Origin of the sequence: Nocardiopsis ganjiahuensis DSM 45031 (assembly GCF_000341085.1) — a bacterium.
In the GTDB taxonomy this organism is placed as follows: domain Bacteria; phylum Actinomycetota; class Actinomycetes; order Streptosporangiales; family Streptosporangiaceae; genus Nocardiopsis; species Nocardiopsis ganjiahuensis.
The window spans coordinates 1-55,958 of the sequence record NZ_ANBA01000018.1; the positions used below are offsets into that span (position 1 = coordinate 1).

Genomic DNA, 55,958 nt, shown 5'->3' on the forward strand with positions numbered 1-55,958 from the left:
CGCGATGGTCGGTTGGCTGTTACTCGACATCTGTCGCCCTCTCGAAGCGGGCTCTGCAAGGGGAGTTGAGGTGGGGTGACCGGCGTTTCCCGTGCGGGGGAGGGTGCGGCCGGGGTGTGGTGCGGAACCGGATCTGCGCGGTTCGCACACCAAGGGGCACCCCGCGTGCGCGAGGTGCCCCTGGGACGTCCGGGACCTACTACTGGGAGTTGGTCATCTTGAGGACGTCGAGGGCGGCGTCGAGCTGCTCCTCGGTGAGCTTGCCGTCCTGCACGTAGCCGCGCTCCAGCACGACCTCGCGGATGGTCTTCTTCTCGGCCAGCGACTGCTTGGCGACCTTGGAGGCCTCCTCGTAGCCGATGTACCGGTTGAGCGGCGTGACGATCGAGGGGGAGGACTCCGCGTAGACGCGGCACTGCTCCTCGTTGGCCTTGATCCCGGCCACGCAGCGGTCGGCGAAGACCGTGGAGACGTTGGCCAGCAGGCGGATCGACTCGAGCACGTTGCGCGCGATCATCGGCAGCTGCACGTTGAGCTCGAAGTTGCCGGAGGCGCCGCCGAAGGCCACCGCGGCGTCGTTGCCGACGACCTGCGAGGAGACCTGGAGCACGGCCTCGCACAGGACCGGGTTGACCTTGCCCGGCATGATCGACGAGCCCGGCTGCAGGTCCGGGAGGAAGATCTCGGACAGGCCGGTGGTCGGGCCGGAGCCCATCCAGCGGATGTCGTTGGCGATCTTGGCGTAGCCGATCGCGATGGTCCTCAGCTGGCCGGAGAGCTCGACCAGACCGTCACGGGCGCCCTGCGCCTCGAAGTGGTCGCGGGCCTCGGTCAGCGGCAGGCCGGTGTTGGCGGCGATCTCGGCGATGACCCGGGCGGAGAAGCCCTCCGGGGTGTTGATGCCGGTGCCGACGGCGGTGCCGCCCAGGGGCAGCTCGGCCACGCGCGGCAGGGAGGCCTCGAGGCGCTCGACGCCGTAGCGGACCTGCGCGGCGAACCCGGCGAACTCCTGGCCCAGGGTGACCGGGGTGGCGTCCATCAGGTGGGTGCGGCCGCTCTTGACGACCGCCGCGAACTCGACGGACTTGCGGGTGAGCTCGTCCTCGAGGTGGCGCAGCGCCGGGATCAGCTCGTTCTGCACGGCCGAGGTGGCGGCGATGTGGATGGAGGACGGGAACACGTCGTTGGACGACTGCGAGGCGTTCACGTGGTCGTTCGGGTGGACGTCGAGGCCGGTGCGCTCCTTGGCGACCGTGGCCACGACCTCGTTGGTGTTCATGTTGCTGGAGGTGCCCGAACCGGTCTGGAAGACGTCGATCGGGAACTCGTCGTTCCACTTGCCGTCGGCGACCTCGAGGGCGGCCTCACGGATCGCCTTGCCGAGGTCGTCGGAGATCACGCCGAGCTCGGCGTTCACCTTGGCGGCAGCCGCCTTGATCTGGCCGAGCGCGGCGATGTGGGCGTTCTCCAGCCCCTGGCCCGAGATCGGGAAGTTCTCGACGGCACGCTGAGTCTGGGCCCGCCACTTGGCCGTGGCCGGGACCTTGACCTCACCCATCGAGTCGTGCTCGATACGGAACTCACTCATGACAACCCATCTCTCCTGGGAAAACCTGTGACCTAAAGCCTGCCAGACGCGGCAGAGCACATCGCACCTCACCCGGGGTTCACGGTGTTGCACGTGTCATGTTGACATCGCCCCAGCTCACCAGCGCCGGCGGAGAGAATGTCCGGTCAGCTCCTCCCATCGGACCGGACCGGGCCGGGCCTAGCGGTTGAGCTGGCGGCGGTCGCGGCGGCGCCCGAGGAGGAAGCGGCGCTTGGGCGCGCGTACGCGCACGGTGCCGAACAGGCTGAAGCCGTCGATCTCCAGGACCGGGGGGTTGGACATGGTGCTGCGGCGGGCGTTGGTGCTGCGCCGCCCGAGGAAGGACCAGCCCTTCATCCGCACCTCGACACCTTCGGGGACGTCGATCACGACCCGGCCGAGGAACGTGCTGACCGTCATCCGGTGGTGGTTGCGGGTGAGCAGGGCCTCGCGCATGTCGATCTCGGTGCGCCCGACGACCGCCCCGGCCTGTTCGTCGGGGAGCGCGACCCAGCGCCCCTTGCGGGTGAGGGTCGTGAACCAGCTGACCATGGGTTCGGGGTCGAGTTGGATGGGCTGTTCCTCGGCGGGCACGAGGTCGGCGGTGATCGCCGGCAGTTCGCCGAGGGTTCTGGCCTCCTGCGCCCGGTCGAGGCGTTCCTCGAACTCCTCCATGTCGATCCTGCCGTCGGTCACGGCGGTACGGAGTACTTCGCTGACGCGTTCGCGGTCGCTGTTGGAGGCCCTCATTCGGGCGGGGGAGACGTCCTCACTCACGGCTCCAACACTAGAGGAGGCGCGGTGACGGAGCGGTCGTGGTGTGTTCGGCCGCGGGGCCGGGCGGACCCGGACCCGCGGCCGAACACGGTACGTCTCCTGGTCAGAGGAGCATCAGCGCGCGGCGGGCCGTGGCGGCGGCCGAAAGCGGCCGCACCGCGATCCGCACCAGGGCGCGGGCGTTGTCGTCGCCCGCGACCCGGTTGGCGCTGAGTTCGCCGCACGAGAGGCAGCGGTGGACGATCAGCCACTCGCCGTCGGGGCGGGTGCTGACACCGGCCGCCTCCATCCGGCCGCGGCAGTCGGCGGCCCGGTCGCCCGGGACCCGGCCGTCCACGTGCAGGCTGGTGAGGCAGTGCGGGCAGTGGTTGCGGTGCGCGGTGCCCAGCGCCCGCAGCGGTACGTCGAGCCGGCAGTGGGCGCAGCGGAAGGACTCCGCCGCCGGTCCGGACCGGCGGCCCTGTTCGCCCCGGGCCCGCAGGACAGTCTTGGGGCGCTGCTGTCTGCGCCGGTCACGCCGACCGTTCCGGTCACTGCCGCGCCGGTCGCTGTTGCGTCGGCCCACGCTCACACCTCCCCGAGCATCTCGAGCGGGAAGGGCGGTTCGGCGAGCGGGCGTACCGCGATCCGCATCAGGACGAGCGGGTTGTCGTCGGTGGCCACGCTGTTCTCGGACAGTTCGTCACAGCGGACACAGCGGTGGACGAGCCGCCACGTGCCGTCGCGCGGGACGACGACGGAGATGGGTGTCATGCGTCCGTCGCAGTCGCTGACGCCGTCCTCGACCTGGTCGTGGACGTGGAGTGAGCTCAGGCAGCTCGGGCAGTGGTCGCGTGGTTCGCCATCGGGTCCGAGGACGGACACGGAGAGACCGCAGAGTACGCAGCCGAAGGTCGCACGCCCGGCGCGGCCGCTCGGGTCGCCGGTGTTCCGGGTGCGGCGGTGCCGGGTGCTGTGCTGCTGGGTGCGGGCGGTGGTGGGGTCGGTGGTGGACAACCCGGGAACTCCTTGCTGGAGAGCGAAAAGGGATCAACAGCAAGAGCGCCGAGCGGGTCTCGACGGGGGCGGGTCCGGTCAGCCTTCCGAAGCGTGTCGGGGCATGCGCAGGCCCGCGCGGCTGTGAGGCGCGCTCGGCGCGTTCGGGGGCATCAACACCTGTCCTAGCTGTGGGGCGAGTCGTCCCCAGCGGTTCGTCTCCGTCTACGGCACCCCAACGTTAGACACCGGCCGGACGTGATCGCAACGTGTTTTCTTTCGCCTTCTGGTGGGGGACACGTGCCCGGACCGCGCCGGGAAGCAGGAGGCGGACCCGGACACGGCCCCGTGGCGCGGGGAGGCGCGTGGAAAAGTGTTGGCGGAACGTCCTCTCCGATGCCTACCGTGTTCCCATGACCACACCAGAGCCCCCACGGGCCGTTGCTGGGAGCGCCGTCGCCGGGAGCGCTGCCATGACCTCCCGGGACGCCTCAGATGTGCCGGCGCTTCACCTGCGCGGTGTCGTCAAGCGCTTCGGTTCGCTCACCGCGGTCGACGGACTCGACCTGGAGGTACCGCAGGGGGTCGTGCTCGGCCTGCTCGGACCCAACGGAGCGGGCAAGTCCACCACCATGAAGATGCTCACCGCCCAGTCCGTCGCGGACGAGGGCACCATCAGCATCCTCGGCCACGAGATCCCCGCCGAGTCCAAGTGGGCCCGGGCCCGCATGGGTGTCGTCCCCCAGCACGACAACCTCGACGAGGAACTCACGGTCGAGCAGAACCTCCGGATGTTCTCCTTCCTGTACCGGGTGCCCCGCGCCCGCCGCAAGGAGGCCATCGCCCGGACCCTGCGCCTGGCCCAGCTCAGCGACCGGGGGGACACCCCCGTCGACGACCTCTCCGGAGGCATGCGCCGCCGCCTGCTCATCGTCCGCGCGCTCCTGCACCGGCCCGAACTGGTCCTCATGGACGAGCCGACGGTCGGCCTGGACCCGCAGGTGCGCCAGGAACTGTGGGGCGTCATCACCGCCCTGCGCGACGAGGGCGCCACCGTCCTGATGTCCACCCACTACATCGAGGAGGCCGAGCGCCTCTCCGACGAGGTCGCCCTGATGGCCAAGGGCAGGGTCGTCGAGCGGGGAGCCCCCGCCGACCTCGTCGCCAAGTACGCGGGGGCCACGGTCGAGGAGTACGTCCCCGGCGGAGAGGGGATGGCCGAACTGGAGCGCCTGGTCAACGGGAACGGCTTCACCACCCGCCGGACCGGCAACACCCTGTCCGTCCTGCGCGCCGAGGAACTCCCGGAATCGCTCCGGGACGGCTTGGGAGAGCCCGACCGCCGGGCCAGCAACCTCGAGGACGTATTCGTGACCCTGACCGGGGAGACCGTGGAATGAGCCTGTCGCAACGCCATGAGGACGCCCGGCCGGAACGGCACGCCCGGCCCGGACGCTTCGAGGCCGACGCGGTCATGGGGGTGGTCGCCCGCGAGTGGATCCTCTACGGACAGTCCTGGCGGGCCACGACCTTCGCCGCCGTCGTCGAGCCCACCCTCTACCTGCTCTGCTTCGGCTTCGGCATGGGCGCCCTCATCGGCACCCTCGCCGGGTTCAGCTACATCGACTTCCTCGGCACCGGCATCGTCGCGGTGTCGGTCATGTTCCAGTCGATGATGCCCGCCGTCATCAACACCTTCATCAAGCGCCGCTTCCTGCACACCTACGAGGGCATCCTCGCCGCCCCCGTCGACGTGCGCGAACTCGTCACCGGTGAGGCGCTGTGGCTGGGCCTGAGGGCCGGGGTCTACGGCTGCGTGCCGCTGCTGGTGGCGGTCGGGTTCGGGCTCCAGCCCGGCCCCGGGATGCTGCTGGTGCCGCTCATCGCCTTCCTCGCCGGGTTCGCCTTCGCGCTCTTCGGCATCTGGATCTCCGCGCTGATCACCTCGGTGCGCTCCATGGACTACGTGTTCAGCGGCCTGTTCACCCCGCTGTTCCTCATGGCGGGCACGTTCTTCCCGCTCACCGAGCTGCCCGGCTGGGTGCAGACCGCCGCCATGGTCAACCCGCTCTACCACGCGGTCGAACTGATCCGCGGCTCCGTCTTCGGCGGGCTGGACGCGGGTACGGCGCTGACCCACGTCGGCGTCCTGTTGGCCTTCGTCGTGCTGATGTGGAACCTGGCCTCCTTCCAGATGCGGCGCCGCGTGGTCAACTAGCCCTCCTCCTGGCTGCCCTGTCGGCCACAGGGGCGGGCACGGTCACGGAAGACGACGGCGGCGCGGGAGGGGACGAGCCCCCTCCCGCGCCGCCGTGTCGTCGGTTCCCTGTCGGCCGTACGCCGACGGGACCAGCGCTTCCGCGGGACCGGTACCCCCTCGGGGTCAGCCCCCGCTGGGCGCCCAGCGCAGCTCGACGACGACCCGCTGGCCGCCCTCGGCGACGCTCAGGCCCAGGCCGACCGCGCCCCACTGCTCCGGGGAGTCCACGTCGTTCCGGCTCAGCGCCTGGCGCAGGTCGAAGTACCCGGCCAGCACCGCGTCGTCCATCTCCTGCATGGTCTGCTGGAAGACCTCGTCCTCACCCAGCCGGCCCGATCCGCCCTGGCCGTGGCTGACCACCACCGTGTCGCCGTCCGAGCTGACGGAGGGCGCGGGCCCGGACGAGTAGGGGTCGTTGAAGGACTCGTCCAGGAACCCGTTGATCGCGCTCTCGTCACCGTCGACCGCCCGGTACTCGAAGGACGGCTCCCAGTTGTAGTCGTCCGGGTCGAAGGAGGTCAGACCGAAGGCCGTGGAGGTGCCCAGGAGCGAGGTGAACCCGTCCGGCAGCGGAGCGCCGACGGAGTTGAAGAACGACTCCATCTCGCTGCGGTCGCTGTCGTTGAGCATCGGGATGTTGTCCTCCTCCCACGCGGTGCGCAGGGCCTCGTCCAGACCGCTGCCGCCGAAGGCCATCACGGTGTCCGCGGGCAGGCCGCCGACGGCCTCCAGGCTCGCGCCGGGCGCGTCGGCGAGCCAGGTCAGGTCCTCGTTCTCCACCTCGAAGCCGAACACGTCCGTCCGGGCCTCCAGGTAGTCGCCGTCCACCCGGACCGAGGCGGTCATCCGTCCCTCGACGGAGTCGGCTCCGGTGGCGCCGAACTCGGAGCCGAGCTCCTCCTCGAAGCCGGACATCCGGCTGAGCTCGCCCAGGTCCGCCCAGGCCAGGGCGATGCTGCCGCTGGGCACGTTACCGAGGTCGCCGCTGTAGACGTCGTTGCTCGCCAGGTCGCCGTGGGCCGACATCTGGTCGTTGTACTCGTTGATCTCGGCCTCACTCTCGGTGAAGACCACGAAGTCGTCGACCATCTCGAAGTACACGTCGTCGGTGTCGCGGAGCGTCTCGAACTGGGCCTCGGCCGCGGCGGGGTCCTCGACGGCCAGCGCCACCGCGAGGGCCATGCCCTCGTCGAACTCGGCCTCGGGGTCCGTGGCGGGCCAGGAGGCGATGCCGGCCTTCTGCCCGATCCACGCCTCGACCTCGGACTGGTCGAGTTCGTAGGTCTCCGCGAACACCTCGGCGAAGGGCCCCGAGGTGTCCTCGTCGAGCTCTCCGGTCTCCTCGGTGATCTCGTCCGGGAGCTTCTCGACGAACTGCATCAGGTCGAGGACCTGGGAGCCGTCGACGTCCAGGTCGACCTTGCCGAAGGCCACGGAGTTGCCGGGCAGGACCGACTCGGGCTGCGGGCCGCTGAAGTCGACGAGTGAGACGGCCGCCCACAGGGTGCCGCCCATGAGCACCAGGGCCACACCGGCGGCCGCGGGGATCAGCCACTTGCGGCCGCCACCGGACGGCGGGACCTGCCCGCCGGAGTACTGGCCTCCGTAGGGCGGCTGACCGGGGTCTCCGGGCCCGCCGGGGCCCATGGGGGCGCCGGGGCCCTGCGGGGGCTGTCCGCCCGCGCCCGGGTACTGCTGCCCGGGCTGCTGGGGGCCGGTGTACTGGCCCCCGGGGTACTGGCCCCCGGGGTACTGCCCTCCGGGCTGCTGAGGGCCGGGCTGCTGGGGCGGGGCGAAGTGCGGCTGGCCGGGGCCCGGCTGCTGCGGGAACCCCTGACCGGGTTGTTGCGGCTGCTGCCACCGGGGCTGCTGCGGGGGATCTGGGTAGGACATCGGACCTCCGACGAGGGTGTTCACGGGACAGGCACGCCCTGGTGACGACTCTGATGCCGGGGCGCTCTGAGTGGTTCGCGTGCGCGCACGGGCCCCGCACGTCGGCGGCGCCCCGGCACCCCGCCGGGAAGGCGGAGCACCGGGGCGCCGGGGCGTTCGGGGCCGGAGCGGTGACTGCTTCGGAACGGGGACCGCTCCGGGGCGGGGACTACTCCGGGGCGGAGGTGAGGTCCACGCCGCTGTAGGCCGACAGCTTGCTCAGACGGTGCTCGCTCCGGACCTGGCGGACGGTGCCGCTGCGGCCGCGCATGACCAGCGAGTCGGTGGTCACGCCGGTGGACTCGTACCGGACACCGCCGACCAGCTCACCGTCGGTGATGCCGGTCGCGGCGAAGAACACGTCGTCGGAGGAGACGAGGTCGTCGGTGCTGAGCACCCGGTCCAGGTCGTGGCCCGCGTCGATCGCCTTCTGGCGCTCCTCGTCGTCCTTGGGCCACAGGCGGCCCTGGATGACCCCGCCCAGGCACTTCATGGCGCACGCGGTGATGATGCCCTCCGGCGTGCCGCCGATGCCCAGCATGAGGTCGACGCCGGTGCCGGGGCGGGCGGCCATGATCGCGCCCGCGACGTCACCGTCGCTGATGAACTTGATCCGGGCGCCCGCGTCGCGCACGTCCTGCACCAGCTGCTTGTGGCGCGGGCGGTCCAGGATCACGACCGTGACGTCCTGCGGCGACTTGCCCTTGGCGCGGGCCACGGCCCGGATGTTCTCGGCGGGGGAGGCGGCGATGTCCACCACGTCGGCGGCCTCGGGGCCGGTGGCCAGCTTCTCCATGTAGAACACCGCGGACGGGTCGAACATGGTGTTGCGCGGGCTCATCGCGATCACGGCGATGGCGTTGGGCATGCCCATGGCGGTCAGGGTGGTGCCGTCGATCGGGTCGACGGCGACGTCCCAGTCGGTTCCGCCGCCGTCACCCACGCGCTCGCCGTTGTAGAGCATGGGGGCGTTGTCCTTCTCGCCCTCGCCGATCACCACGGTGCCGTTCATCGACACGGTGCTGATCATGTGGCGCATCCCGCGCACTGCTGCGCCGTCGGCACCGAGCTTGTCGCCCTTGCCGACCCAACGGGCCGCGGCGAGCGCGGCGGTCTCGGTGACGCGGACCAGCTCCAGCGCGAGGTTACGGTCGGGCGCCGAGGGCTGCGCGGACGGGCTACTGGACTGCGACATGGACGTGACACCTTCCGTCGGGAAACAGGGTGGGGTTCACGTCTTAGGGTAGTCACCCGAGGTGACCCCGGGTCGTTTCGGTCCGGGGTCGGGGACGGCGTCGCGTGTCAGCGTGTCGCCCGGGGCCGACGGCGGCCGGTGGGTACCGCGCGGGCGCTACGGTCTACGCTTGCGGGGACCCGGACAGGAGTGAGGGCGTGACAGTGGACAAGACGGACAAGCCCGCGCGGGTCTCGCCGCGGGGCGCGGCCACCCGCAGTGCCCTGCTGAAGGCGGCAGCCCAGGTGTTCCGCACCGTGGGTTTCGCGAAGGCCGGTGTGAGCGAGGTCGTCTCGGTCGCCGGGGCCAGCGTCGGCAGCCTCTACCACCACTTCACCGGCAAGGCGGATCTGTACGTCGCCCTGTACGAGGAGTTCCAGCAGCGCCAGCAGGAACGCACCCACCAGGCGGTCCGCGACGCGCGCTCCCGAGGTGAGAGCGATCCCACACGGCTGATGAACATCGCGGCGCACGCCTACCTCCTCGGCAGCATCGAGGAGCGGGACACCGCGCGCCTGTTCTTCAGCGGGGACGGACCGCCCGGGTTCGACTACCAGCTGCGGTCCCGCCTCACCCAGTGGACCGACCGCAACGTGGCCCTGTTCCGCAAGGCGGACGAGCCCGTGGACGAGGCCCTGCTGATCGTGGTGAGCGGCTCCATGCTCCTCGCCGTCGCCGAGGTCGTCCGCCGCGACGACGCCGACGCCCACCGGCTGGCCGACGAGCTCACCGGCCTGCTCACCGAACTCGAACCCCGCAACCGCCTCCGGAACTGAGCGCGGGGGAGCCCTCCCACCGCGCTCCGCGAGAACGTCCCCGCGGGCCCGCCGGAGGGTTCGTCGCCGTGCGCCGGGGTTCGCCGAAGGAGTTCCCGGACCCGGGGAGTCCCCGCTCACACGCCCTAAGCGCACCCCCGGTCGAAGTGGCCCGGGACCTGGGGCAAGCTGGTCAATGTCATGAGTTCACACAGCCGGTCCAACGCCACCTTCCAGAACTACGCCATCTCCCTCGGGATCCTGGTCGCGATCCTCCTGGTGATGGCGTTCGTGGTCTCCTCGCGTTCGGGCGAACACATCCCCACAGTGGATTACCGCCCGGACATCGAGGTGCTCAGGGACGCCGCCGACTACCCGGTGACGGCCCCCTCCGAGGACCTTCCGGAGGGCTGGACGCCCACCAGCTCCACCATGGACGTGACCGGTCCGGTGGAGTGGACGATCGGGTTCGCCACTCCGGAGGACAGTCACGCCAGACTGGTCCAGAGCGACGCCGACCCCGACACCGTGGTGGGCAACAGCGCCAAGGACGCCGAACCGGTGGGCAGCGTCATGGTCGGCGACCAGGAGTGGGAGCACCTGGACTCCGCGGACTGGGGCGCCCTCGTGCTGCGCGAGGAGGACCGGACCGTGGTCATCGCGGGCAGCACCACCGTCGACGAGTTCGCCGTGCTGGCCGAGCACCTGGAGACCTTCCCGGTCCCGGAGGGTGCCGACGAGGAGGAGTCGGAGGACTCCGACGCCTGAGGCGTCCGATCACGTACGAGGGGCCTCGGAGAACCATGGTTCTCCGAGGCCCCTCTGTGTGTCCGGTGTCCGCCTGCTCAGCGGTCACTACTCGGCCCGCAGGTCGCGGCGGAGCTCCTTGGGCAGCGAGAAGGTGAGGGTCTCGTCGGCGGTCGTCACGGGGCTGACGGAGCCGAAGCCGTACCCGGCCAGCTTGTCGAGCAGTTCCCGGACCAGGATGTCGGGCACGGAGGCGCCGCTGGTCACACCCACGGTGGTGACGCCCTCGAGCCAGGCCTCGTCCATGAGGGTGGCGTTGTCGATCAGGTACGAGGCGTCCGCCCCGGCGTCCAGGGCGACCTCGACCAGGCGCACGGAGTTCGAGGAGTTGTCGGAGCCGACCACGATCACGAGCTCGCACTCGGGCGCCATCGCCTTGACGGCGTCCTGGCGGTTGGACGTGGCGTAGCAGATGTCGTTGCTGGGCGGGGCGAGCAGGTTCGGGAACTTCTTCTGGAGCGCGTCCACCGTCTGGTTGGTCTCGTCCACCGAGAGGGTGGTCTGGGACAGCCAGGAGACGTTGTTCGGGTCCCGGACCTTCACCTTGTCGACCTCGTCCGGGCTCTCCACGATCTGGATGTGCTCGGGGGCGTGGCCGCTGGTGCCCTCGACCTCCTCGTGGCCGATGTGGCCGATGAGGACGATGTCGCGGTCCTCCTTGGCGAAGCGCTGGGCTTCCTTGTGCACCTTGGTGACCAGGGGGCAGGTCGCGTCGATGGTCTTGAGCTGACGCTGTGCGGCCTGCTCGTGGACGGCCGGCGAGACACCGTGCGCGGAGAAGATGACGATGGCGCCCTCGGGCACCTCCTCGGTCTCCTCCACGAAGATCGCACCGCGCTCCTCGAGGGTGCGCACGACGTGCGTGTTGTGCACGATCTGCTTGCGCACGTAGATCGGGGCGCCGTACTGCTCCAGGGCCTTCTCGACGGTGATGACCGCTCGGTCGACACCGGCGCAATAACCCCGGGGGTTGGCGAGTAGCACACGGCGCTGGTTCGTGGCAGTCGTCATCGCAGTCATGGGACACATCCTAGGCGTGATCTGGGGCTGTGGGTCCAGGTGTGGGATAGGGCACCGATCTGGGCATACCTGTCGACGAGGCCACGAGCAGGTGACGTCGGTGCAACAGAACGTACTCGGTCGGGCCGCGAAGTGGCGAAATCGTTCACTTCCCGCCTGCTCATGCTGTTACTCCCTCCTCTATCCTGGTTCACCATCGCATCTGTTATGAGGCGGTTCGCCCTCAACTCGGCCTTGCCTGGTTTGCTGGACGCGCGCCGCCGGCCCAACCGCCGAGAGCATCAGGAGCCCCCGTCCTATGTCGAACCCGACCATCGTCACGAAGCTGACCTCCCTGTTCAAGGGAATCTTCGGGCGCAAGGACCAGGTCGTCACGACCGTGCAGGACAAGAAGGACGAGACCCCCGCGACGGAGAGCGCGGAGACGGTGGAGAAGGCCGAGACCCCGGCTGAGACCCCGGCCGAGGCCACCACCGAGGCTCCCGCCGAGAAGTCCGAAGAGACCCCCGTGGAGAAGGCGGACGAGGAGTCCGCCCAGGAGAAGCCCGCTTCCGAGGAGGCGGAGACCGAGGAGAGGACCGAGGAGAAGACCGAAGCCCCCGACACGGAGGCCGCCGAGGCCGCCAAGCTGGTCGAGGAGCCCAGGGGCGAGCCCTCCACCCCGGCCACCGCCGACGTCCCCGAGGACGGCTCCGCGCTGGCCGAGGAGATCGAGGCCGCCGAGGCCCACACCACGATCGCCAGCGACGACGTGCTGGAGAAGGTCCGCAAGGGGGCCGCCCCGGCCGCCGAGGACCTGGCCGTGCCCACCTACGACGAGCTCACCCTGCCGTCCGTCCGGGCGCGCCTGCGCAAGCTCACCATCGAGCAGGTCCGCGACCTGCGCGCCTACGAGGTCGCGCACCGGAGCCGCCCCGAGTTCATCAAGATGTACGACAACCGCATCGCCAAGCTCGAGGCCGAGGTCTGACCCCGCACGCCGACGCGTCCGCCCCGGAGCCAGGACCCCTTCACGGGCTCCCCGGCTCCGGGGCCGCGCGGCCCCTCCTTCACGGAACTGTCGTCACCCTGGCCTAGGCTCTGGAGCCATGGGCATGGAGAGTTCCGCGGAGTCACCGCAACCGGTCAGGACCGTACTCCAGGCGGTCGGCGGCTGGATCGACCGACTGGGCGCCATCTGGGTCGAAGGGCAGATCGCCGAGCTGAACTCGCGCGGCCGCATGACTTACATGACCCTGCGCGACCCGGTCGCCAACGCCTCGATCCGCGTGCTCTGCGAGACCTCCGTCCTGCGCAGGCAGGAGCCGGCGCCGGGCCCGGGCGACCGCGTGGTCATGCACGCCAAACCCGACTTCTACCAGCTCAAGGGCACCTTCTCGCTGCGTGCCAAGGAGATCCGGCACGTCGGCATCGGTGAACTGCTGGCCCGGCTGGAGCAGTTGCGCCGCACCCTGACCGCCGAGGGCGTGTTCGACCCCGCCCGCAAGCGCGCGCTGCCCTTCCTGCCCAACACCGTCGGCCTGATCTGCGGCCGCGACTCCGCGGCCGAGCGCGACGTGATGGAGAACAGCCGCCGCCGCTGGCCCGCCGTGCGCTTCGAGGTCCGCCAGGTGGCGGTCCAGGGCGACCGCGCCACCCGCGACGTGATCGAGGCGCTGCGCGACCTGGACTCGCGCCCCGAGGTCGACGTCATCGTCATCGCCCGGGGCGGCGGTTCCATGGAGGACCTGCTGCCCTTCTCCGACGAGGCCCTGGTCCGCGCCGTGGCCGCCGCGGCCACCCCCGTGGTCAGCGCCATCGGGCACGAGCAGGACGCGCCCCTGCTGGACCACGTGGCGGACGTGCGCGCCTCCACCCCCACCGACGCCGCCAAGCGGACCGTCCCCGACGTGGGCGAGCAACTGGAGATCATCCGACAGCTCCGGGACCGCGGCCGCCGGGTCATCAAGGGCGGTGTCGACCGCGAACTCACCTGGCTGGCGAGCGTGCGCTCCCGCCCGGTCCTGGCCGACCCGGTCCGGGAGACGGAGCGGCTCACCGAGCAGGTCCTGGAAATGCGCGACCGCGCGCGCCGGAGCCTGACGATCTCCCTGGACCGCGCCGCGGACGGGCTCGGCCACACCGAGGCCCGGCTGCACGCCCTGTCCCCGGCGACCACGCTGGCGCGCGGCTACGCGATCGTGCAGCGCGAGGACGGCTCCGTGGTCCGCTCGGCCACCGAACCCGAGGTGGGGGAGACCCTGCGCCTGCGCTTCGCCGAGGACGGCCTCAGGGCCACGGTCGACTCCCTGGACGGCACCGCCGGGCCCGAGCCGGGGCCCGTGCAGCCGGAGGCCGTGGCACCCGAAACCGCGGAGCCCGCGCCCGCCAAGTCCCGGAGCGCCAAGGCCGGCGGGGCGAAGTCCGGGGGCACCAAGGCCGCAGGAGCCAGGACAGGCGCCTCGAGGAAGAAGCCCGCTTCGGGCGGGTCCCGGGCCGCGAAGAACAAGCCGGAGACCGCCGCCGACAACGGCACCACGGACACCACAGAGGGGGAGTAGGCATGGCCGACAAGAGCGAGGCCCCGGAACTGAGCTACGAGGAGAGCCGGGAGGAGCTGAACAGCGTCGTCCGCAGACTGGAGTCGGGCGGCCTCACCCTCCAGGAGTCCCTGGCGCTGTGGGAGCGGGGGGAGGAGCTGGCCCGTATCTGTGAACGCTGGCTCGAGGGCGCCCGCGCCAAGCTGGCCGCCGCCATGGACGAACGCCGTGCGGACGAACCCCAGGACCCCGACACGCCCTTCTGACCGGACCCGCACCGCTGTGCCGGTCGGCGGGCCCCGGTGCTCCGCTGCCGGGGCCTACTTGCGGCCGTTGAGTTCGTCGCCGAGGGTGCGCAGGTTGCCGGGCAGGCCGCGGAAGACCGCGACGACCAGGACCAGCGCCGTGCCCAGGAACAGCCACGGGGCGACCTCGGCCAGGCGGGAGGCCAGGCCGAGGATGAGGACCCGGGCGAACCCCTCGTTGCCCAGGGCCAGCAGGCTCTCGGCGGCGACCACGGCGACGAAGTAGGCGATCGGCGGGCTCACCGACAGCGACAACAGGTCGTTGGGGCGGACCAGGGCCGCGGTAGCCAGGCACGCGAGGGTGAAGGCGACCCCTGGGACGGCGGGTGTGGACGCCAGGTGGGCGATCATGGTGCCGGCGAAGCTGAACACCACGATCAGCAGGACCCCGCCCCGTCCGGTCAGACGCGGCGGGCTCCCTTCGGCCGGCCGGGCCGGTTTCGGTTCGGCGGTCCGGGCCGCGTTCGGGTGACTGCGCGTCGTCCTGTCCGCGCTCGGTTCCTCCCGGCCGCGACCGCTGGACCGCACGAAGTACGGGGCTTGTCCGGGCTCCGGACTGTCCGACTTGCGCGGGGGCATGGTCGTGCGCCTCCCAAGTTTGTTACTCACAGTGTTTAGTGTGTCACTTCTCGTGAAGTATCGGGGGTCATTCCTGGGATCGTGTCGTCATTTCGGCCACTTGCCCCTTCCGGGTCGAACGCGGCTTCCACCCCTTGGACGCCGGGATATCCCCGCCTGGTTCTGGCCGGTTCCAGACACATGGCCGTTTCGTCACTCTCCGTGAACAGTCTCCTGGTGATCTTTTTGGGGCGAACCGTTGTGGCGGTTACCCCCACGCCGAATACCGGCAAAATCGGCCGCGTCCGCGACGCCCGGAACGGACATGTCCGACTCGGGCGGCGTCAGGTCCGTGAGCTCCGGTGCCGCCACCGTACGCGGCCGCTCCGTCACCCCCGAGAGCCGGTCCAGGTCACCGTCGACCAGGCCCAGCTCGCCGAACCGCCGCGCGGTCACCAGCACCCGGCTCTCCAGCGACCCCACGGTCTGGTTGTAGGCGCCCACCGTGCGGTTCAGCGCCCGGCCCAGCCCCTCCACGTGCCCGCCCAGCGTCGCGAGCCGCGCGTGCAGCTGCTTGCCCAGGTCGAACACCTCGCGGGCGTTCTCGCTCAGCGCCTCCTGCTGCCACGCGTACTGCGCGGTCCTCAGCAGCGAGATCAGGGTGGTCGGCGTCGCGATGTGCACCCGCCGCGCCATCGCGTACTCCAGCAGCTCGGAGTCGTACTCCAGCGCCGGGGCCAGGAACGCCTCACCCGGGATGAACAGCACCACGAACTCGGGTGCCGGGGTGAACGCCGCCCAGTACGACTTCGCCGCCAGCTGGTCCACGTGGGTGCGCACGTGCCGGGCGTGCGCGCGCAGCCGCTCCTCCGCACCCGGGCCCTCCCCGGCCTCCACCGCGTCCAGGTAGGCGGCCAGCGGCACCTTGGAGTCCACGACGACGTTCTTGCCGCCCGCCATCCGCACCACCATGTCCGGGCGCTGCGCCCCGGACACCGCCTGCTCCTCGAAGTCGCAGTGCGCGGCCATCCCGGCCAGCTCCGCCACCCGGCGCAGCTGGAGCTCACCCCACCGGCCGCGCGCCTCGGGCCTACGCAGCGCCGTCACCAGTGACTGCGTCTGGTCCCGCAGACGGTCCGAGCCCTCGCGCACGTACTCGACCTGCTTGGCCAGCTCCGCGTGCGCGGCGGCCCGCCCGGCGTCGACCTCCCTGAGCTGCGCCTCCACGCGGTTCAGGGTCGCCGTGAGCGGTTCCACCATCCGTTCGACGGCGCGCCGCCGCTCGTCCAGGTCGCCCCCGGCCTCCGCGCTGACCGCCCGCAGCCGCCCCTCGGCGAGTTCGAGGAAGCGCTGGTTGGTCTGGTCCAGGGCCTGCGCGGACAGCGCGCGGAACCGGTCCGCGAGCTGTTCCTCCACGTAGGCGGCGCGTTCCTCCGCCGCCCGGGCGTCCGCGCGGGCCTCGGCGTCGCGGCCGCGGGCGAGCATCCAGCCCACGGCGGCGCCGATGGCCAGTCCGACGAGGAGTACGAGTACGAGTGCGAGGGCGTCCATGGCGCCATGCTCTCAATCCCCGGGGGCCGCGTGCTTCCCAACGCGCAGGATTTCGGACAGCAGGGCGGCCGGGGCGGGCGCGGCCGCCTCCTCCGGGAACGGGCCCGTTGGCCGAACCCGGCCATGGCCGGGGGTTGCCGGAGCCGGGGTGAACCCGCACGCTTTCCGGAATCCCCGTGACGTCCGCTGTTCCCCGGAGAAAGGCCCGACATGCGCCTCGCCACCCACACCAGTGGAGACGGAGACCGTACCGCCCTCCTCGTGCACGGCGGCTCCTCCCTGCACCGAACCTGGCACGCGGTCGAGGAGGTGCTCGTCCGACGCGGCTACCGGGTGGTGGGTGTGGATCTGCGCGGACACGGCGGGAGCCCGCGCGGTGAGTACTCGACGGAGGCGCTCCGCCAGGACCTCGTCGACACCCTGCCGGTCGGAGCCGACCTGGTCATGGGCCACTCCATCGGCTGTGTGGCGCTGTCCCTGGCCCTGGGCCACCTGTGTCCGGACCGGGCCGTCCACGTCGACCCGGCCTTTCGCGTCCCGCCGCTGCCCGACGGCGCGGGGGAGCGGATGCGGGAGGTGTTCGCCACCGCGGACGCCGCCCAGGTGCGCGAACTCCATCCGCTGTGGAGCGACGAGGACGTGCGGATCGAGCTCGAGGGCCTCGCCGCCGCCGACCCCGCCTTCCACACGTGGGTGGGCGAACACTTCGCGGGGACGGACCACTTCCCGAAGACGGCCGAGGTCCCCTCCCTCGCGGTGATCGCGGGCGTGGGTTCGCCGATCGGCCCCGAGGGCGCCCGGATCCTGGCCGACCGCGGCTTCACCGTCCGCACGGTGGAGGGCGCCGGACACTGCGTGCACCGCGACGACCTGCCGGGTCTGCTCACCGCCCTCGACGGCTGGATCTGACCGGTTCCGGGCTGCGGCCGCCGCCGACGCGGTGGCGCCGGCCAAGAGGGCGCGGAGCTCCGGGCCGCGAACGGGAGGGCCTCCGGAGCGAGGAGTGTCCTACCGGGTCAGTCGGGTCGTCCCCGGCAGGCCCTGAGGGCCTTGCGCCACAGGGTGACGGACTCCCAGAACTCGCTCGGGGGCTCCTCGGGGGCGAGCATCCACATGCGCTCCCAGGCGGGGGAGGCCCGGCCGGAGATCTCCGTGCGCGGCTCGTAGGGCGGGTCTCCGCTGATCGGGAACCACAGGTACTCCAGCGGGTCGATGAGGGCCATGAGGCGCTCCTCCAGGCCCCGGTCGGGGCGCACCTTGGTCAGGACCCAGGGGCGGTAGCGGCGCAGGACCTCCAGCCCTCCGGCGACCACGTCCGGTTCGGTTCCGGCGGTGTCGATCTTGACCACGGTGGGGTAGGCCGCCGCGGTCTCGTTCCAGCGGGACAGGGTGGCCGTGGGCACGGTGACGTGCGTGAGCCCCGTCCGGGTCGTGTGGACCAGCCGGTTGCACATGTCGTTGTGCAGGGCGCGGCGCAGGTGCCCGGTGCCGTTGTGGTTGCTCAGGGCCAGCTCGACCACGGTGAAGCCGAGGTCGGCGGAGGTGGAGACGGCACGCGCGGCGGAGGCGATCTCCGGGGTGGGTTCGAAGGCGAAGACGGGGCGGCGGGTGCGCGCGGCGGCCAGCATCGAGTACACCCCGACCCCCGCGCCGATGTCGAGGACGGCTCCGGGGCGGGTGTGGTCGAGGATCGCCATGAAGTTGGCGAGGCTGTCGGGTTCGTGCCTGGCCAGGCCGGAGACGGCCAGCCGGCGGGGGACGGTCAGGTCTCCGGGCAGCTGAAGGGTGAGGGTGTCGGGTCCGACCCGGCGGCGGTCGTCCGCGGGGCGGGGCAGGGCCAGGGAGAAGCGGCGGTTCCACGGCGGCACCCGGGCCGGGTCCAGTCCGCCGAACCGCCTGGGCAGGTGGACGCGGATCTGCCGGGTGGCGAAGCGCACGATCGGGTACCGGTGCACGAGCGCGCGTAGCTGGTCCTGGACCACAGTGTCATCCCCTCAAAAAAGAACGGTGCCGCGGTGGCTGCTGCCGGGACGGCCGAGTGCCCCGTCCTTCGATGGGTGGTGCCGCGCGAGCCGGTGCCGTGCCTGTCCGACCCCCGCCCGCGGTGCCCGGCCGCATCCCGAACCTACTCTGAGTAGTCACTTCGGTGCAGTGTGTTTTGATGATTGCCTTTCGGCGCTGGTGTCTGCTTTCCGCCGGGGGCGGCGGGCGTCCGCTTTCCGGCGGCGACGGCTCGGCCGACCCGTTGGTCCGCATAGACTCTGACCTTGTGAGTCTGTCTATCGGGATCGTCGGCCTGCCCAACGTTGGCAAGTCCACCCTTTTCAACGCGCTGACCAAGAACGACGCTCTGGCCGCGAACTACCCGTTCGCGACCATCGAGCCCAATGTCGGAGTCGTGGGCGTGCCCGATGCCCGGCTCGCGAAGCTGGCCGAGATCTTCGGCTCGGCGAAGATCTTGCCTGCCACGGTGGACTTCGTCGACATCGCGGGCATCGTGCGCGGCGCCTCCACAGGTGAGGGCCTGGGTAACAAGTTCCTCGCCAACATCCGCGAGAGCGACGCGATCTGCCAGGTCATCCGGGCCTTCGAGGACGCCGACGTCACACACGTCGACGGTGACGTCGAGCCCTCCCGCGACATCGAGACCATCAACACCGAGCTGATCCTCGCCGACCTCCAGACCCTGGAGAAGGCGATTCCGCGCCTGGAGAAGGACGCCAAGCGCAACGCCAAGGACAAGGACTCCCAGGAGCTCCTCAAGGCCGCCAAGGCCGCGCAGGAGATCCTCGACGAGGGCGTCTCCCTGTCCCAGGCCAAGGACGTGGATCTGGACCGGCTGCGTGAGCTGAGCCTGCTCACCGTCAAGCCGTTCATCTACGTGTTCAACCTCGACAGCGACGAACTCGGCGACGAGGCCCTGCGCGCCAAGCTCCAGGAGCTGGTCGCCCCGGCCGAGGCCATCTTCCTCGACGCCAAGATCGAGGCGGAGCTGGCCGAGCTGGAGGACGACGAGGCCCAGGAACTGCTGGAGTCCCTCGGCCAGACCGAGTCCGGCCTGGCCCAGCTCGCCCGGGTCGGCTTCTCCACCCTGGGGCTGCAGACCTACCTGACCGCAGGGCCCAAGGAGACCCGCGCCTGGACGATCGACCAGGGTGCCACCGCCCCCGAGGCGGCCGGGGTCATCCACACCGACTTCCAGCGCGGCTTCATCAAGGCCGAGATCGTCTCCTTCGACGACCTGGTCGCGGCCGGGGACATGCAGTCCGCCCGCTCCGCGGGCAAGGTCCGCATCGAGGGCAAGGACTACGTGATGGCCGACGGCGACGTGGTGGAGTTCCGCTTCAACGTCTGATCCGAAGCCACACGGGGGCGGGCCGAGTTCTCGGCCCGCCCTATCCGCGCCGACACGCGCCCGCCGGCCCGCCCAGGGCTAGGCGCTGTTTCCTGGACGGTTCCTCGGATGAGCCCGCACGCGCTGTCGGTACCGGAGAGGCGACTCGCCCACAACACGCTTGAACGCTGTGCTGAAGGCGCCCTCGGACGCGTAGCCCAGCTCCGAGGCCAGGGCTGAGACCCGGGCGTTGCTGTCCCGCAGTGCGCGTCGTGCGAGCAGCATGCGCCAGCGGCTGAGGTAGGTCAGCGGCGGTTCACCCGCCGCCTTACGGAAGCGCTGGGCGAAGGATGTGCGCGACATGGCGGCGGCGCGTGCGAGATCATGGAGACCCCACGGCTGCTCCGGATGTTCGTGCATGAGGTCGAGTGCGGGCCGTAGCCGTTCATCCTGAAGGACACCGAGCCATCCCGCGGGGAGTTCGGAGCTATCGGCGTAGGCCCTCAACACCTCCAGCAGTAGGAGTTGGCCGTGTTGGCGGATCGCGAATGCTGAACCGGCCCGACCTTCGGTCACCTCGTCGAGGAGGCGGTGAAGGCTGCCGCGCAGGGGAGCCGAATCCGCTGCCGACGTTCGAACGAGCGCCGCCGGCGGCAGGACGTTCAGCAGCAGTGCCCTGCCGACAGGGGTGAGTTCGATGCGACCGCCCACGATGACATCGTCCGCCTCACGATCCGCCGCGATGAGACGAGCGGAGGAGAAGTCCTCCTCGGGCGTGATTTCATGGCGTGCTCCGTCACCTGAACCGCCTTCGATCTCCAGCCACGATCTGTCGTTCAAAATGACGACGTCCCCTGGCCCGAGTGAGATCGGGGCCGTGATGCCGTCTGTGTCGAGCCGGGCGCGACCGCACACCACGGCGACGAATTTCAGCGGAATGCGGACTTCGGCGCGGCTGACCCATCGGCCCCGCACGGCGATACCGCCGGAGAGCACGCCACGAACCTCGACGAGATCCAGCACCTCGGACAGACGATCAGTGACCATGTCCGTACTCTCGCGTAAGAAAACGGGACTGACAACCATTCACAGTGCGCACTCGGCTGGCGAGGATGGTGGCATGGCTGAGAACACCGCACACAAACAGCACCCCGTGGGCTCGGGGTTCACCGCCTCGGCGACAGCGCAGGACGTCCTGGCGGGCATCGACCTCTCGGGTAGGAACGCCGTCATCACGGGAGGGCACGCCGGAATCGGGCTGGAGACCACGCGCGCACTGAGCAGAGCCGGGGCCTCGGTGACCATCGGTGCGCGCGACCCGGGACGCGCGGCAGAGGCGGTGAAGGGGATCGAGCGAGTCGGGGTCGGTCGGCTTGATCTCCTCGACCCCGCGTCGATCGACGCCTTCGCCGCCAGCTTCGTCGAATCGGGGCGACCGCTGCACATTCTGATCAACAACGCCGGCTCTCCCCCTGGGGAGCTCGTACGGGACGTACGCGGCTACGAGGCGCAGTTCGCGACCAACCACCTCGGCCACTTCCAGCTCACCCGGGCGTTGCTGCCGTCGCTACGAGCAGCTCAGGGTGCACGTGTCGTCAATGTGTCCTCGGGAGCACAGCGGTTCTCCGACATCTTGTGGGATGACCCGAACTTCCAGGTCACCGAGTATTCACCCGGCCTTGCCTACGCGCAGTCCAAGACCGCGAACGTCCTGTTCGCGGTCGGACTCGACCACCGGTGGGCGGAGGACGGGATCCGTGGGTACGCCGCCCATCCAGGTGTCGTCGTCGGTACCAACTTGAACAGCGCGGCGGGTGGGGAGGCGCTGCGCGCCCAGGGCCTGATCGATGAGTCCGGGCACCCGGTCATCGACCCCGAACACGGGAAGAAGACGCCGCAGCAGGGAGCCGGCACCATCGTGTTCGCGGCTACTAGCCCATTGCTCGCCCGGATCGGCGGTGTCTATCTCAAAGACAACGACATCTCGCCCTTGGACGATGAGCCGAGGCCGATGTCCGCAGCCAGTCCTCCGGCAGAGGTCATGTCACATTCCATCGACCCGCGATCGGCGCAGCGCCTCTGGGAGTTGAGCGAGCAGCTCCTCGAGGCGCCGACGCGATCGAACTGAGAGTTCATTCGGAGAGGCACCGGGTGGTTCCCTGGAGCAGCGGGACGGGCACGGGCCTGAATGATCGAGTTGTCGTCGCCGTGGTGGCCAAACCGGTGCTGCGCGCCGGGAGCGTGCCGCTGTCCCGCAACTCCTGGTCGGGAACCTCCTCGGTCCGGGGCCTGGGTGATCGGCGCGGTGTTCGCCGCGGTCGGGGTGACCTTCTGTGGCGCGCTGGTGGTGGGTCGGCCGCCGCGATCGGACCGGATACGGCGACCGGCCGGCTACCGGGGCCGTAGCCGCAGGGCGTCCATGCCGCCGTCCACGGCCAGGATTCCGGCGGGGATGTAGCCGGAGATATTGAGCGCGGCGTTGGACTCGGCGCGCCGGCCCGGAGAGATGCGCGTGGCGATGAGTGTGAGGCCGGCGAGCTGGCCGAGTCCCTGGGCGGTGCCCGCAAGCAGCGCGGCCACAAGGAAGATCGGCCACCACGGCGTCACCGTCACAGCCAGGGCAAGCATCCCCATCGAGGCCACAGCGGCGATGGAACTGAGTGCGAGATGGGAGCGAGTGTTGAGGCTTCCCGCAGCGAATTGGATCCCGGTTGCGAGCAGGAACATGGCGCAGGCGACGACCCCGGCGATCAAGGGGTCCGGAGCGCCGATGGGGCGGGCCAGCACCGATGGTCCCAGCGAGAGCACGAAAGACGTTGCTGTGATGCCCGGGCCGAAGGTCGCTGTACCCCACAGGAGCTCACGTTTGCGATCACGTGGGGGCGTCGGTCAGCGAAGGAGTCGTTCATGCGTGCGTCCGACGTGCGCTGGCTGTGCCAGCGGCAATTGCGTGCTGACTGCCAGGGCCGCGATTCCCAGCGCCGTGACGATGGCGAAGGTCCACAGCTGCGGTGTGGCGGTGGTCTTCGCGGTAATGCCCGAGAGCATCGGGCCGAGTCCTGCGCCAAGCACCATAGAGGCGGACGCGATGAGCCCTCCGGCTCTCTTGCTGGCGGTCGGGGCGACATCGACGACCGCGGCCATTCCCGCGGTCACAGCGCCGCCAACGGCCATGCCGGCGAGCAGGCGGGCTGCTAAGAGCCAAAGCACGCCTTGGGCCAGCAGGAACAGCGCACCGGACAGGATCGCGACCAGCATCGCGGGGATCAGGACCAGGCGACGTCCGTATCGGTCCGCGAGCCGTCCTGCGACGACCAGCGTCCCCACTAGGCCGACCATGTAGCAGGCGAAGATTATGGTGAGTACCCCTGAGGAGAAGCCCCACTGCCGCTGCCACTCGACATACAGCGGCGTCGGTGCGTTGGACAGCACGAACACGGACACGACCGTCAGTGCTGCTGCCAGGGACCAACCGAGATTCCGCTGTTCGACTGCTCTCATCACCTGCACCGCCTAGTTCGAAGTTCCTCGTAGTTGTACGAATTGAGTCGAACTTACCATCAGTACGAAGAATCTCGTACATCGAGTAGACTGCGGTCATGCACACACTTGCGCAGACCTACATGCTGGGCGAGGCTCCGGGCGAACTCCCCGGCCGGCTGCCCGAACCGGCGGCTGAGAACATCCGCCTTGAGCGCGTCATGGGCGTGCTGGCCGAGCCTTTGCGGCTGACGATCGTGCAGCGACTCCTGCTGGCATCTGAAGACTTCGATCAGACCTGCGGGTGGTTCGGCTTCGACCGCCCGAAGTCCACGCTGACCCACCATTTCAAGGCGCTGCGCGAGGCCGGCATCATCACGCAGCGCCAGTACGGCCTCGAGCGACGCAGTCGAGTCCGCCTCGAAGACCTGAACGCCCGCTTCCCCGGTCTCGTCGATCTCGTACTCAACTGGACGCCCGACGCGACCTGAAGCGTCTCGTCAGCAGAGCTGCAGAGGTTGCTTCGTGCCGGAACTCAGTTGAATTTAGGTTCAATACTTAAAAATCGCCTGGCAGATCAATACTTTTGCCAGTGTCGCGGCCATAACTTCTCCCAAAATCTGACAGCAGTGCTGGACACGTGCAAAACCAGGCATCATCGGGACTGCCGCACGGAGCAGTAGCCAGGTTGGCCAAGCCATCGCACGAGTCGAGCATGGAGGAGGAGCCTCGACATGAGCCTGAAAGATGAACTGGACGGGTACGTCCAGAAGACCGTCGACGAGCAGTGGGAGCGTCGCGCAGGTCAGAAGGTGCCCGACGCCGATGACCTTCCCCTGAAGAACCTTGCCGTCGAGCTCGACGCAACGGTCCTCTACGCGGATCTTGCGTCTTCCACGAAGATGGTCAAGGGGTATAAGGACTGGTTCGCCGCTGAGATCTACAAGAGCTACCTCTACTGTGCTGCGAAGATCATTCGGGCGCGGGGTGGCATCATCACCGCCTACGATGGGGACCGTGTGATGGGTGTGTTCATCGGGGACTCGAAGAACTCCGACGCCGCGAAGTGCGGGCTGCAGATCAATTGGGCATCCAAGAACATCGTGGCAGCGAAGATCGCCGAGAAGTACCCGAAGAGTACCTTCGTGCTCAAGCAGCGGGTTGGCATCGACACCTCGAAGCTTTTCGTCGCCAGAACAGGCATCCGAGGCAGCAACGACTTGGTGTGGGTTGGGAACGCGGCAAACAATGCGGCGAAGCTGGCCGCGCTCGAGCCTCGCTACCCGACCTACATCACCGCCGATGTCTACAGCAGGCTGAGCGAGGCCTCGAAGCTCGGGGGTGACCCGAAGCGGAGCATGTGGACTGACCTGGGAACCTCCGACATGGGCTATCAGATCTACGGGTCGACGTTTTGGTGGTCGATCTAACGTCGGATCTCAACCGAGGGCGCTGATCCACTCGTTCATCGGCGGGATGATGGGGTTCCCCTGGTGCACGGTTCCGATGCCGGACGTCCACTGCGGTCGGAGCAGACCCTGGTTGTTCTCGTTCAGGTTCGAGTAGAGGACATCACCCACGAAGATCGGGCTCGATCCCCAGCCACGCCCTGCCAGATGCGCCAGATGGGCTGCTCTGTTGACGACGTCCCCCATGTACACGACGTCGTTGATCGTGCTGCCGCTATACCCGGCCTTGATCATGAGGACTCGCCCGTACTCGACACCGATGCCGATACCGAGCTGGGTGATCCCTGCCTTCTCGTAGTGGTGGTTGAGGAGCTTCAGGAGGGTATTGGCCTGTGCAGCGATTGCGAACACATCGTCGATGTGATTGACCTGCGTCGTCTTGTAGGAGGCCCACACGCAGTCGCCGACGATATTCACCTCGCGCACGTAGGGGTCGGAGTTGAGGACAGCGACCATCTCCGAGATGAATGACCGATAGATCTTCGCAAGAACGGGCCGCTTGTGCTTCGACATCAGGCCGGAGGAGTCTCGGATGTCAATGAAGATCGCCGAGCACATTCCATAGAAGCCGTTCGCGAACGTGAGCTTGTCCCGGTCGGGGAGCCCGTCAACCTCCTCGTACGCCCCCGCCGGCTGATCCAGGATCGATTTGATCCGGGCCGAGCTGGCCGTCCAGTCGTATGGTCTGTAGTTGCCGTCCATCTGCGCCCTAGCTGTTCGTGTTGCCGATGACGAGGGCCAGGATCGCGATCGCGGCACCTGCAGCGAGTGCGCACCGGATGGCCCGCTTTGCGGCGGTTGCTTTCACCGTGGCGATACGCGCATTGACATGGATCTGATCTGCGAGATCCTTCGTCAGCCCGACAGGATCAGAGGTCAGAGTGTGGAGCACCTCGCTGTACTCCTGCCGTTTGCCCCTGAAGTTTCGATCGATGCTGGCAAAGAACAGCCTGTTGATCGCGTCCCGATCTGCATCCTTGTCCTTCACCCGCGGTGTCAGCGTCCATCCACACAAAGCGCCCGTGATGACCAGCAAGAGGCACGCGATGACAACCAGACTGTCGAACACCGCAGTCCGATGAGTGAAGTCCTTTGCGAGGTTGAATGTCGTCGTCGCCATCACCCCGGTGAAGGCCAGCGTCACACCGGCCTTCGCATCCGAGTGGCGAATCCACTCGTTCATCAATGCGAGTGTCTTCCATGCATGGTCCGGGTTCGGCTCGGGGGAGCTGACGGGCGTGGGCAAGTCGTGTGAACGGCCCTCGGTGGCCCGTCGTCCTCCGAGCCAGGACGGCATTCGAAACATGGCTCTAGGGTACTAACGAGTTGGTGCGTGATAGCGGGTGAGGCATGGTGATCCCGTCCGCGGTGCTTTTCAGATGTTCGCAGTGCGGTCGGAGACCGGCCCGGCGATGGCCTGATAGGTGGCGGGGAGGTTCTCACTCCGATGGGTCCAGCGCATCAGTTGCTTCCAACGTTTGTGGTCGGCCAAGGCGTGTTCGACGGTGATGCGGTCCAAGGAGTGCGCGTGACGATGGTGTTTCCACCGCTCGTGGAACTCGGGCAGAGCACTCTTGTTCGTTTTGCGTAGCGGGGTGATGGCCTTCCCCGGGTGGTCGCGTCGCAGGCCGAGGTAGCCGTCGTCGAGCAGCACCTCCACCTGCGGGAAGTTCCGGAAGCAGGAGTCGATGCCCTCGGTACGCACCGCGGTGGCGTCGTGCATCCTCCCGGGGCGCATCGCATCGGTCCACAACGTGCGCCCGCGATGGTCGGCGACCACCGTGGCCTTCATCGTGTTCTGCTTCTTCTTTCCCGACACGAACGCGCGTCGCCCACCCCGGCCCGCACGGGGCCTGCGCACCTGGATCTCGGTGGCGTCCAGTCGGAGTTCGACGCCTTCGGCTTGGGCGTAGGCGAACACGTCCTCCACGGTACGCAGACGTATCCCTGGCCGGTCGGGGACCGCGCATCCGCGCTCGGCCAACAGGGCTCGGATCTGGCCCACGGCACGTGTGACGGTGGAGCGGTCCACCCCGAACAGTAGTCCCAGCACTGCGTGCGGCAGGTCGTGGCGCAGATGGATCAGGGTGACCACCAGGCGGTCGGTGAAGACCAGGCGGTGTCGGGCGCCCGCCCCGGTGTCCTGTTTCCTCCGCCCCGGTGCCGGTGCCGGTGGTCTTCGACGGCTGTTGCCCAGGGGTGGGCTAGCTCCTCGATGAGCGCGGCCAGGTGATGCTGGGATATGCCGGTGAGCCAGGGGTGGGCCAGGACCGCACGATTGACCTTGATCGTCACGACCAGAGCATGCTACGACTCTTCAGTGGTGCCTCACCCGCTATCACGCACCAACTCGTAAGGACGGCCCATGTGCCACGGGACCCCTCGGTTGCACGAGTGTCTCGACTTCAAGATGCGCTAACTGGCTGTCCCGAGGCTGAGCTTAAAGAGGTCTTGCACAGCTGTCCCCACACCTACAGGGCGGCCGCGTCGGACGCACCGCCTGTCGAACCCAGAGGTTGGTATCCGTGGCGACGTGGTGGAGTTCCGCTTCAACGTCTAGTCGGGCCCCGTGTCGGACGAACCCCTGGGGGAAGAAGTGACGGACGCCATGACGCGTGCCCGCTTCGTTGCGTTCGTACGGGACGCGCGGCAGGGCGTGGTCGCCACCATCGACGCCGACGGCCACCCGGAGGCAGCGCTGGTCGGTGTCGCTGTCACCGACGACGGCGAACTCGTCTTCGATTCCCCCAACGGGACCCGCAAGGTCGCCAACATCCGGGAGAAGCCCCGCGTCGCGCTGGTGATCGGCTGGGACGACGGCGTCTCGGTGCAAGTCGAGGGAGACGCCGACATCCTCGCGGGCCCGGAGCGGGAGGCCTACGGGCGCGCCTACCTCGCGCAGTTCCCGGGTTCGCGCGTGCTCGACGAGGATTTCGCGGTGGTGCGCGTCGTGCCCGGGTGGCTGCGCTGCTACGACGCCCGGTCGGAGCCGCCGACGGTGGTGGAGAAGGTGTGCTGGTGAAGCGCGTCCGGCGCGAGGCGGCCTCGTGAAGCTCCGCTTCGACGTCCGATCCGTCAGCATGTGATCCACCGAACCCACGAGTTCACGCGGGGGCGGGCCGAGCCATCGGCCCGCCCCCGTCGTTTTCCCGGTGCCGAGAGCCGGGCCGGGGCACGGCCGTCAGCGGCTCCGGCGCTGAGTCGGCTTCGGGGATGACGCCCGCAGCGGCACCGGATCGCCCGTCAGGCGAGCTCGCGGGCCTGTGCCGCTGAGGTGACCAGGTCGCTCTTGCCCAGCGCCTCGCCGGCCTGCAGGGCGGCCGTCCAGGTGTCGGTGTCGGCGACGGCGGCCCAGTTCGAGTGGAGCAGCGCCATGAGCGTCTCGTGGACCTGCCGTGCGGGCGCGCTGCCGGCGTCGTTCGCGAGGCCGACCGCCCCGGTCGCGTCGGAGAGGACCTCGACGGCGAATCCGAGCGGCTCGGCGGCGGCCGCGGAGGCGATCACGCAGTTGTTGGTCATGTATCCGACCAGGGTGATCGTGTCGATGCCCTCGTCACGCAGCCACGCCTCGAGGCCGGTGCCCGCGAAGACGCTGGAGAACTGCTTGCCGATGCGCTTGGACGCGCGCTCCTCGTGGGCGGCGACCTCGGGGTGGTTCTGCCAGGTCGCCGACTCGGCGGCGAAGACCGGGGACTCCGCGGGGAGCTCGTGCTGGACGAGCACGACCGGGACGCCGGACTGCTCCGCGGCATCGAGTGCGGCCCTGATGCGAGCGATCGACTCGCCGCGGGCGGGGTGCTGGATCGGGAGGAGCCCTTCGAAGTACTCCTGCTGGGCGTCGACGACGATGAGGGCTCGGCGTGGTGCGGTCATGGTGTTCTCCCTTTCATGGGGTGCGGGACGGACGGGTCTTCAGGTGCGCGGAAGGTCGTAGTGGTCGGCGATCAGCTCGACCCCGTGCCGGTCGAGCTCGGCCGAGTGCCCGCTGACGACGAGCATGATCTCGTCGACACCGGTGCGTTCGTGCAGGGATTCGAGGCGGTCGGCGACCGTGGCGGGGGTGCCGTGGAAGCTGAGGTCGACATAGGTGTCGAGGACCTGCCGTTCCTGCGCCGTGGCCTGGTAGGCGTCGACCTCGTCCGGCGGCAGCAGGAGGTAGCCCTTGCGTGTGAACATGCGCAGCATCGCCATGGCGGACGTCGCTGCCTGGCGCTTCGACTCGACCGGGACATCGCTGACCGCGACGGGCACGCTGACGAGCGTGCGGGGCTCGGCGAGCACCTCGGAAGGCTGGAACTCCTCGCGGTAGAGGCGCAGAGCCGTGTCGATGTCGGCGTCGCCGAACTGCAGTGCGAACGCGTACGGCCGACCGAGCCGCGCGGCCAGCCGGGCGGAGTACGGCGAGGAGCCCAGCATCCAGATCTCCGGTCCCGTCGACGGCTCGGGCACTCGGTTCTGAGCCGCCTGCCACGGGCCGGGCACCGCGTGCACGGACCGGTACGGATGCCCTGGCGGAAAATCGTCGCCGAGGAACCCGAGCAGCTCGAGCACCTGTTGCGGGAAGCCGTCATTGGCGTCCGCGCCCCGCCGCAGCGCGGCGGCGGTCGCGCCGTCGGTGCCGGGCGCGCGGCCCAGGCCCAGGTCGATCCGCCCGGGAGCCAGCGCGTCGAGCATTCCGAACTGCTCCGCGATCAGCAGCGGCGCATGGTTCGGGAGCATCACCCCTCCCGCGCCGAGGCGGATGCGCGTCGTCTCGGCGATGAGCCGGGCGACCATCAGCGGCGGTGAGGACACGGATGTCGCCCCCATCGCATGGTGCTCCGACATCCAGAACCGGTGGAACCCCCGCCGGTCCGCCGTCCGGGCCAGCGCGACGGTGCCCGCGAGCCCTTCCTCCGCCGTCGTTCCGACGCCTGTTCCGCCTCCGGCGAGCACGGACAGTGCGAACGGCGCGGTGCCTACTGATGCTTCGGTGCGCATGCGGAAACTCGAATCTCATGGAAGATGTCATTGTTTGGCATGAGCAGATGCTAGCAGAGACATCACGCGAAAATGCGGCTGATACCATGAGAATCATGATGGAGACAGCTCAGCCGACCGTGCCCGGCGTCGAGGAGCACCCGTGTCTCGCCCTGGTCAACAGCGTGAGCGACTCGGGCCGGGGCGGGTGGCGTGACGAGTTGGCCACACCTGAGGCCCTGAGGGCGTGGCTGCTGGATCGCGATCTGATCGTTCCGGGCGCCGTGCTGCAGGAGTACTGCCGGGGCCGGATCGTGGCGTTGCGCGAGAACCTGCGGGACCTCTTCACCGCGCACATCGGGGGAGGTGCCCCTCCGCTCGAGGCGGTGCAAGCCCTCAACCGCGCGCTGACCAGCGCCCCCGGAGCCCTGCTGCTGCGCTACGAACCGGGGACGGGGTTCACCCGCAGCGCCGACCACCCGGTGACGCAGGTCGTCGAGCACGTCATGGCTCTCGTCGCCGAGGACGCCGCCGCGCTGCTCACCGGAGACGACGCGCCGAAGCTCGCGTCCTGCGAGGCGGAGGGGTGCCTGTGGTTCTTCCTTCGCACACATGCGCGACGGCAGTGGTGCTCGACCCGCTGCGGCGACCGGGTGCGCGCCGCGCGATCCTACGCCCGCAAGCGCGTGCGGAGCTCAGCGCAGAGCTGAGCGCCGCACGCGGACACGGGTCGCCGGTCGGGCTTCCACACGGCCGCGGACGCCACGCCCAGGGTGACGAGACCGAGTCGTTGGTCCATGGCGGGCACCCCAAGGGGTCGTGGGAGGGGTGTGGGCTACGCGTCCTCGGGGAGCTGGTGGGCGAGGCCGTCGAGGACGAGTTCGAGCCCGGCGTCGAAGTCCGCTCGTACGGCCGCTCCGGCGGGTTCGTCCGAGGGCAGGAGCGCGGCCGAGGCGAGCATCTCCGCGGTGTGCGGGTAGTGCTCGGGGGTGACGAGCGCCCTCAGCGCGCGTGCGTAGCCGTCCTTGTCCTCCGTCTCCGAGTGGTCGGAGCGCCCCTCCTCGAGGTCCTGCGCGAGCAGGGCGGAGTGGCGCACGAAGCCGGTCAGCAGGGTGAGCACCATGAGCTTGTCGCCCCAGTCGAGCCCGGTGTCCGCCAGCTGCGCGAAGCCCCGCTCGAGCCAGGCGATCTGGTTCGGGCCGGACGGTGAACGGTAGATGGGGACCCGGGGGATCCAGGGCCGGTCCGTGTACAGCTCCCAGAGGTCGCTCGCCCAGAGCCGCATCCCCTCGCGCCACCCGGACGGCTCCGCCGCGGGCGTCCGGGGCGGGCTCGCCGCGTCCAGCATGAGCTGGAGCAGCTCCTGCTTGGAGCCGACGTAGCGGTAGAGCGACATCGGGGTCACGTCCAGCTCCTTGGCCACCTTCGGCAGCGTCGCCGCCTCCAGCCCCCCTTCGTCGGCGAGGCGCACGGCCGACGCGACGACCGTCTCGACGTCCAGGGTCGACCTGCGGCCCAGTCGCGCCGGTGCGGTCGGCAGCCGCCAGAGCCGGCGGAAGAAGTCGGGCACGGCGTCGTTGTTCATGCTTTCGCTCCTGGCGGCTTCTCGAACCCTGCGGTGTCCGGCCTGGTGGGGCCGGGTTGGAGCAGCTTATCTCAGTAATAAACTATACCTCATATAGTTTAAGTGTTATGGTTTCTCGCATGACGAGTCAGACAGGCATCCGCACGGTCGCCGAGCGCGGCCGGGTCCACGACGTCGACGCCCTGCGCGGGTTCGCGCTCTTCGGGATCTTCGCCGTCAACATCACCTTCATGGCGTCGGCCTATCCGGGGAACCTGGTCGACGACCCCTCGTTCGCCTCCCCGGTCGACGACGCCGCCCGCTTCGTGGTCTCGGCGCTGTTCTCGATGAAGTTCTACCTGCTCTTCTCCTTCCTGTTCGGGTACAGCTTCGTCCTCCAGACGGACGCCGCCCGGCGTGCCGGACGGGCGTTCGCTCCGCGGATGCTCCGCCGGATCGCGGGGCTGTTCGCGCTCGGCGCGGTCCACATCGTCCTGCTCTACGGCGGCGACGTCCTGACCACGTACGCCGTGGTGGCGCTCGTACTGCTCGCGATGCACCGGGTCCGTGACGAGGTGGCGCTCCGCACGGCCGGGATCATCTACGCGGTCGTGCTGGTCTCCCTCGTGGCGAGCGCGGCGTTCGTCGGCAGCGGCGCGTTCATGCCGAGCACCGGAGAGGCCCTGGCCGACGCGGCCGCCCAGACGCAGAACATGCTCGGGACGCCGGCCGACGTCGTGGAGCACAACCTCGGCGGGCTCGGGCTCCTCGTCCTGCAGGCCGTCTCACTCCAGGGGCCCACGGCGCTGGCGATGTTCCTCCTGGGCATGGTCGCCGCGCGTCGGCGCGTGTTCTCCGGGCTGGACGGCACCGAGCCGGTCCTGCGCCGGATCCAGCTGATCGGCTTCCCGGTGGGGCTCGCGGGCGGCGCGGTGTTCGCGCTGATGGGCGGTGCGGGCAGCACCCTGGCCACCGCCGTGAGCGTGGCGACGGCGCCGTTCCTGGCCGCCGCGTACGCGGCCACCCTGCTGCGGATCATGCACGGCCGCAGGACCGCCTGGGTCAGGAGCGTGCTGGCCCCGGTCGGACGCGTGGCGCTGACCAACTACCTGGCGCAGTCCCTGATCGGACTCCTGCTGTTCACCGGGATCGGCCTCGGTCTCGCCGGGCGGTTCTCCCCGCCCCAGCTGCTGCTGACGGTCCTCGTGGTGTTCGCGGTCCAGGCCGCGCTGAGCGCCTGGTGGCTGCGCCGGCACCGGTACGGCCCCGCGGAGTACCTGCTGCGCTGGTTCACGAACGCTCAGCGGCCGGTCCGCTTGCGGTAGCCGTCCGCCTCGACCGCGTCCGGCCTCTTCTCCGCCAGACCGGCCCGCAGCGCCCCGCGGTAGCCGAAGCACGCCACGACCAGTGCGGCGGCGCTCGCCACGGTGAGCAGCGGCCATTCGAAGGTCACACCGAAGCCGATCGAGAGCAGTCCCGCGGACAGGAGCGCGCCCACCCACCACCAGCGCCGGCCGCCCAGCGCGATCGCCCCGCCGACGGCCGCCCCGACGAGGGTTCCGACGAAGAGCAGGACCCCGAAGCCGCCGAGGCCGATGATCACGGGGAACAGCGAGTCCGGGGGATCGGTGTCGGTGTACAGGACCAGGGGAGCCCCGGCGCCCATGACGCACAGCACGCTCACGACGATCGCGGTGGTGGCCGCGAGGGTGAGCTTCGCGGTCCCGCTGAGCGGTTCGGAGTACCGGTCCAGGGTCGCCGACCACGAGCCCCACATGATCCAGCCGAAGCCCGCCAGGACGGAGCCCAGGAGCAGCGGCGCGAGGAACAGGGGGCTGCCGGGGGCCGCGTCGGTGAGGTTCAGAACGATGCCCAGCGGGATGCACAGCAGCAACAGCCCCACCCCCGCCAGCGCGCCGTACCCGAACCAGCGCTCCACCCGGCGCGCCGGATGCGTCTTCCCGACCCCGCGCCGCACGGGTCCGCCCCCGTCGCCTGACCGCCTGCTCTTGTCCATGGGCATCACTGTAGGAGCGCGGAGGACCCGGGACCAGGGGGGCGGGACCCGTGCTGACGCGCGGTCGGGTTCCGGTTCGGCGCCTCCGCGTTCGTCGGCGGGCCGTCCACGGCGTCGGCCGCTATCCGGGGCCGTCGCGGAGCCACGCTTCCATGTCGTCCCGGGCGGCGTTCGCCATCGGGGTCGGGTGGGCCGTGAAACCGTGCGGGGCTCCGGGGTAGACCCGTAGATCCACGTCGACACCCGCTGCCGAGAGCCGTGTCGCCATGGCCAGGTTGTCCTGGAGCAGGATGTCGTCCTCGCCTACGACCACCAGGGTCGGGGGGAGGCCCCTCATGTCGGCGTAGACCGGTGAGATGTCGGGGCGGGTGCGGTCGGGGGCCTGCCCCGCGTAGGCCTCGAGGAAGTACTCGTCGGCGATCAGCCGCCCGGCCGGGGTCTGCCCGCTGAGATCGTAGGTCCCGAACTGCAGCACGGCGGCACCGAACGCGTGTGTTCCCCGGTCGCGCAGCCGCAGGAGGGTGGTCATCGCCAGTGTCGCTCCCGCGGAGAACCCGCCGACGGCGAGCCTGCCGGTTCCGAAGCGGTCCTCGGCGTTCTCGGCGAGCCAGAGCGCCGCCGCCTCGCAGTCGTCGGGTGCCGCGGGCCAGGGGTGTTCCGGCGCCAGCCTGTAGTCCACGCTCACGACGGCGAAGCCGAGGGCGTCCGCGAGCCCGCGGTTCCGAACGTCGCCTGCGGCGGCCGATCCCATGTAGAACCCGCCGCCGTGCATCTCCAGGAAGACGCCCCGCGCCGGTCCGGCTCCGGGCCGGTGGATCCTCAGCGCCACCTCGTGCCCACCGGAGCGGACGAGTTCCTCGTCCACCGACAGCGGTGGGGACCCGGCTTTCGCGGCCTGGGCCCCGGCCCGGGCTCTGAGAGCGCGGAGCTCTTCCGGACCGCTCGGCCCCCGGCCCGCCGGCCGGTCCGTGTAGAAGTCCCGGGTCTCGTCGACGAGGGACGACAGGCGCGGGTCGATGAGGTCTTCCAGCCGGAACCTCATCGGGGCCCGCGCCGGGCAGAGCGGAGACGGCGGGTGAACGGCCACTGGTCCATGCGGGGCACCCTACGCCGCGGCACCGGCTCTCTCGATCCGGGGGCGTGCGTGGGCGAGCAGGCCCAGCACGATGAGGGTCTGCGCGGCGATGTAGGTGCCCATCACCCAGAACCCGCCCTGGGGCAGGTCCCAGCCGGGGGCGAAGGCGCGCAGCGCGATGAGGGCGTCCGAGACCAGGAACAGCGCGCCGCCCGCCGCCACCCACGGGTTCAGGCCGGTGGCCAGGACCGCCATCAGGCCGAGGACCAGTCCGTAGAGCAGAACGGGCACCAGCAGACCTCCCGTGTGCGGGGCGCACAGCCACACCAGGGCGGCCACGAAGCCGGCGTAGGGGACCAGGAGCGCCCGGCGGCGGTACAGGGCGCTCCGGGCGCGGTGGGGCCAGAAGGCCGCCACGTAGACCACCTGGGCGACCAGGAAGAAGCCCACCATGAGCAGGAACGCGGTGTCGCCGGAGGCGAGGGCCGGGGCGGTGTCGCCGAGCCAGGAGAACACCAGGGCGACGAGGGCGAGGCCGAGCAGTCGGCCGCGCGGCCGGTCGGACGCAGCGATCAGCACCAGCGCGAGCGCGGGCACGAGGAGGACCTGGGTGGGCCGCGACCAGGCGTCGGGGCCGAGCAGCTGGATTCCGAGGTGCGCGAGGGCGATCAGCCCGAAGAGCACCAGCAGAACCCGGGGGAGGGGGCGCCGGGGGATCATCGCGCCAGGATAGGGGCCTGCCCCGTTCTCATGCGGGTCTCGCCCGGCTGAGTCCACGGCGCCCCGGGGCCCTCAGCCGGTGAAGATCGGTTCGTGGGAGCCGCCGTCCACCGAGTGCACCGGAAGGAAGTTCGGGACGGTCCGGTCCAGAGCCGATCGCAGGCGCCCTGCCCTCGGAGTCGGTGTACAGCACGGGACGGGGTTCGGTCCCGTGCGTCCCGCACAGGTAGTAGGTGCCGCCTCCGCCGCAGCCGGCCACCGGTTCGAGAGGGCTGCCGTCGGGCAGGCGCAGTTCCTCGACGGGGTCCAGCCTTGTGACGTCGAAGTCCCCGGGCCACTCCAGGTACCCGGCGAGCACGTGGTCGGTCCTGATCCGGGTGAGCAGCGCGTCCGAAGCGTTCACAAGGGTTCTCCTGTCAGTCAAGTGGTACCTTATTCGGTACCACTTACTTCTGGGGGGTTTCCACCATGGCCATCACGGCGAGCGAAGCGCGCAGATCCCTCTTCCCCCTGATCAAACAGGTCAACGACGACCACGACGCAGTGGAGATCGTCTCCAAGCACGGCAACGCGGTACTCGTCTCCGCGGAGGACTACGCCGCCTTGCGCGAGGGGGCGTACCTCCTGCGTTCGCCCGCGAACGCCCGCCGCCTGCTCGAGTCCTACGAGAACGCCCTGGCCGGGTCCGTGTCGGAACGGGAGCTGATCGATCCCGACGTGGTGGAGGACGAGTGAGGAGGCTGGTCTTCGAGGACCACGGCTGGGCCGACTACACGTCCTGGCTCAAGGCCGACCGCAAGATGCTCGTGCGGATCAACAAGCTCATCGACGACATCCGCCGGGACCCGTTCACAGGTCTGGGGAAGCCGGAACCGCTGAAGTACCACCTGCCGGGCGCGTGGTCGAGGCGGATCGACGACGAACACCGCCTGGTGTACCTGGTGACGGACCGGGAGATCGTGATCCTCGCGGCCCGCTACCACTACTGAGGCCCGTCCGGCCGGGGAGCGTCCCGGTTCAGGTGCGGTCGGGGTCGTACGGGGCGCTGGTGACCAGGAGGTCCGGTTCGGGGCGGTTGCGTGCGTCGAGGCGGACGGTCATCCCACGCTCGACCTCGACGCCCTCGGGTGCCTGACCCGTCAGGGCGGTGGTCAGGCCGGTGACCAGACGACCGTGCCAGGAGCGCTGGGGGGACGTCATGAAGACGAGTGCTCCGTCGATGAGTTCGGTGTGCCGGGGTGCTTCCGGGAGGTGGTCCAGGTCCTCCGCGAACCAGCCCTCGTCCCGTGGAGGGCGCATCCATTCGGGCAGAGCGGTCACGCCTCCACGGTAGCCACTCCGCCCCGGGGCGACCACGGTGACGGTGGGGTCCGGTGTGTCTCCGGTTACATCCGGTCAACGGTTTCCTGGCCCCGGAGGACACATCTTGCTCTCCGACCGGTGACTAATCCCTTTACGGTCCGGCCAGAAATGGGCTGACGTGCACAACTGTAAGATGAGTTCGGTGGTGAATTGCCGCACGATGAACCTTTTGAGAAGTTCCTTCGCCGGGTGCAATGTTCCCTTGGCGGGGAAACGCGGACCCGCCAAGGCGGCTCCCAACCCGCACAATGCCTCACTATAGGGATGGGGTAGACAAGGGCATGGAGGAAAGCGTCGGCAACGGCGCGGCAAGTCCGGGCGTCGGCGCAGGGGCCGGCGCATCACTGTGTGCAGGAGCAGGAGGCGGGGATGGCCAAGACGTCGCGGCGCGACACCGCGGTGCGTGACCGGGCGGACGACGTCGACCACGAACTCGACGCCCCGCGCTCCCGAAGGCCGCGGGCCGGGGCGGGCGGGCGCTGGTGGGTCGGTGTGGGACGCGTACTGCTGTGGGCGTTCATCATCGTCGTCATCTTCAACGGCATCTGGTTCCCCATCCGCAACGGTTTCTCCCTGCCCACCTCCGCCGCCGAACCCGAGTCCACCGACACCGTCGACTTCCCCGAGACCGCCGCGGCGGCCTTCGCGCTCCGCTTCGCCGACACCTACCTGGACACCTCCGACCCCGAGGCCCGGCAGTCCTCCCTGGCGGCCTTCGTGCCCGAAGGGCAGGCCGGCCAGCTCAACGTCCCCGCTGACAGCCTCACCGGCGAGAACCTGACCGTGATGGCCGTGGACGTCCTGGACGAGCACAACGCCGTCGTGGTCGTCCGCGCCGACGTCAACGACGAGGCCATGAGCCTGGAGGTGCCGGTCTACAGCGACGGCTCCTCGCTGGTGCTCTCCGGCCGCCCCGCCCTGCTCGCCGCGCCCAGCCAGGCCGAGCTGCCGGCCGGCTCCTCCTTCGACGAGGATCCGCAGGTCGCCGAGCAGCTCGAGGACGTGCTCATCGGTTTCTTCGAGGCCTACACGGGGGAGCCCGGTCACCTCGACCGCTATGTCGAACCGGGTGCCTCTGTCGCCCCACTTCCGGCAAACAGTGTGGAATTCAGCGAACTGTCCGATATCACGGTGCCATCCCAGTCCTCGACCGGGGATGATGACGTACGACAGGTGGCGACCACCGTGGTCTGGGCCCTCCCCTCCGTCGACTCCACCGACGACACGGGCGAAGCCGGGCAGATGGTGCAGAACTACCTGGTCACGGTCGTGAACTCCGGCAACGAGTGGTACGTGCGTGACATCCAGGGCGCCCCGCACTCGTTCGGCGGATGATCGACCGATGACGGGGCCTGTAGGCAAGGAGACGAGAAGAACCATGCGCACACCAGTAACGACAGCGGAGGAAGGCGCCTGACATGCTCCCCCTGTTGTCCGCCGCGGCCGACACCATGTCGGCTCTCGGCTCCACGGACCTGACCTCCCTCGCGGCCGAGACCACCCCCACGCAGAACGCCCCCGACACCGGCGGCCTCGCGGAGTTCCTGCGCGGTTTCTTCGGGCCGCTCTTCCTCGTCATCGTGTCCATCGTGGCGATCTTCTTCCTGTTCACCAGGGAGATCACCCGCTTCATGCAGTTCATCATCCTGGCGATCTTCATCGGGATCGTCTTCTACGTCCCCGGCATCATCGAGGTCATCGCAGTGGCGCTCGCCCGAGCGATGGGCGTATCGACGGAATAGGCGAGGGAGGCCGGAAACGTGGATCTGCCCACGTACACCAACATCTGGCGTATCGAGAAGCGGCTGTACAAGCTCTACGATTTCCGGTTGCCCATGCCGCTCCCGGTGGGGACCTTCGGGGTCGCCCTGGGCGTGTTCGCGCTGTGGGTGGTGCTGCTCAGCATCCTCAACGCCCCGTTCGACTTCGGCAACGGCTGGCACCTGGTGCTGTGGGTCGTCCCGCCGGGGGTGATCACCGTGCTGGCCACCCGGCCGGTGATCGAGGGCAAGCGCCTCACGGAACTGCTCGTCTCGCAGGCCCGGTTCCTCACCGAGCCCCGCGTCTACACCCGGCTCGCCCCTGAGTACGAGCCCGCCGAGATCAGGGTCTCGGTGCGCGTGTGGCACCGGGACCCCGCCGCGGGGCCCCTGCCCCTGACCCGCGGCGCGGCGCGGAGGGCGGCCCAGGCCGAGGAGGCCGCCGCCCTGGAGTCGGCCGCCGGATCCGAGGACACGCGGGCCGCCGAGGCCGTCGAAGGGGAAGGAACCCAGGAAGCTCCGGCCAGGGAGAGTCGCGGAACCCGGGGGACCGGCCGCCGCGCCGCTCCCGCCGCCGCGCCGCCGCTGCGCGGTGTGCCCGAACCCAAGCCCGAACCCAAGCCCGTTTCCGTAGCCGAACCGGTTCCCGTGCCTGAGTCCGCTCCCACCGCCGAACCGGTTCCCGTGCCTGAGTCCGTTCCCACCGCCGAACCGGCGCCCGCTCCTGACGACGCGGTCGAGTACACCCCTGCCCGGAGGATCCCGGTCGCCGCCGCCTCGGGCGCGTACGCCCCGGTCGGCTCCGGTATCCCCCCGACCCAGGAAGACGACGCCGTGGCGGAGTCCCGGAACGAAACCGGAGACCGGGCGTTCGCCGCCCCGGACACCTCCGGACACCCCGACGACCGCCCCCGCGGGGTCGGCCGCCGTGTCCTCAACTACTTCGGCTTCGGCCTCGATCCCGCGGACGACGGCGACCAGGCCGGTCCCGGCGACCGCGGTCTCGGCGACCGCGACACCCCGCACGACCGCGGCTACCGGCTCACGGAACGGGACTCCGGCGAGGAGGACGAGGGCTTCGGCGAGCCCCTCTACGTCACGGAGGAGGACGAGCAGCGCGATCGCGACGCGTGGTTCGCCCAGCTGAAGGCCTCCTCCGGGGAGACACCCCTCGGACTGACGTCCAAGGGCGCCTACGCCGCCAGCGACACCGGCGCCATGAGCAGCGCCGAACTCGCCGACGCGGTCAGCCCGCGCGAACCCGGCACCGCCCGGCGGGCCCCCGGTTCCCGGCGCCGCGCCGAGGAGGTCATGGCCGCGTCCGCCGCCGGGGACGGCGCGCTGGAAGGCCGGAGCGAGGACGGGGAGGACGCGGACCCCCGTGAGGAGTCCGCCGCCGCCCGCCGCCTGCGCGGCCGGGTCCAGGGGATCCGGGTCGCCAAGGACCACGCGGACCGCCGTGAGCACGGCGCTGCCGAGGAGGCACCCGCGTCCGAGGAGGCCGGTGCGGACGCCGAGGCGTCCCAGCGGTCCGCCCCGGTTCGCGAGCGCGCCCGGCAGACCCCGCCCGCACGTCCCGCCCGCGCCAGGGGGCAGGCGCTCCCGGAGACCGGGGCCGAGGACGACCGTCCGGCCAAGGCCCGCCGCCAGGGGCGCCCGCACGCCGCCCCTTGGGCGCTCGAACCCGGAGAGGAGCGGTCCGCGGCCGCTTCCGACCGGACCGACTACCCGGACCTGTCCGACTACGCGGCCCGCTACGCCGCCGCCACGGGGCGCCCTGCGGTGGCCAAGGACGTCTCGGCCGCGCCGTGGCTGCCCCCGGCCTCGGCGACCCCCGAGGAGCCGCAGGGGGACCAGCGGTCCGGACTGCGGGGCACGCGGTCGGACCGCCGCGAGGCAGAACCGCCCCGCCGGGACTCCGGCCGCGACCGCACGGACACCGCTCCGGCCCACAGCACCGGCGAGGTCGGCGACGACGACCGGATCGGCCGTTCCGAGGCGGGACCGCAGGCCTCCCACGCCGCCCGCAGCCTGGGCACGAGCACGTCCGAACGCGCCGCGTCCGAACCGGTCGCCTCCGAACGGACCGCCGCCGAGGCCCCCGGTGCCCCGGTGCCCGGCGCCTCCGCGTCCCCGGCAGCGGGCGCGGCCAAGCCGCCGCTGCAGCTGGACCACGGCACCGGCGAGCACGAGGCCATGCCCGTGGAACCCGAGGAAGAGCCCGCGGAGCGCGGTCCCGAGTGGAGCGAGCACATGTCCGTGCTCGACCAGCACCTGATCACGGCCGACACCCCGGCCCCGCCCCGGCCCAAGTTCGCCGACGCCGTGCCGACCAAGGAGCGCGACGACGAGCGCAGGGACCCCTCGGAGTGGTTCGACGACGGCAAGCGCCGCCACCCGGACCAGCCCAAGGTGGGGGACCGGGACAATCCGGTGATCGCGGTCAGCGAGCTGCGAGAGGAGCGCCGCGCCGCCGCCGAGGCCCGGGAGCAGGAGACCCGGGAACGGGAGGCGCGCGAGCAGGAGGCGCGTGAGAGGTCCGTCCGGGAACGGGAGGCGCGCGAGCAGGAGGCGCGTGAGAGGTCCGCCCGGGAGCAGGAGGCGCGCGAGCAGCAGGCGCGTGCGGAGGCCATCCGCAAGGAGGCCGAGGAGGCCGACCGGCGTGCCGCTGAGGCCGCCGAGGCCGCGGCCGCCGACCTGGCCGACGAGCCCAAGCCGTCCACCCAGCTGGACCACGGCACGGGTGAGCTCGTGAGCTTCGTGGAGGTGCGCAAGGACCCCCGGATCCCGGTTCCCAGGTCCACGCCCCGTGCTGCGGCGGCACCGGCCTCCGCGGCCCCCGCCCCTACGGGTGAGGCCCCGGCGGCCCGGCCCACCGAGACCGAACTGGCCGAGGCCGAGGCGGCGGCCCTGCGTGCCCGCCGTGCCCCGGCCGGGTCCGGGGCGAGCGCCGCGCAGGCACCGGAGATGCCCGGGCGTGAGGACCCGGCCAGGTCCGACCGGCTCTCCCGGACCATGCGGGCCGCGTCCACCGCTCCGGCCGCGCCGTCGGCAACCGCGCCGTCGGCAACCGCGCCGTCGGCAACCGCGCCGCCGGAAGCCGCATCTTCGGCGATCGCACCGCCGGAAACCGCTTCGGGGGAGGCCGACACGCGGACCCCGGCACGGACCTCCGCGCCCGCGGACCGGACCGCCGCTCAGGCCACCCCGGCCGCTCCGGGCGACCACGACTCCGACGACCCCCACGACGGGGTCTTCCACCGGGTCGCCCAGAACGCCCGCCGCATCGGTCAGCTCTTCGGCCAGCCCGCTCCGGGCGAGGAGCCCGACCAGCCCCGGCGGTCCGAATCCGGGGCGGCCGAGGACCCGGCCAGGCCCGACCTCGAACTCGACCACGGCACCGGTGAACAGGCCCGCCTGGGCGACACCCCCAACGGGGTGCCCTCGCAGCGGCCCGAACCCCGGCCGGCCGAGCGCGCCGAGGAGCCCGCCGCCGCGACCGGCGGCACGGCTGACAGTCCGTCCGGTGGCGATGACAGCGCCTCCGGCGGAACCCGGGGCTGGCGCAGGCTGGCCAAGGTCGTCACCGGGGGAGCCGCGCCGGTCCGCTCGGACCTGCCCGCCAGCGACATCGAGCGCTTGCGCACCCCGCTGACCGAACCGCGCTCCCTGGTCGTCCTCGGCTGCACCGGCGGTGCCGGGCAGACGGTGACCGCCCTGATGATCGGCCACACCCTCGCCGCGCACCGCGACGACCGGGTCGTCGCGGTCGACGTCAACCCCGGCCCCAACGGCCTGTCCCGCCGGGTCGGCGCGCAGGCGCCGGAGACCCTCACCGCCCTGTTGGCCAACGCCGGCTCCGTGGACGAGTACGACCGGATGCGCGCCTACGCGGGCCGGGCCGAGACCGGGCTGGAGGTCGTGCAGACCCTGGACGACCCCTACGTCCAGACCCTGGACGACCGTGACTACGGCCAGCTCACCGACCTGCTCGGCGGGTTCTACGGTGTGACGCTGCTGGACCCGGCCGCCACCGGTGTGGCCCGGTCCCTGCCGGTGGCCGACGGGCTGGTCCTGGTGGCTCCGGCGAGCGCGGACGCCGAGCGGGCCGTCTCCATGACCTTCGAGTGGTTGGACGGCAACGGTTACGCCGGCCTCAGGGCCAACTCGGTACTGGTGGTCAACGGGGTGAGCAAGCGCAGCCTCCAGGACGTGGACGCCGCCGAGCGCGTGGCCCGCGGCCGCTGCCGCGCGATCGTGCGCATCCCGTGGGACGACCATCTGGGTTCCTCGTACACGAAGATCGACGTCGGGGCCCTGCGTCCGGCCACCAAACGCGCTCACGGCGCCCTGGGCGGGGTCCTGGTCAACGCCCTGGCCCCGCCGGCCGCGACCACCTGACCGCCGTCTCCGGAGCGCCCGGGATTCCGCCGGCGCGCTGACCCGGGCTCCGAGGGCCCGCGTTCGGGGCGGCCGGAGGCCGGTCGGACAGCGGGCGGCTCCGCCTCGGACGGCGGGCCCCGCCGGCCGGGGCCCGCAGCCGGTCGGCGGGCTCCCCGACGCAGGACGACAGCGGCCCGCGCCCCGGACCGGGGTGCGGGCCGCTGTCGTGCTGTCCCGCCCCCGGATGATCCTGCTGCCAGTGGTGGAATCGGCGGTTCGGACCGTCTCTGGCGGCAGGATCACCGATGCGTCTGCGTCTGCGTCTGCGTCTGCGTCTGCGTCCGCGGCGGGGGCGGGGGCGGGGGCGTGCCTAGCGTCCGGCGGGCTCGACCTCCCGCGCGGCGAGGAACTCCGGGCGGGCGTCGCCCGCGCTGAACGGCTTCGTGCACGCGTTGTCCACGCTGTTGAACACGATGAACACGTTGGAGCGGGGGTAGGGCGTGATGTTGCCGCCCGACCCGTGCATGCAATTGGAGTCGAACACGGTCATGTCGCCCGCCGAGCCGGTGAGCACGTCGATGCCGTGCCGGTCGGCCAGCAGGTTCAGTGACGCCTGGTCCGGGGTGCCCACGTGCTGGCTCTGCAGAGAGGACCTGTAGTGGTCGTCCGGGGTCTGGCCCACGCAGGAGACGAAGGTCCGGTGCGAGCCCGGCATGATCATCAGGGCGCCGTTGTGGGTGTAGTTGTCGCTGAGCGCCACGGAGAAACTGACCGCGCGCATCCGGGGCATGCCGTCCTCGGCGTGCCAGGTCTCGAAGTCCGAGTGCCAGTAGAACGAGCCGCCGCCGAAGCCGGGCTTGTAGTTGACGCGGCTCTGGTGCACGTACACGTCGGAGCCGAGGATCTGGCGGGCGCGGTCGACGAGGCGGGGGTCGTTCACGAGGTCGCGGAAGACCTTGCTCACCTTGTGCACCTCGAAGACCGAGCGCACCTCGTCGGAGGCGGGTTCGACGACGACGCGTTCGTCGGCGCGCAGGGCGGGGTCCTCGCTGAGCCGTCCGAGTTCGGCGCGGTAGGCCTCGACCTCGTCCGGGCTGACGATCGACTCGACCTGCGTGTAGCCGCGGCGGTCGTAGCCGTCCAGTTCCTCGGTGGTGAACGGGCCGGCCGGAGCCGGGCGCCCCGGGGCGCCGGTCCAGACGACGGGGTCCCTGCGGTAGAGCAGTGCGGGTTCGGAGGTTTTACGGGTCGGGTACTCGTCCGCGGTCGGAAGATCCATTTGCAGAGTCATGGCGCTCCCCTCGATGAGGGTGCTCCTCTCGGCTGGGGTCCTTCGTACGACATGCGAACTTAACAAAACCATACGCTGCTGCACACGGCGTCATTTTCGTCGCGTGTTTACACGTTGGCCGACTGGGTATTACTGCCATACTTATGGGCGAAAATAAATGAACCCGGCGGCTCGGCCTCCGGTTTCCGCTGTCCCTCCGGGTGGCATTCTCCGGTGCTCACCTGCGCTGTCTCGCCGAAGGCCGCCCACGGGCGAGCTGAGCACCCTCTTCTCCGTATCGCCCCAGGTCGTCCAGTTGCGCGGCCGAATTCGCCAACCCTCCGCCGCGCTGATCGGTCTTTGCGTGTGACCTATTTCACAAGCATATGAGGCGAACCATGGTGCAAAAGGTACGCCGTTCCCGCGGCCGAAGCGGGCCCGTAATCGACCCCGACGCACCTCCCGAATCCCCGCCGATCCCCCGAAAGCCGCCGCGTCCTCCGCGCGTCCTTCCCGGGTGACCCCGGTTTCACGCGGAGTTCTCGCGCGGGGTCTGGCGTGAAAGCCTTGACTACTTCACAGTAGTGGGGTCCGGATTTCCTCGACCCGCTCAAGAGGAGAACAAGTGCCCCCCTTCCCCCGCGTGCTCGCGCGCGCCGCGGCGACCGTTTCGGCCGCCGCCGTCGTGATGGTCCTCGGTTGGTCCGCCCCGGCCGCCGCCGACCACATCCTCCCCCCGAACATCCCCGGCGACGCGGCGGCCCAGACCCAGCTGAACTCGCTCACCGTCGCCCCCAAGGGCCCGCAGACCGGTTACGACCGAAGCCTCTTCCCGCACTGGAACGTGGTGGACAGCCCCTGCACCGCCCGTCAGGTGGTGCTCCAGCGGGACGGCCACGACGTCGTCACCGACTCCAACTGCCAGCCCACCTCCGGCAGCTGGTGGAGCGCCTTCGACGACCAGTGGGTCGACGACGTCCCCGGTGACATCAGCGTCGACCACCTGGTCCCGCTCAGTGAGGCGTGGAAGACCGGGGCCGCCGACTGGTCCACCGCCCGGCGCGCGGACTTCGCCAACGACGTCACGAGCTCCCAGCTGTGGCTGGCCACCCCGTCCAGCAACAGCTCCAAGGGCGACAAGGACCCGTCGGAGTGGATGCCGCCCAACACGTCCGTCCACTGCGACTACGCCAAGTCCTGGATCAACGTGAAGTACGTCTACGACCTCACCATCACCTCCTCCGAGGAGTCCACCCTCCAGAGCACCCTCGACACCGCCTGCTAGCGGAGGGCCCTGCCGGCGGGCGGCGCCCGTCAGCGGACCCTGTTCACCCGCGGTCGCGGCCCGGCTCCTCCGAGGGGCCGGGCCGCGCCCTGTTTCCGTTCCGGTCGTCCCCGAGCCGGTCCCGTGCCGCCCGGCCGGTTCCGTGTCGCAGGGGGCCTGTTCTGCGCCGTACGGCCGGGCCCGCCCGGTGTTTCCGGCGTGCCCAGTATTTCTGCCACACCGGCCCTCCGCTTCTCAGCTTCTCCCCGATGCAGCACTATGGGTGATGGCTATGGCTACAGGGCGGAACTCGTCAGCGCTGTCACGAGGAAGGGCTAGTAGATGACCGGCACCAGGGGCACCCGGGGCGCGACCCGTCTCGCGGTCCGCTACTTCGACGACCGCGTGCTCTTCAGCGACAACGAGGCCTGGGCCTACTTCCGGCTCCCCACGGTGTCCTACGAGTTCACCACCCCCGAGGAGCGCCAGGCGCTCGCCACCAACATCACCATCGCCCTCGCCGCCATCCGGATGAACGACGCCGAGGTGCACCTGCGCGTCGCGCACCGCACCTACCCGGCCGCCCAGTGGGCCACCCGGCTGGACGAGACCGCCGACGCCGGCCCCGGCTGGTTCGACTACCTCGACGAGATGTACCGGCACGTGTGGGTCAAGGACTTCTGGACCAAGGAGGTCTACCTCGGCGTGCGCCTGGGCATGCGCAACGCCGGGGCGGGCCTGGGCCTGTTCTCCCAGCTCTTCGGCGCCTACCAGCGCACCGAGCAGGCTCTGGGCATCAACGACGACGCGATCGACGACAAGGAGATCGCCCGCTGGACCGACCAGTCCGAGCGCCTCGGCCGCGCCCTGGCCGCCAGCTCCCTGCACGCCCGGCACGCCACCTCCGACGAGGTCGCCTGGCTCATCCGGCACGCGGTCAGCGGCACCGCCGAGGAGAGCCGCCCCTCGGCCGCGGGCCGCCGCACCTGGGGGCGCGGCGAGATCGAGCAGCTCGTGGACGGGGTGATCCACAACGGCCGCTCCATGCTGTGCCTCGAACAGCCCGCCGGGTCCACCTACGTGGCGTTCCTGTCGTTCGCCCGCTTCCCGGACCTCATGCCCTTCCCCGACGGCGAGCCCTGGCTGCACCACGCGGACGCGCTGCCGTTCCCCGTCGAGATCTCGCTGCGGATGAAACTCGTCCCGCCCGCGAAGGCCTCCAAGGACGTCGGCCGCAAACTCGCGCACGCCCGCGACATGGACGCGCACATCCGTGAGGCCGGGGTCGAGGCGCCCATCGCCCTGGCCGAGCAGATCGACGCCGCCCGCATGCTGGAGCACGGCATCACCAAGGAACGCCTGCCGTTCGTCTACGGCTGGCACCGGCTCATGGTCTCCGCGCCCACCGAACGCCTCCTGAGCCAGCAGGTCGAGGCGGTCGTGGAGCACTACCGGGACATCGGCATCGACGTCGTCAACTCCACCGGCGACCAGATCTCCCTGTTCAACGAGTCCCTGCCCGGCGACCGCATCCGCCTGAACGCCTACGCCCAGCGCCAGCCGCTGCGCACCATCGCGGGCGGCATGCCCACCGCGACGGTCGAGGTCGGCGACCGCGTGGACAACCAGGGCGGCGGCTGGGTCGGCCCCTACGTCGGCGAGACCATCGGCCGGGCGCGCTCCATCGTGCACTTCGACCCCATGGTCGCCGCGGCACGCAACCGCCCCACCGCCATCGCCATCACCGGCGAGCCCGGCGGCGGAAAGACCACCCTCGCGCTGCTCATGATCTACCAGCTGGCCCTGCGCGGGGTCACGGTCGCCGCCATCGACCCCAAGGGTGACGCGGAGTCCCTCGTGGAGCTGCTCAAGCACCGCGGCCGCAAGGCCCGCATCATGTCGCTGGGTTCGGCCCAGCCCGGCCTGCTCGACCCCTTCGCCTTCGGTGACGACCTCGCCGCGAAGAAGACCATGGCCACCGAGACGCTGCGCCTGCTGCTGCCCCGCATGAGCGAGGAGCGCGAGTCCGCGATGATCCAGGCGGTCGCCACGGTCGCCAACCAGCCCCAGCCGTCCCTGGCCAAGGTCGTCGACCACCTGTCCTCCTCCGACGACGCCGCCTCCCGCAACCTGGGCGCGGTCCTGGGTTCGATGTCGGAGATGCGGCTGGCGTCGCTGTGCTTCGACCCCCAGGGCGAGGCGCGCATCGACACCGAGGGGTGGACCACCGTGTTCACCCTGGGCGGGCTCACCCTGCCCGACTCCGGGGTCAATCGCGACGACTACTCCTACGAGCAGCGCCTGTCCGTCGCGCTCCTCTACCTGGTCTCGCAGTTCGCCCGCCGCCTGATGAACGGCCTCGACCGGCGCCTGCCCAAGGCGATCTTCCTCGACGAGGCCTGGGCGGTCACCTCCACCCCCGAGGGCGCCAAGCTCGTCCCCGAGGTCTCCCGGATGGGCCGCTCCCGCAACACCGCGCTCATCCTGGTGTCCCAGAACGCGGGCGACATGCTCAACGAACAGGTCACCAACTGCCTGTCCTCGGTGTTCGCCTTCCGCTCCAGCGAGGCCCACGAGGTCGCCGACGTCATGGCGCTGCTCGGCGTGGACACCAACGAGGACCACATGGCGGTGCTCCGCAACCTCGGCAACGGCGAGTGCCTGTTCCGCGACCTCGACGGGCGCACCGGGAGGATCGGCGTCGACCTGGTCTCCGAGGGGCTGCTGCGCTGGCTGGACACCAACCCCACCCGCGAGCGGCCCGCCGGGGATTCCCTGGTGTCCGCTAACGGCCGCGACCAGTAGCGAACCTTTCGCGTCGGCGCGTGTTCCCGCAGGTCAACGGAGAGTCGGCCGCGGAGGCGCGGGGACGGGGTCCGACTCCGCGGACAACAGGTGACAAAGGGGTGCGGGGAGTCGGGTTCGGGCACGACCAGGATGGGGATCAAGGAGATTATCGTCTGCCCTCCGAACCAGCCGCCTGACGAACCAGCCGCCTGACCCCCGCCCCCGTACCCGCACCCTCCCGTCCCGCCTCCGACCGCCACGAGCCGCGTACCCGGTCCGTCCCGGCTCCGGATCCCGCGCGCCGCCCACCCGCTCTGCTCCGGTCGCCACGGGGCGTACACCCCTCTCCGTTCCCGAACACCACGAGCCGCCGTCCCCCGCCCCTGACTGACCCGCACCCCGACAGGCACCCACCACTCACGAGGGATCGCCCATGAGTGAGGACGTCATCCGGCCGCGCCCCGTCGTCGACACCGCTCTGCCCGAGGAACTACGCGAGGACATCTTCCGGGAGGCCAACGCCCCGGAGTCGCACCGCATGCGCGCCGAGGGGGAGGCCGTCAGCCGTGCCCTCCGCTTACGCGAGGGCGGTATCCAGCTGCTCGGTGTCGGCTTCACCCTGGTCCTGGCCCTGCTCACCGCCGGCTGGTACCTCGGCATGGTGATCGCCAGCATCAGCCTGATCGCCTACGTCGCCGCGCTGGCCGTGCGCAAGGAGGCCGATCCGGTGGTGCGGGGGATCGGCGCCGCGATCGGCGGGGGAGCCTTCGCGGCCGCGCCCCTGTGGCTGTTCGACGTCCTGCCGCTGGACCCGCCCGGCGGCGCCCCCTGGCTGCTGTTCGCGCTACTGGTCGGCATGGTCACCGCGGACACGCTCACGGCACAGGTCAAGGAGCCGCCCGAGGAGCACTACCGCGACCGGATCCTGTTGCCGGAGGACATCAGCGCCGCCGACCACGGTCTGCTGGTGGCGGTCCAGCAGACCATCGACAAGGTCACCGACGCCCGTGTGGAGCTGGGTGGCTCCGACACCCTGGACACCGCCCGGGGGCTCTTGGTCCTGCGGGAACAGGAGTGGCGGATCGCCTCCCTGCTGGCCCGCCAGCGCGAACTGCGCCGGGAGTACATCCGGCGCTGGCAGCAGGCCTCCTCGCCCCGGGTGCGCGAGGTCCTCGCCCCCCAGCGGGAGCACCTGATCGCGGTGGAGGGCCACATCCGCGACCGGGTCGACCAGATCGTCGACTACGGCCGGCTGGTGGAGGCCTCGGTCCTGGCGCACCGCGAGTGGGAGCAGTGCCAGGAGGCCCTGGACTCGATGGACTCCTACACGGACCTGCGCGCCGAGGCCTCCCTGATGTCCGTGCGCTCCGCCGAGGTCGCCGAACTCGCCGACACCGCCGAGGCCGCCCGCAGGGTGCGGGACGAGTACGTGGCCAGGGTCCACGCCGCCGTCACCGGCCTCGCGGAGCTGCCCCGAGGGTGACCTGGCGGGCGCGGCCGAGCACGGCGGCGGCGAGCAGCCCCAGGCACCCCCAGGAGAGGAGCGTGGTGGCGAGCGTGACCACGGCCCCGTGGGTCCCGTAGGCCCGGAAGACCACCGGGTGGTTCAGGACCGCGAACACCGCGAACAGCAGCGCGGCCAGCCACAGCGCGGCGGGGACGGCCGATCCGGGTGGCGTGCCCCGTCGGCGGCGGACGCCCGACAGGGCGGTGTGCAGGCACAGGAGGCCGCCGAGCACCGCCTCCAGGTTCTGGAGGAGGAGCACCCCGGAGAGCACCAGCACGGTCAGGGTGAGGAGCACGGCGGCCGACCACCAGGTCCCGGGCCGGTATCGGTGGGCGGCCAGGACGAGCAGCGCCACCAGGGTCAGCACGCAGCCCCACACGACGTACCAGGGGGCCAGGTCCGCCGGTCCGGGGAGGAGGTGGGCGACCGGGCCCCGCCGGGACCAGACCAGCAGGGCCAGATGCATGACCGTGAGCACGGCCGCGGCGCACCACAGTTCGAGCCAGGCGCCCCGGGGCAGCCCGGGGCGCTCGGCGTGCAGGAGCAGCAGCACCAGGAACGCCGCCGTCCACACCTGGGGGTTGGGCAGGTCCCAGGTCAGCCACACGTCGGGCAGCACCGCGACCACCAGGGCGTACACGGAGAAGCCCAGCAGCGCGGACCCGCTCAGCGGCGGCCGTGCGGAGAGGGTGCGTTCGAGTACGGACCGGGTGCGGTCGGGAAGTGGTGGCAGAGGCAGGGGAAGGCACCCTTCGGGGCGGGAAAACGGCGCCCCTCAACTCTGGCACCGAATGTCCGGCCGGACGACGGGACGGGGCCCTCCACCCCTCCGGTGTCCGATACCGGTCATGCCGGGGGCCGGCGCACGAGCCCTCCGGACACGGCCGGATGCGGCCACGGGCGCTTCCCCGGTTCGCCCCACGCGGGTTCCACCGGTCTGGCAGATTGGGCGGATGAGAGCTGACTGGTCGAACGGGGACCGTTCCCTCGACGCCCTCCGGGAGTGGGTGACCGTCATGGTCGCCATGGGCCGACTCGGGTTCTCCGATGTCATGGACAGGGCCTACGAGAGGCTGATCGACCTGCGGTCCTCCTCCGGAGAGACGCTGATCGACGGCACACTGCTGGACGGTCCCGCCCCCGACCGGGCCGAACCGGCCAAGATCCGGGCCGACGCCGCCGAGGTCCACGACTTCGCGGACCGGGCCTTCGCCAACCACCTGCGCGTGCAGCGCCGCTGGCCCGGGCGCACCGACGTCGACCGGCTCGAACGGGCGGGGCAGGCCCTGGCCGCGATCGGCGTCCCCCTGTTCGAGGGGGTCGACTGCTGTGACGGCTGCCTGGAGCACAACGGCGGCGAACCGTACGTGTGGAGCCTGGCCGACCACCAGGACGTCAAGGCCCGCGCCGTCGCCTACTTCTTCGAATCCGACATCGAACTCGCGCTGTTCGGCGAGCACCTGTGGATCAGCTTCGCGGTACGCGAGCACGACCTGCTGGGGGCGGCGGCCGCGGAGATCCTGGAGGTCCTGCACGCGCACGGCCTCGACGCCCTGTGGCCGGACGAGACGGCCGCCCGCATCCGGGTGGACATGGACTGGCGGTGCCGCCGCCGGGGCCGGCTCGCCGCGCACCCGGGCCCCCGCGCGTCCCGGGAACCGATGATCCGGGTGGAGCTCACCAATCCGCAGCCCGAGCACCTCCTGCCCTGGTGGGGCGAGGACCACCTGCGGGACACCTCGGTCCGCGAGTTCGCCCGGGTCGCCCTGCCCTGGCTCCCGACGGGGCAGCGGGTCGAGGTGACCAGCCGGGTCCGCGAGGACCTCATGATCTTCCTGGAACGCGACTTCGACCGGATCCGGGTGCTGGGCGCGGCCTGCCTGTCCGGGGTGGAGCCGACCTACGGGGAGGGCCTCCTGCTGTCCCGCGACCACCTGGACGAGGTCCTCAGCCGCTGGGCGGTGGACGGCTCGCTGCCCTCGGAGGACGCCCCGCCCGCCTCGCGCGGGCTTCTCGACGTCAGGTACAGCGACGGCCATCCGCTGGGGGTGGGGCGCACGGGGCTCGAGGTGCCGATGGAGCTTGCGGAACTGCGCTCCCTGCTGCACCGGGCCGTCCCCGCGCTGGGCACGTTCGTGGTCGCCTGTTCGTTCAACGGTGTGTGCGTGCAGATGGTCTGGCAGGAGGACCACACCGTGTGGATGGAGACCCCGGACCCCGTGGCCCGCGTCTCGTACGGCCGGCTCGGCACCCTCGCGGAGGCGGAGGAGCTGTTCTGCCAGCTCGCGGAGGAGGGCACGTCGGGGCTGCTGGGCGCCCCCGGGGTGCACACGCTCCACTGGGACCACCATCTTGACGACGAGCCGCCCCAGGGGTGAACCGCCCCGCGGCCGCACCCTCGCACCGCCCCGAACCACCACCGGACAGCCCGGGCGCCGACCGTCCCGTCGCCCGGGCCCTGCCCGGAACACGATCACGGTCCCCGGCGGTCAACCCAGGCCGAAGTAGGCGCGGGAGGCGCCCGGGACGAGCAGCAGCCCGCCGATCCCCAGCGTGTAGAGCAGCATCAGCGTGTAGACCACCATCAGTTCCGGCGTGTAGACGAACACCGTGAACATGCTCATCGCCAGCGACACCGCCGCGATCCCCTGCACGATCACCACCAGGGCGAACACCAGCCGCGACCGGGTGAGCAGCCCGAAGGCCGCGAAGGCCGACAGCACGCCCCACAGTCCCAGGACCACCACGCTGCCCCAGGTGGTGTCAGTGGCGGGGTCGTCCGCCTGCCCGATGCTCAGGGCGGTGAGCACGAACAGCACCAGTGCGTTGAGCCCCAGCATCACCATTGCGGTGAGCACCGCCGTCGGCTTCGCCGCGTCCGGTTCGGCGCCGCGCCCGCTCCCTGCGGGCACGGGCGCGCCGGGGTTGGTGCCGGTGTGCCCTGTCCCCTCCAGGAACCGCGCGCCCGCGTCCGTCCCGGCCGCCCCACCGGGGCCCGGGGGCGTGTCCGGCCCGGCCCCGGGACGTCCCTGAGCCGTGGCGCCGGCGGGGCCTGTCGGCCGCACAGCACCTCCGGGGCCCACAGCGCCCGCTCCCCGACCCGCCGCCATCGCCGGCGGCGCGGCCCACGAGTACCCGCCCGCCTGGGGACCGCTCGGCGGCTGCCGGGGCCCGACCGGGTTTCGCCGCGGCGCGGGAGCCGGCTGCGGCCGCGCGGTGCCGGACTGCGCCGACCGCACCCTGCTCGGCGGCTGCTGTCCCCACGCGGGTGTGCCTCCGTGGGGGCTGGGCGTGTTGTGGGGAGCGGGTGCGTCGGGGGCGGGGGTGTTGCCTCCCGGCCGTGCCGGCCCGGGACCGCCGGGCCCACCCGGCCTGCTCGCCCCGCCCGGCCGACCGGCACCGGGCCGGTTCCCGGGGGCGCCGGTCCCGCGAGCACCGCCGGTCGCGACGTCCCCGACGACCGCGGCGGCTTCGACGGCTCCGAGGTCCGGCAGCGCGGACTTCTCCGTGCCCACGTGCCGCTGCGCCGCCTGGCGTTCCCGCTCCAGCAGCTCCAGGGCCTCCTGCGGGCTCGGCCTGGCCGCCACGTCCCGGGTCAGCAGGGCGCCGATCAGCGCGCGCAGGGCCAGGCTCTTCGGTGTCTCCGCGTCCTCGTTCTCGACCAGCTTCGGTGGTACCGGCGCGGTCAGTACCGCGCTGATCATGCCGGTGATGCTGTCCCGCTTGAACGGCGAACGCCCCTCCAGCAGCGAGTACAGGGTCACCCCGAGGCTCCACAGGTCCGAGGCGGGCAGGGCCCGTTCGCCCTCGAAGCGTTCCGGCGCCATGTACTCGGGGGAGCCGATGTACACGCCGGTCTGGGTGAGCGCGGCGCTGCCGTCCACGTTCGCGATGCCGAAGTCCGTCAGCACCGTCCGGTCGTCCTCGGTGAGCATGATGTTGGCGGGCTTGACGTCGCGGTGGGTGACCCCCGCCGCGTGGGCCGCCTTCAACCCGCCCAGCAGTGCCCGTGCCGCCTGTTCGACCCGTTCGACCGGCATCGGTCCGCCGGTGTCGAGGCGGTGCTGGAGCGAGGAGCCGCTGAGCAGTTCCATCACGATCCACGGGCTCTTGTCGTGGTCGAGCACGTCGTGGATGGTGACGACGGAGGTGTGGCTGATCCGGGCGGTCGCCTGGGCCTCGCGCAGGGTGCGCGCGTGCGCTTCGGCGCGGTCCTCGGGCGTCATCCCCTCGGGGAGGAGCACCTCCTTGACCGCGACGTCCCGCTGCAGCGCGGGGTCCCAGGCGTGCCAGACCGTGCCCATTCCACCGATGCCCAGCCTCTTACGCAGCTCGTAGCGGCCGACAGAGGTACGCCCGGGGGTCGGCATGGTGTGGCTTCCCTTCTGGCGGTGCGGAGTCTTGCGCGGGCCGATCGCTTCGGGAGAGGTCCGTCCGCCGTTCTGGGCGACGGCAAGAGGGGGGACCGCCTTGGTGGACCTGGTGAACCGGTTTCAACAGAACTGCAACTGTAAGCCTGCCCAGAAGACCCGACACCGGAGCCAACGGAAGGTGACCGATAGCGGTCACAGTCGACACTCTGCGTTTCGGCGCTTCGGCACCACGCGCGATCCCTTCTTGTTTTCGGTGAAAGCGCAGGTGGGCGGGGGTGGGAAATCCTTTTGTGACCAGAGTCCGGAAAGCCGTGATCCCATGGGCGGCAACCGTGACCGGCCGTATCCCGAATTTCTCCAGAGAGCCTTTGAACGCGGTCCGCCGGTGACCGAAAGTTGCTCGTGGTGCTCAAGCTCGAAATGTCCCCATGGCCACGGCTGAGGGAGGAGGTCCCTCGCTCCGGGGCGCGCCGGTTCGGGAACGCCGGAGGGCGCGAACCGTTGACCGCGTACCGGGTGGTAGATCTGGGTGAGCTGTGTGTCGGGCGACCTACGGGGATGAAGATGATCAGGGAAGCCATCGGGTCGCGTGCCGCCGTCCACTCGGCGGAGGACTGGTGGAGATTCGAGCGGGAGACCGGGCTGTCCTTTCCGCCGGATGTGGTGTGGATGGCCGGCCGGGCGCCTGAGTTCTTCATCGAGGCTGATGTCGACGAGTATCCAGACCCGGGGTACGACCCCAGGATCGAACGTGTCATCGTGCGCCTTCCCCACCCGGGTATGTCACGCCAGGAACTGGCGGATCGATCGGCTTTTTACTCGGAAGGCTTCTCTCCCGCGATCGACAGCCGGGGCATGGTCTCGTTCATCGACGAGAACGACCCCGGCGGGTTCTGGAAGGAAGAACCTTTCCCCTTTTTCGCCTACCCGGAGACCCCAGGAATGGTGCCTTGGGGGGAGAGCATCGGCGGGTGCTACTACTTCTTCGTGCCGGTGGAGGGTGGCACGAGGTGGCGGTTGCTGCTCAGCGCTGAGGACCATGCGCGGTGGGTCGACATGCCCCTGCTCGATCTCCTGGAGGGGCTGGTGAGCCAGGAGTTCGTCTGCCCGGTCATGGATGGGGGCTGGTCGAACGCTTCGGTGGAATTCATCGAGCCGGGAACTTACTCCATCTGAGGCACCCCTCTCCCCGAGCCTGCCACCGCCCCCAGCCACTGACTTCCCTGACACCGGGAGGCCGGATACCCGGAGCGGCCACCGGTGAGCGACAGCTCCACCTCCCGGGTGCGGGCGCGGGTGGCCGCTTCGCCGTGGGTGCCGACGCCCTCCTTCTCCGGGCGGTGGATCTCACTCCCAGACGGCGGTCTCCGGGTCGACGCCGTGCGCCCGCGCGTTGGCGTCGATGGCGTCGCGCAGCCACACCGCCAGACCTGGTTCGATGCTGTCGTAGTTGGCCCTGAACGCCGGGTCGTCCACGTTCATGCGCCCGATGATCACCTGCATGGAGTGCGTGCAGTCGAAGTAGGCGCCCATCGAGGCCCGGTGCCGTTCGGCCAGCACGTCGGCCCGTTCGCTCCCGGGCTCGACCCCGGCCCGCAGCGCCTCGGACAGGTCCGCGTTGAGGGCCTCGACCGACTCCGCGATCCGCTGCCAGTCCTCGGCGGTCCGCTCCGCCGCGCGTTCGGCGAACTGGGCCCACTGGGCGGTGTCGCCCCAGCGTTCGCGGGCCCCCGCCGCCCAGGAGGGCTGCCAGTTCTCGCCGAAGATCTCGACCTGTTCCTCCGCCGACAGCAGGACGCCCTCCTGCCGGGCCTCGACCATCCGGTCCAGGGAGTCCGCCATCCGCTCCAGCCTGCGGATGCGCTCGCGCAGCCGGTCGCGCTGGTGGAGCAGTGACTCGGCCGCCTCGTCGGCGTCCGCGTCCAGGAGCCGCGCGGTCTCCTCGAGCGAGACGCCGAGCTCGCGGTAGACGAGTACGCGGTGGATGCGGGCGATGTCCGGGGCCGTGTAGAGCCGGTAGCCGGCGGCGGTGCGGCCGCTCGGCACGGCGAGCCCGATCTCGTCCCAGTGATGCAGCGTCCGGACGGTGACCCCCACGAGGGAGGCCACCGCCCCGACGGTCATCGCGCCGTAGTTCATCGGTTCACGTTATCCACGGGTGCGCCGGTCCGCGGTTCCACGGCCGGAGCGCGGCCCGGGTCCTTACGCCTCGGGGCCCTCGATCCCCGACTCCCGCATGAACTGGGCCTCCGCGCTCTCGGGATCGTACGGGCGGGCCGCCGTCATGGTCACCCGGGTGTTCTCCGGGGTGGTGACCTGAACGTCCACCGTGTTCCACGGCATCGTGTGCGGG

General features: G+C 70.7%; 54 protein-coding genes (1 of these 54 running past the window's edge). 25 read left to right on the plus strand and 29 right to left on the minus strand.

Going from position 1 to position 55,958, the window contains the following annotated elements; all coding sequences use genetic code 11:
* Window positions 1-199: 199 nt before the first annotated feature.
* The 4 genes from D458_RS0124720 to D458_RS0124735 form a co-directional block, all read right to left on the minus strand.
* Window positions 200-1,588, minus strand: a complete 1,389-nt coding sequence (locus tag D458_RS0124720; protein ID WP_017589405.1) for a class II fumarate hydratase — start codon at window positions 1,586-1,588, stop codon at window positions 200-202.
* 180 nt (window positions 1,589-1,768) lie between these two features.
* Window positions 1,769-2,338 carry a DUF1707 SHOCT-like domain-containing protein gene (locus D458_RS0124725; protein ID WP_017589406.1) on the minus strand — a complete coding sequence of 190 codons (570 nt, stop codon included), beginning with the start codon at window positions 2,336-2,338 and terminating at the stop codon, window positions 1,769-1,771.
* Window positions 2,339-2,468: 130 nt separating this feature from the next.
* On the minus strand, window positions 2,469-2,936 hold the full coding sequence (locus D458_RS0124730) for an RNHCP domain-containing protein (RefSeq protein ID WP_017589407.1): 468 nt from the start codon (window positions 2,934-2,936) through the stop codon (window positions 2,469-2,471).
* Window positions 2,933-3,361: an RNHCP domain-containing protein gene (locus D458_RS0124735; RefSeq protein ID WP_017589408.1), complete on the minus strand. Its 429-nt coding sequence runs from the start codon at window positions 3,359-3,361 to the stop codon at window positions 2,933-2,935. Before D458_RS0124735 ends, D458_RS0124730 begins: the two co-directional genes overlap by 4 nt.
* 452 nt (window positions 3,362-3,813) lie before the next feature.
* On the opposite strand from D458_RS0124735, the gene D458_RS0124740 reads away from it, so the two are divergent.
* Both D458_RS0124740 and D458_RS0124745 read left to right on the plus strand, forming a co-directional pair.
* The gene (locus D458_RS0124740) at window positions 3,814-4,740 is read left to right on the plus strand and encodes an ABC transporter ATP-binding protein (RefSeq protein ID WP_017589409.1); all 927 of its coding nucleotides are present in this window, start codon (window positions 3,814-3,816) and stop codon (window positions 4,738-4,740) included.
* A complete protein-coding gene (locus D458_RS0124745; protein WP_017589410.1) occupies window positions 4,737-5,558 on the plus strand; it encodes an ABC transporter permease in 822 nt (273 codons plus the stop codon). Before D458_RS0124740 ends, D458_RS0124745 begins: the two co-directional genes overlap by 4 nt.
* Before the next feature lie 165 nt (window positions 5,559-5,723).
* Here the strand turns inward: D458_RS0124745 and D458_RS0124750 are convergent, their stop codons facing one another.
* Window positions 5,724-7,493, minus strand: a complete 1,770-nt coding sequence (locus tag D458_RS0124750; protein ID WP_040702769.1) for a hypothetical protein — start codon at window positions 7,491-7,493, stop codon at window positions 5,724-5,726.
* A 208-nt stretch (window positions 7,494-7,701) separates the two neighbouring features.
* Window positions 7,702-8,727, minus strand: a complete 1,026-nt coding sequence (glpX, locus tag D458_RS0124755; RefSeq protein ID WP_017589412.1) for a class II fructose-bisphosphatase — start codon at window positions 8,725-8,727, stop codon at window positions 7,702-7,704.
* Window positions 8,728-8,930: 203 nt separating this feature from the next.
* Here glpX and D458_RS0124760 point away from each other — a divergent pair, with 203 nt between their 5' ends.
* Complete coding sequence (locus tag D458_RS0124760) at window positions 8,931-9,542, plus strand: TetR/AcrR family transcriptional regulator (protein ID WP_017589413.1); 612 nt, start codon at window positions 8,931-8,933, stop codon at window positions 9,540-9,542.
* Between the two features lie 180 nt (window positions 9,543-9,722).
* Window positions 9,723-10,289, plus strand: coding sequence for a DUF4245 domain-containing protein (locus tag D458_RS0124765; protein WP_017589414.1), 567 nt, complete (start codon window positions 9,723-9,725; stop codon window positions 10,287-10,289).
* 87 nt (window positions 10,290-10,376) lie between these two features.
* Here D458_RS0124765 and D458_RS0124770 read toward each other — a convergent pair whose 3' ends face one another.
* Window positions 10,377-11,348, minus strand: coding sequence for a 4-hydroxy-3-methylbut-2-enyl diphosphate reductase (locus D458_RS0124770; protein WP_193374650.1), 972 nt, complete (start codon window positions 11,346-11,348; stop codon window positions 10,377-10,379).
* Between the two features lie 298 nt (window positions 11,349-11,646).
* Between D458_RS0124770 and D458_RS0124775 the strand changes: the two genes are divergently transcribed.
* The 3 genes from D458_RS0124775 (at window position 11,647) to D458_RS0124785 (ending at window position 14,133) form a co-directional block, all read left to right on the plus strand.
* Window positions 11,647-12,318 (plus strand): hypothetical protein, encoded by a 672-nt coding sequence (locus tag D458_RS0124775; RefSeq protein WP_017589416.1) that lies wholly within the window; start codon window positions 11,647-11,649, stop codon window positions 12,316-12,318.
* 118 nt (window positions 12,319-12,436) lie between these two features.
* Window positions 12,437-13,888, plus strand: coding sequence for an exodeoxyribonuclease VII large subunit (gene xseA / locus D458_RS0124780; protein ID WP_017589417.1), 1,452 nt, complete (start codon window positions 12,437-12,439; stop codon window positions 13,886-13,888).
* Window positions 13,889-13,890: 2 nt separating this feature from the next.
* On the plus strand, window positions 13,891-14,133 hold the full coding sequence (locus D458_RS0124785) for an exodeoxyribonuclease VII small subunit (RefSeq protein WP_017589418.1): 243 nt from the start codon (window positions 13,891-13,893) through the stop codon (window positions 14,131-14,133).
* Window positions 14,134-14,187: 54 nt separating this feature from the next.
* Here D458_RS0124785 and D458_RS0124790 read toward each other — a convergent pair whose 3' ends face one another.
* Window positions 14,188-14,751 (minus strand): DUF6542 domain-containing protein, encoded by a 564-nt coding sequence (locus D458_RS0124790; RefSeq protein WP_017589419.1) that lies wholly within the window; start codon window positions 14,749-14,751, stop codon window positions 14,188-14,190.
* Window positions 14,752-14,943: 192 nt separating this feature from the next.
* A complete protein-coding gene (locus D458_RS0124795) occupies window positions 14,944-16,281 on the minus strand; it encodes a DNA recombination protein RmuC (RefSeq protein WP_017589420.1) in 1,338 nt (445 codons plus the stop codon).
* A 210-nt stretch (window positions 16,282-16,491) separates the two neighbouring features.
* Between D458_RS0124795 and D458_RS0124800 the strand changes: the two genes are divergently transcribed.
* Window positions 16,492-17,190, plus strand: coding sequence for an alpha/beta fold hydrolase (locus D458_RS0124800; RefSeq protein ID WP_017589421.1), 699 nt, complete (start codon window positions 16,492-16,494; stop codon window positions 17,188-17,190).
* A 107-nt stretch (window positions 17,191-17,297) separates the two neighbouring features.
* Here D458_RS0124800 and D458_RS0124805 read toward each other — a convergent pair whose 3' ends face one another.
* On the minus strand, window positions 17,298-18,263 hold the full coding sequence (locus D458_RS0124805; protein ID WP_017589422.1) for an FkbM family methyltransferase: 966 nt from the start codon (window positions 18,261-18,263) through the stop codon (window positions 17,298-17,300).
* A 287-nt stretch (window positions 18,264-18,550) separates the two neighbouring features.
* On the opposite strand from D458_RS0124805, the gene ychF reads away from it, so the two are divergent.
* The gene (ychF, locus tag D458_RS0124810) at window positions 18,551-19,636 is read left to right on the plus strand and encodes a redox-regulated ATPase YchF (RefSeq protein WP_017589423.1); all 1,086 of its coding nucleotides are present in this window, start codon (window positions 18,551-18,553) and stop codon (window positions 19,634-19,636) included.
* A gap of 78 nt (window positions 19,637-19,714) precedes the next feature.
* Here ychF and D458_RS34150 read toward each other — a convergent pair whose 3' ends face one another.
* On the minus strand, window positions 19,715-20,662 hold the full coding sequence (locus D458_RS34150) for an AraC family transcriptional regulator (protein WP_040702777.1): 948 nt from the start codon (window positions 20,660-20,662) through the stop codon (window positions 19,715-19,717).
* A gap of 73 nt (window positions 20,663-20,735) precedes the next feature.
* Between D458_RS34150 and D458_RS0124820 the strand changes: the two genes are divergently transcribed.
* On the plus strand, window positions 20,736-21,743 hold the full coding sequence (locus tag D458_RS0124820) for an SDR family NAD(P)-dependent oxidoreductase (protein WP_017589425.1): 1,008 nt from the start codon (window positions 20,736-20,738) through the stop codon (window positions 21,741-21,743).
* A gap of 263 nt (window positions 21,744-22,006) precedes the next feature.
* On the opposite strand, the gene D458_RS37715 is transcribed toward D458_RS0124820, so the two are convergent.
* Both D458_RS37715 and D458_RS37720 read right to left on the minus strand, forming a co-directional pair.
* Window positions 22,007-22,423 (minus strand): hypothetical protein, encoded by a 417-nt coding sequence (locus tag D458_RS37715; RefSeq protein WP_239648058.1) that lies wholly within the window; start codon window positions 22,421-22,423, stop codon window positions 22,007-22,009.
* A gap of 81 nt (window positions 22,424-22,504) precedes the next feature.
* Window positions 22,505-23,116 carry an MFS transporter gene (locus D458_RS37720; protein WP_239648059.1) on the minus strand — a complete coding sequence of 204 codons (612 nt, stop codon included), beginning with the start codon at window positions 23,114-23,116 and terminating at the stop codon, window positions 22,505-22,507.
* A 98-nt stretch (window positions 23,117-23,214) separates the two neighbouring features.
* On the opposite strand from D458_RS37720, the gene D458_RS0124830 reads away from it, so the two are divergent.
* Window positions 23,215-23,586, plus strand: a complete 372-nt coding sequence (locus tag D458_RS0124830) for an ArsR/SmtB family transcription factor (RefSeq protein WP_017589428.1) — start codon at window positions 23,215-23,217, stop codon at window positions 23,584-23,586.
* A gap of 243 nt (window positions 23,587-23,829) precedes the next feature.
* Window positions 23,830-24,525, plus strand: a complete 696-nt coding sequence (locus D458_RS0124835; RefSeq protein WP_017589429.1) for an adenylate/guanylate cyclase domain-containing protein — start codon at window positions 23,830-23,832, stop codon at window positions 24,523-24,525.
* 9 nt (window positions 24,526-24,534) lie between these two features.
* Here the strand turns inward: D458_RS0124835 and D458_RS0124840 are convergent, their stop codons facing one another.
* The 3 genes from D458_RS0124840 to D458_RS0124850 all read right to left on the minus strand — a co-directional run bounded on the left by D458_RS0124840 (window position 24,535) and on the right by D458_RS0124850 (window position 26,821).
* Window positions 24,535-25,266, minus strand: a complete 732-nt coding sequence (locus tag D458_RS0124840) for an adenylate/guanylate cyclase domain-containing protein (RefSeq protein ID WP_017589430.1) — start codon at window positions 25,264-25,266, stop codon at window positions 24,535-24,537.
* A gap of 7 nt (window positions 25,267-25,273) precedes the next feature.
* On the minus strand, window positions 25,274-25,747 hold the full coding sequence (locus D458_RS0124845; protein WP_017589431.1) for a Pycsar system effector family protein: 474 nt from the start codon (window positions 25,745-25,747) through the stop codon (window positions 25,274-25,276).
* Window positions 25,748-25,939: 192 nt separating this feature from the next.
* Window positions 25,940-26,821, minus strand: a complete 882-nt coding sequence (locus D458_RS0124850) for a transposase family protein (RefSeq protein ID WP_394296600.1) — start codon at window positions 26,819-26,821, stop codon at window positions 25,940-25,942.
* 312 nt (window positions 26,822-27,133) lie between these two features.
* Between D458_RS0124850 and D458_RS0124855 the strand changes: the two genes are divergently transcribed.
* Window positions 27,134-27,586 carry a pyridoxamine 5'-phosphate oxidase family protein gene (locus D458_RS0124855; RefSeq protein ID WP_017589433.1) on the plus strand — a complete coding sequence of 151 codons (453 nt, stop codon included), beginning with the start codon at window positions 27,134-27,136 and terminating at the stop codon, window positions 27,584-27,586.
* Window positions 27,587-27,807: 221 nt separating this feature from the next.
* On the opposite strand, the gene D458_RS0124860 is transcribed toward D458_RS0124855, so the two are convergent.
* Both D458_RS0124860 and D458_RS0124865 read right to left on the minus strand, forming a co-directional pair.
* A complete protein-coding gene (locus D458_RS0124860; protein WP_017589434.1) occupies window positions 27,808-28,437 on the minus strand; it encodes a cysteine hydrolase family protein in 630 nt (209 codons plus the stop codon).
* A 39-nt stretch (window positions 28,438-28,476) separates the two neighbouring features.
* The gene (locus D458_RS0124865) at window positions 28,477-29,544 is read right to left on the minus strand and encodes an LLM class flavin-dependent oxidoreductase (protein WP_026119665.1); all 1,068 of its coding nucleotides are present in this window, start codon (window positions 29,542-29,544) and stop codon (window positions 28,477-28,479) included.
* Window positions 29,545-29,639: 95 nt separating this feature from the next.
* Here D458_RS0124865 and D458_RS0124870 point away from each other — a divergent pair, with 95 nt between their 5' ends.
* Entirely contained in the window at window positions 29,640-30,233 is a 594-nt protein-coding gene (locus D458_RS0124870; RefSeq protein ID WP_017589436.1) for a CGNR zinc finger domain-containing protein, read from the plus strand.
* 125 nt (window positions 30,234-30,358) lie between these two features.
* Here the strand turns inward: D458_RS0124870 and D458_RS0124875 are convergent, their stop codons facing one another.
* Window positions 30,359-31,108, minus strand: a complete 750-nt coding sequence (locus tag D458_RS0124875; protein ID WP_017589437.1) for a TetR/AcrR family transcriptional regulator — start codon at window positions 31,106-31,108, stop codon at window positions 30,359-30,361.
* Between the two features lie 119 nt (window positions 31,109-31,227).
* Between D458_RS0124875 and D458_RS0124880 the strand changes: the two genes are divergently transcribed.
* On the plus strand, window positions 31,228-32,412 hold the full coding sequence (locus D458_RS0124880) for a DUF418 domain-containing protein (RefSeq protein ID WP_017589438.1): 1,185 nt from the start codon (window positions 31,228-31,230) through the stop codon (window positions 32,410-32,412).
* Here the strand turns inward: D458_RS0124880 and D458_RS0124885 are convergent.
* The 4 genes from D458_RS0124885 to D458_RS34160 form a co-directional block, all read right to left on the minus strand.
* Entirely contained in the window at window positions 32,388-33,104 is a 717-nt protein-coding gene (locus tag D458_RS0124885; RefSeq protein WP_239648060.1) for a hypothetical protein, read from the minus strand. The two genes, D458_RS0124880 and D458_RS0124885, sit on opposite strands and share 25 nt — an antisense overlap.
* Before the next feature lie 121 nt (window positions 33,105-33,225).
* Window positions 33,226-34,146 carry an alpha/beta hydrolase gene (locus D458_RS0124890; protein ID WP_017589440.1) on the minus strand — a complete coding sequence of 307 codons (921 nt, stop codon included), beginning with the start codon at window positions 34,144-34,146 and terminating at the stop codon, window positions 33,226-33,228.
* A 63-nt stretch (window positions 34,147-34,209) separates the two neighbouring features.
* The gene (locus D458_RS0124895; RefSeq protein ID WP_017589441.1) at window positions 34,210-34,899 is read right to left on the minus strand and encodes a lysoplasmalogenase; all 690 of its coding nucleotides are present in this window, start codon (window positions 34,897-34,899) and stop codon (window positions 34,210-34,212) included.
* Window positions 34,900-34,927: 28 nt separating this feature from the next.
* Window positions 34,928-35,302 (minus strand): hypothetical protein, encoded by a 375-nt coding sequence (locus D458_RS34160; RefSeq protein WP_017589442.1) that lies wholly within the window; start codon window positions 35,300-35,302, stop codon window positions 34,928-34,930.
* A gap of 65 nt (window positions 35,303-35,367) precedes the next feature.
* Here D458_RS34160 and D458_RS0124905 point away from each other — a divergent pair, with 65 nt between their 5' ends.
* Window positions 35,368-35,634, plus strand: coding sequence for a type II toxin-antitoxin system Phd/YefM family antitoxin (locus D458_RS0124905; protein WP_017589443.1), 267 nt, complete (start codon window positions 35,368-35,370; stop codon window positions 35,632-35,634).
* Window positions 35,631-35,888, plus strand: coding sequence for a Txe/YoeB family addiction module toxin (locus D458_RS0124910; RefSeq protein WP_017589444.1), 258 nt, complete (start codon window positions 35,631-35,633; stop codon window positions 35,886-35,888). The genes D458_RS0124905 and D458_RS0124910 overlap by 4 nt, the downstream gene beginning before the upstream one ends.
* Before the next feature lie 28 nt (window positions 35,889-35,916).
* Here D458_RS0124910 and D458_RS34165 read toward each other — a convergent pair whose 3' ends face one another.
* A complete protein-coding gene (locus D458_RS34165) occupies window positions 35,917-36,219 on the minus strand; it encodes a Uma2 family endonuclease (protein WP_017589445.1) in 303 nt (100 codons plus the stop codon).
* A gap of 411 nt (window positions 36,220-36,630) precedes the next feature.
* On the opposite strand from D458_RS34165, the gene D458_RS0124920 reads away from it, so the two are divergent.
* The 3 genes from D458_RS0124920 to D458_RS0124930 all read left to right on the plus strand — a co-directional run bounded on the left by D458_RS0124920 (window position 36,631) and on the right by D458_RS0124930 (window position 42,422).
* Window positions 36,631-37,596, plus strand: a complete 966-nt coding sequence (locus tag D458_RS0124920; protein WP_017589446.1) for a conjugal transfer protein — start codon at window positions 36,631-36,633, stop codon at window positions 37,594-37,596.
* Between the two features lie 83 nt (window positions 37,597-37,679).
* On the plus strand, window positions 37,680-38,003 hold the full coding sequence (locus tag D458_RS0124925) for a hypothetical protein (protein ID WP_017589447.1): 324 nt from the start codon (window positions 37,680-37,682) through the stop codon (window positions 38,001-38,003).
* Between the two features lie 18 nt (window positions 38,004-38,021).
* A complete protein-coding gene (locus D458_RS0124930) occupies window positions 38,022-42,422 on the plus strand; it encodes a TcpE family conjugal transfer membrane protein (RefSeq protein WP_026119667.1) in 4,401 nt (1,466 codons plus the stop codon).
* 352 nt (window positions 42,423-42,774) lie between these two features.
* Here D458_RS0124930 and thpD read toward each other — a convergent pair whose 3' ends face one another.
* Window positions 42,775-43,695, minus strand: a complete 921-nt coding sequence (gene thpD / locus D458_RS0124935; protein ID WP_193374652.1) for an ectoine hydroxylase — start codon at window positions 43,693-43,695, stop codon at window positions 42,775-42,777.
* Between the two features lie 604 nt (window positions 43,696-44,299).
* Here thpD and D458_RS0124940 point away from each other — a divergent pair.
* The 3 genes from D458_RS0124940 to D458_RS0124950 all read left to right on the plus strand — a co-directional run bounded on the left by D458_RS0124940 (window position 44,300) and on the right by D458_RS0124950 (window position 49,208).
* Window positions 44,300-44,959: a GmrSD restriction endonuclease domain-containing protein gene (locus D458_RS0124940; protein ID WP_017589449.1), complete on the plus strand. Its 660-nt coding sequence runs from the start codon at window positions 44,300-44,302 to the stop codon at window positions 44,957-44,959.
* 321 nt (window positions 44,960-45,280) lie between these two features.
* On the plus strand, window positions 45,281-47,743 hold the full coding sequence (locus D458_RS0124945) for an ATP-binding protein (protein WP_017589450.1): 2,463 nt from the start codon (window positions 45,281-45,283) through the stop codon (window positions 47,741-47,743).
* Between the two features lie 415 nt (window positions 47,744-48,158).
* Window positions 48,159-49,208 (plus strand): hypothetical protein, encoded by a 1,050-nt coding sequence (locus D458_RS0124950; protein WP_017589451.1) that lies wholly within the window; start codon window positions 48,159-48,161, stop codon window positions 49,206-49,208.
* On the opposite strand, the gene D458_RS0124955 is transcribed toward D458_RS0124950, so the two are convergent.
* A complete protein-coding gene (locus tag D458_RS0124955) occupies window positions 49,177-49,872 on the minus strand; it encodes a hypothetical protein (RefSeq protein WP_017589452.1) in 696 nt (231 codons plus the stop codon). The genes D458_RS0124950 and D458_RS0124955 overlap by 32 nt on opposite strands.
* 313 nt (window positions 49,873-50,185) lie before the next feature.
* Here D458_RS0124955 and D458_RS0124960 point away from each other — a divergent pair, with 313 nt between their 5' ends.
* Window positions 50,186-51,610: a DUF6891 domain-containing protein gene (locus D458_RS0124960; protein WP_017589453.1), complete on the plus strand. Its 1,425-nt coding sequence runs from the start codon at window positions 50,186-50,188 to the stop codon at window positions 51,608-51,610.
* A gap of 111 nt (window positions 51,611-51,721) precedes the next feature.
* Here D458_RS0124960 and D458_RS37725 read toward each other — a convergent pair whose 3' ends face one another.
* The gene (locus D458_RS37725; RefSeq protein ID WP_051049780.1) at window positions 51,722-53,602 is read right to left on the minus strand and encodes a serine/threonine-protein kinase; all 1,881 of its coding nucleotides are present in this window, start codon (window positions 53,600-53,602) and stop codon (window positions 51,722-51,724) included.
* Window positions 53,603-54,010: 408 nt separating this feature from the next.
* Between D458_RS37725 and D458_RS0124970 the strand changes: the two genes are divergently transcribed.
* On the plus strand, window positions 54,011-54,781 hold the full coding sequence (locus D458_RS0124970; protein ID WP_152521237.1) for a PH domain-containing protein: 771 nt from the start codon (window positions 54,011-54,013) through the stop codon (window positions 54,779-54,781).
* 171 nt (window positions 54,782-54,952) lie between these two features.
* Here D458_RS0124970 and D458_RS0124975 read toward each other — a convergent pair whose 3' ends face one another.
* Both D458_RS0124975 and D458_RS0124980 read right to left on the minus strand, forming a co-directional pair.
* The gene (locus D458_RS0124975) at window positions 54,953-55,744 is read right to left on the minus strand and encodes a MerR family transcriptional regulator (protein WP_017589455.1); all 792 of its coding nucleotides are present in this window, start codon (window positions 55,742-55,744) and stop codon (window positions 54,953-54,955) included.
* A gap of 63 nt (window positions 55,745-55,807) precedes the next feature.
* Window positions 55,808-55,958, minus strand: the final stretch of a protein-coding gene (locus tag D458_RS0124980; RefSeq protein ID WP_017589456.1) for a VOC family protein. It continues 371 nt past the right edge of the window; the window shows 151 of its 522 coding nt (coding positions 372-522); the start codon falls outside the window, past its right edge; it ends in the stop codon at window positions 55,808-55,810.

Coding starts and splice junctions, on each gene's coding strand:
- D458_RS0124720 (WP_017589405.1), bottom strand. CDS start 1,588: ATGAGTGAGTTCCGTATCGAGCACGACTCGATGGGTGAGGTCAAGGTC.
- D458_RS0124725 (WP_017589406.1), bottom strand. CDS start 2,338: ATGAGGGCCTCCAACAGCGACCGCGAACGCGTCAGCGAAGTACTCCGT.
- D458_RS0124740 (WP_017589409.1), top strand. CDS start 3,814: ATGACCTCCCGGGACGCCTCAGATGTGCCGGCGCTTCACCTGCGCGGT.
- D458_RS0124745 (WP_017589410.1), top strand. CDS start 4,737: ATGAGCCTGTCGCAACGCCATGAGGACGCCCGGCCGGAACGGCACGCC.
- D458_RS0124750 (WP_040702769.1), bottom strand. CDS start 7,493: ATGTCCTACCCAGATCCCCCGCAGCAGCCCCGGTGGCAGCAGCCGCAA.
- glpX (WP_017589412.1), bottom strand. CDS start 8,727: ATGTCGCAGTCCAGTAGCCCGTCCGCGCAGCCCTCGGCGCCCGACCGT.
- D458_RS0124765 (WP_017589414.1), top strand. CDS start 9,723: ATGAGTTCACACAGCCGGTCCAACGCCACCTTCCAGAACTACGCCATC.
- D458_RS0124770 (WP_193374650.1), bottom strand. CDS start 11,348: ATGACTGCGATGACGACTGCCACGAACCAGCGCCGTGTGCTACTCGCC.
- D458_RS0124775 (WP_017589416.1), top strand. CDS start 11,647: ATGTCGAACCCGACCATCGTCACGAAGCTGACCTCCCTGTTCAAGGGA.
- xseA (WP_017589417.1), top strand. CDS start 12,437: ATGGGCATGGAGAGTTCCGCGGAGTCACCGCAACCGGTCAGGACCGTA.
- D458_RS0124785 (WP_017589418.1), top strand. CDS start 13,891: ATGGCCGACAAGAGCGAGGCCCCGGAACTGAGCTACGAGGAGAGCCGG.
- D458_RS0124790 (WP_017589419.1), bottom strand. CDS start 14,751: ATGCCCCCGCGCAAGTCGGACAGTCCGGAGCCCGGACAAGCCCCGTAC.
- D458_RS0124795 (WP_017589420.1), bottom strand. CDS start 16,281: ATGGACGCCCTCGCACTCGTACTCGTACTCCTCGTCGGACTGGCCATC.
- D458_RS0124800 (WP_017589421.1), top strand. CDS start 16,492: ATGCGCCTCGCCACCCACACCAGTGGAGACGGAGACCGTACCGCCCTC.
- D458_RS34150 (WP_040702777.1), bottom strand. CDS start 20,662: ATGGTCACTGATCGTCTGTCCGAGGTGCTGGATCTCGTCGAGGTTCGT.
- D458_RS0124820 (WP_017589425.1), top strand. CDS start 20,736: ATGGCTGAGAACACCGCACACAAACAGCACCCCGTGGGCTCGGGGTTC.
- D458_RS37720 (WP_239648059.1), bottom strand. CDS start 23,116: ATGAGAGCAGTCGAACAGCGGAATCTCGGTTGGTCCCTGGCAGCAGCA.
- D458_RS0124830 (WP_017589428.1), top strand. CDS start 23,215: ATGCACACACTTGCGCAGACCTACATGCTGGGCGAGGCTCCGGGCGAA.
- D458_RS0124835 (WP_017589429.1), top strand. CDS start 23,830: ATGAGCCTGAAAGATGAACTGGACGGGTACGTCCAGAAGACCGTCGAC.
- D458_RS0124840 (WP_017589430.1), bottom strand. CDS start 25,266: ATGGACGGCAACTACAGACCATACGACTGGACGGCCAGCTCGGCCCGG.
- D458_RS0124845 (WP_017589431.1), bottom strand. CDS start 25,747: ATGAACGAGTGGATTCGCCACTCGGATGCGAAGGCCGGTGTGACGCTG.
- D458_RS0124860 (WP_017589434.1), bottom strand. CDS start 28,437: ATGACCGCACCACGCCGAGCCCTCATCGTCGTCGACGCCCAGCAGGAG.
- D458_RS0124865 (WP_026119665.1), bottom strand. CDS start 29,544: ATGCGCACCGAAGCATCAGTAGGCACCGCGCCGTTCGCACTGTCCGTG.
- D458_RS0124870 (WP_017589436.1), top strand. CDS start 29,640: ATGATGGAGACAGCTCAGCCGACCGTGCCCGGCGTCGAGGAGCACCCG.
- D458_RS0124875 (WP_017589437.1), bottom strand. CDS start 31,108: ATGAACAACGACGCCGTGCCCGACTTCTTCCGCCGGCTCTGGCGGCTG.
- D458_RS0124880 (WP_017589438.1), top strand. CDS start 31,228: ATGACGAGTCAGACAGGCATCCGCACGGTCGCCGAGCGCGGCCGGGTC.
- D458_RS0124885 (WP_239648060.1), bottom strand. CDS start 33,104: ATGGACAAGAGCAGGCGGTCAGGCGACGGGGGCGGACCCGTGCGGCGC.
- D458_RS0124890 (WP_017589440.1), bottom strand. CDS start 34,146: ATGAGGTTCCGGCTGGAAGACCTCATCGACCCGCGCCTGTCGTCCCTC.
- D458_RS0124895 (WP_017589441.1), bottom strand. CDS start 34,899: ATGATCCCCCGGCGCCCCCTCCCCCGGGTTCTGCTGGTGCTCTTCGGG.
- D458_RS0124905 (WP_017589443.1), top strand. CDS start 35,368: ATGGCCATCACGGCGAGCGAAGCGCGCAGATCCCTCTTCCCCCTGATC.
- D458_RS0124920 (WP_017589446.1), top strand. CDS start 36,631: ATGGCCAAGACGTCGCGGCGCGACACCGCGGTGCGTGACCGGGCGGAC.
- D458_RS0124925 (WP_017589447.1), top strand. CDS start 37,680: ATGCTCCCCCTGTTGTCCGCCGCGGCCGACACCATGTCGGCTCTCGGC.
- thpD (WP_193374652.1), bottom strand. CDS start 43,695: ATGACTCTGCAAATGGATCTTCCGACCGCGGACGAGTACCCGACCCGT.
- D458_RS0124945 (WP_017589450.1), top strand. CDS start 45,281: ATGACCGGCACCAGGGGCACCCGGGGCGCGACCCGTCTCGCGGTCCGC.
- D458_RS0124950 (WP_017589451.1), top strand. CDS start 48,159: ATGAGTGAGGACGTCATCCGGCCGCGCCCCGTCGTCGACACCGCTCTG.
- D458_RS0124960 (WP_017589453.1), top strand. CDS start 50,186: ATGAGAGCTGACTGGTCGAACGGGGACCGTTCCCTCGACGCCCTCCGG.
- D458_RS37725 (WP_051049780.1), bottom strand. CDS start 53,602: ATGCCGACCCCCGGGCGTACCTCTGTCGGCCGCTACGAGCTGCGTAAG.
- D458_RS0124975 (WP_017589455.1), bottom strand. CDS start 55,744: ATGAACTACGGCGCGATGACCGTCGGGGCGGTGGCCTCCCTCGTGGGG.